42 protein-coding genes are annotated in these 42,509 nt (G+C 60.2%); 26 read left to right on the top strand and 16 right to left on the bottom strand.

The genetic code is table 11. The features are described from left to right. The 3 genes from gatB to gatC form a co-directional block, all read right to left on the bottom strand. Positions 1 to 1,189, bottom strand: a 1,189-nt coding sequence (gene gatB / locus VE934_RS15175; RefSeq protein ID WP_324888984.1) for an Asp-tRNA(Asn)/Glu-tRNA(Gln) amidotransferase subunit GatB, incomplete at its 3' end; no start/stop codon positions are given. Positions 1,190 to 1,239: 50 nt separating this feature from the next. Continuing rightward, a complete protein-coding gene (gatA, locus tag VE934_RS15170) occupies positions 1,240 to 2,736 on the bottom strand; it encodes an Asp-tRNA(Asn)/Glu-tRNA(Gln) amidotransferase subunit GatA (protein ID WP_324888978.1) in 1,497 nt (498 codons plus the stop codon). A gap of 109 nt (positions 2,737 to 2,845) precedes the next feature. Continuing rightward, positions 2,846 to 3,145 (bottom strand): Asp-tRNA(Asn)/Glu-tRNA(Gln) amidotransferase subunit GatC, encoded by a 300-nt coding sequence (gene gatC / locus VE934_RS15165; protein WP_324888976.1) that lies wholly within the window; start codon positions 3,143 to 3,145, stop codon positions 2,846 to 2,848. Between the two features lie 269 nt (positions 3,146 to 3,414). On the opposite strand from gatC, the gene VE934_RS15160 reads away from it, so the two are divergent. The 4 genes from VE934_RS15160 (at position 3,415) to mrdA (ending at position 8,213) form a co-directional block, all read left to right on the top strand. After that, a complete protein-coding gene (locus VE934_RS15160; protein WP_324888974.1) occupies positions 3,415 to 4,458 on the top strand; it encodes a rod shape-determining protein in 1,044 nt (347 codons plus the stop codon). Between the two features lie 53 nt (positions 4,459 to 4,511). After that, entirely contained in the window at positions 4,512 to 5,432 is a 921-nt protein-coding gene (mreC, locus tag VE934_RS15155; RefSeq protein ID WP_324888972.1) for a rod shape-determining protein MreC, read from the top strand. Then, positions 5,429 to 5,947 (top strand): rod shape-determining protein MreD, encoded by a 519-nt coding sequence (gene mreD / locus VE934_RS15150; protein ID WP_324888970.1) that lies wholly within the window; start codon positions 5,429 to 5,431, stop codon positions 5,945 to 5,947. Before mreC ends, mreD begins: the two co-directional genes overlap by 4 nt. A 223-nt stretch (positions 5,948 to 6,170) precedes the next feature. Beyond that, positions 6,171 to 8,213, top strand: a complete 2,043-nt coding sequence (mrdA, locus tag VE934_RS15145; RefSeq protein ID WP_324888968.1) for a penicillin-binding protein 2 — start codon at positions 6,171 to 6,173, stop codon at positions 8,211 to 8,213. A gap of 27 nt (positions 8,214 to 8,240) precedes the next feature. Here mrdA and VE934_RS15140 read toward each other — a convergent pair whose 3' ends face one another. After that, entirely contained in the window at positions 8,241 to 8,999 is a 759-nt protein-coding gene (locus VE934_RS15140; protein ID WP_324888966.1) for a sulfite exporter TauE/SafE family protein, read from the bottom strand. A 289-nt stretch (positions 9,000 to 9,288) separates the two neighbouring features. Further along, entirely contained in the window at positions 9,289 to 11,568 is a 2,280-nt protein-coding gene (locus tag VE934_RS15135) for a response regulator (protein ID WP_324888964.1), read from the bottom strand. A 171-nt stretch (positions 11,569 to 11,739) separates the two neighbouring features. Here VE934_RS15135 and VE934_RS15130 point away from each other — a divergent pair, with 171 nt between their 5' ends. After that, positions 11,740 to 12,279 carry a retropepsin-like aspartic protease family protein gene (locus VE934_RS15130; RefSeq protein ID WP_324888962.1) on the top strand — a complete coding sequence of 180 codons (540 nt, stop codon included), beginning with the start codon at positions 11,740 to 11,742 and terminating at the stop codon, positions 12,277 to 12,279. Between the two features lie 156 nt (positions 12,280 to 12,435). Beyond that, the gene (locus tag VE934_RS15125; RefSeq protein WP_324888960.1) at positions 12,436 to 13,221 is read left to right on the top strand and encodes a hypothetical protein; all 786 of its coding nucleotides are present in this window, start codon (positions 12,436 to 12,438) and stop codon (positions 13,219 to 13,221) included. A gap of 33 nt (positions 13,222 to 13,254) precedes the next feature. Here VE934_RS15125 and VE934_RS15120 read toward each other — a convergent pair whose 3' ends face one another. Then, the gene (locus tag VE934_RS15120) at positions 13,255 to 15,003 is read right to left on the bottom strand and encodes a GMC family oxidoreductase (protein WP_324888958.1); all 1,749 of its coding nucleotides are present in this window, start codon (positions 15,001 to 15,003) and stop codon (positions 13,255 to 13,257) included. A 405-nt stretch (positions 15,004 to 15,408) separates the two neighbouring features. Between VE934_RS15120 and VE934_RS15115 the strand changes: the two genes are divergently transcribed. The 6 genes from VE934_RS15115 (at position 15,409) to creD (ending at position 21,320) form a co-directional block, all read left to right on the top strand. Then, positions 15,409 to 16,575, top strand: coding sequence for an MlaE family ABC transporter permease (locus tag VE934_RS15115; RefSeq protein ID WP_414693857.1), 1,167 nt, complete (start codon positions 15,409 to 15,411; stop codon positions 16,573 to 16,575). A 4-nt stretch (positions 16,576 to 16,579) separates the two neighbouring features. After that, positions 16,580 to 17,446 carry an ABC transporter ATP-binding protein gene (locus tag VE934_RS15110; RefSeq protein ID WP_324888956.1) on the top strand — a complete coding sequence of 289 codons (867 nt, stop codon included), beginning with the start codon at positions 16,580 to 16,582 and terminating at the stop codon, positions 17,444 to 17,446. Between the two features lie 166 nt (positions 17,447 to 17,612). Next, the gene (locus VE934_RS15105; protein WP_324888954.1) at positions 17,613 to 18,566 is read left to right on the top strand and encodes an MlaD family protein; all 954 of its coding nucleotides are present in this window, start codon (positions 17,613 to 17,615) and stop codon (positions 18,564 to 18,566) included. After that, positions 18,563 to 19,261, top strand: coding sequence for an ABC-type transport auxiliary lipoprotein family protein (locus tag VE934_RS15100; RefSeq protein WP_324888952.1), 699 nt, complete (start codon positions 18,563 to 18,565; stop codon positions 19,259 to 19,261). The genes VE934_RS15105 and VE934_RS15100 overlap by 4 nt, the downstream gene beginning before the upstream one ends. After that, entirely contained in the window at positions 19,240 to 19,842 is a 603-nt protein-coding gene (locus VE934_RS15095) for a cyclic nucleotide-binding domain-containing protein (RefSeq protein WP_324888950.1), read from the top strand. The genes VE934_RS15100 and VE934_RS15095 overlap by 22 nt, the downstream gene beginning before the upstream one ends. Before the next feature lie 98 nt (positions 19,843 to 19,940). Further along, complete coding sequence (gene creD / locus VE934_RS15090; RefSeq protein ID WP_324888948.1) at positions 19,941 to 21,320, top strand: cell envelope integrity protein CreD; 1,380 nt, start codon at positions 19,941 to 19,943, stop codon at positions 21,318 to 21,320. Between the two features lie 17 nt (positions 21,321 to 21,337). Here creD and creC read toward each other — a convergent pair whose 3' ends face one another. From creC to VE934_RS15070, 4 genes are read right to left on the bottom strand one after another with little or no spacing between them, the layout of a single operon-like run. Next, a complete protein-coding gene (gene creC / locus VE934_RS15085; RefSeq protein ID WP_324888946.1) occupies positions 21,338 to 22,744 on the bottom strand; it encodes a two-component system sensor histidine kinase CreC in 1,407 nt (468 codons plus the stop codon). Between the two features lie 24 nt (positions 22,745 to 22,768). After that, entirely contained in the window at positions 22,769 to 23,449 is a 681-nt protein-coding gene (creB, locus tag VE934_RS15080) for a two-component system response regulator CreB (RefSeq protein ID WP_324888944.1), read from the bottom strand. 12 nt (positions 23,450 to 23,461) lie between these two features. Further along, positions 23,462 to 24,094, bottom strand: coding sequence for a MarC family protein (locus tag VE934_RS15075; RefSeq protein ID WP_324888942.1), 633 nt, complete (start codon positions 24,092 to 24,094; stop codon positions 23,462 to 23,464). Positions 24,095 to 24,119: 25 nt separating this feature from the next. Beyond that, the gene (locus VE934_RS15070) at positions 24,120 to 24,572 is read right to left on the bottom strand and encodes a MerR family transcriptional regulator (RefSeq protein ID WP_324888940.1); all 453 of its coding nucleotides are present in this window, start codon (positions 24,570 to 24,572) and stop codon (positions 24,120 to 24,122) included. A gap of 103 nt (positions 24,573 to 24,675) precedes the next feature. On the opposite strand from VE934_RS15070, the gene VE934_RS15065 reads away from it, so the two are divergent. Beyond that, the gene (locus VE934_RS15065; protein ID WP_324888938.1) at positions 24,676 to 25,308 is read left to right on the top strand and encodes an SRPBCC family protein; all 633 of its coding nucleotides are present in this window, start codon (positions 24,676 to 24,678) and stop codon (positions 25,306 to 25,308) included. A 51-nt stretch (positions 25,309 to 25,359) separates the two neighbouring features. Here the strand turns inward: VE934_RS15065 and VE934_RS15060 are convergent, their stop codons facing one another. Beyond that, a complete protein-coding gene (locus VE934_RS15060; protein WP_324888936.1) occupies positions 25,360 to 26,106 on the bottom strand; it encodes an SDR family oxidoreductase in 747 nt (248 codons plus the stop codon). Between the two features lie 95 nt (positions 26,107 to 26,201). On the opposite strand from VE934_RS15060, the gene VE934_RS15055 reads away from it, so the two are divergent. The 4 genes from VE934_RS15055 to VE934_RS15040 are packed head-to-tail and all read left to right on the top strand — an operon-like array spanning position 26,202 to position 29,109. Then, complete coding sequence (locus tag VE934_RS15055) at positions 26,202 to 26,813, top strand: 2-hydroxychromene-2-carboxylate isomerase (protein ID WP_324888934.1); 612 nt, start codon at positions 26,202 to 26,204, stop codon at positions 26,811 to 26,813. A 35-nt stretch (positions 26,814 to 26,848) separates the two neighbouring features. Next, a complete protein-coding gene (locus tag VE934_RS15050; protein ID WP_324888932.1) occupies positions 26,849 to 27,538 on the top strand; it encodes a dienelactone hydrolase family protein in 690 nt (229 codons plus the stop codon). 3 nt (positions 27,539 to 27,541) lie between these two features. Continuing rightward, positions 27,542 to 28,462: an amidohydrolase gene (locus tag VE934_RS15045; RefSeq protein WP_324888931.1), complete on the top strand. Its 921-nt coding sequence runs from the start codon at positions 27,542 to 27,544 to the stop codon at positions 28,460 to 28,462. Beyond that, positions 28,459 to 29,109, top strand: coding sequence for a glutathione S-transferase family protein (locus VE934_RS15040; RefSeq protein WP_324888929.1), 651 nt, complete (start codon positions 28,459 to 28,461; stop codon positions 29,107 to 29,109). Before VE934_RS15045 ends, VE934_RS15040 begins: the two co-directional genes overlap by 4 nt. On the opposite strand, the gene VE934_RS15035 is transcribed toward VE934_RS15040, so the two are convergent. The 3 genes from VE934_RS15035 to hemB are packed head-to-tail and all read right to left on the bottom strand — an operon-like array spanning position 29,106 to position 32,099. Then, positions 29,106 to 29,861 (bottom strand): DUF72 domain-containing protein, encoded by a 756-nt coding sequence (locus tag VE934_RS15035; protein WP_324888927.1) that lies wholly within the window; start codon positions 29,859 to 29,861, stop codon positions 29,106 to 29,108. The genes VE934_RS15040 and VE934_RS15035 overlap by 4 nt on opposite strands. A 16-nt stretch (positions 29,862 to 29,877) precedes the next feature. Then, positions 29,878 to 31,032 (bottom strand): magnesium transporter CorA family protein, encoded by a 1,155-nt coding sequence (locus tag VE934_RS15030; protein WP_324888924.1) that lies wholly within the window; start codon positions 31,030 to 31,032, stop codon positions 29,878 to 29,880. 59 nt (positions 31,033 to 31,091) lie between these two features. Continuing rightward, a complete protein-coding gene (gene hemB / locus VE934_RS15025) occupies positions 31,092 to 32,099 on the bottom strand; it encodes a porphobilinogen synthase (RefSeq protein WP_324888922.1) in 1,008 nt (335 codons plus the stop codon). Between the two features lie 456 nt (positions 32,100 to 32,555). Here hemB and VE934_RS15020 point away from each other — a divergent pair, with 456 nt between their 5' ends. The 5 genes from VE934_RS15020 to VE934_RS15000 all read left to right on the top strand — a co-directional run bounded on the left by VE934_RS15020 (position 32,556) and on the right by VE934_RS15000 (position 36,684). Beyond that, positions 32,556 to 32,993, top strand: a complete 438-nt coding sequence (locus VE934_RS15020) for a CopD family protein (RefSeq protein WP_324888920.1) — start codon at positions 32,556 to 32,558, stop codon at positions 32,991 to 32,993. A gap of 278 nt (positions 32,994 to 33,271) precedes the next feature. Beyond that, on the top strand, positions 33,272 to 34,339 hold the full coding sequence (locus tag VE934_RS15015) for a VanZ family protein (RefSeq protein ID WP_324888980.1): 1,068 nt from the start codon (positions 33,272 to 33,274) through the stop codon (positions 34,337 to 34,339). A 9-nt stretch (positions 34,340 to 34,348) separates the two neighbouring features. Beyond that, positions 34,349 to 34,717, top strand: a complete 369-nt coding sequence (locus tag VE934_RS15010) for a (2Fe-2S) ferredoxin domain-containing protein (RefSeq protein WP_324888918.1) — start codon at positions 34,349 to 34,351, stop codon at positions 34,715 to 34,717. Positions 34,718 to 34,834: 117 nt separating this feature from the next. Continuing rightward, positions 34,835 to 35,455, top strand: a complete 621-nt coding sequence (locus VE934_RS15005) for an alpha/beta hydrolase (protein ID WP_324888916.1) — start codon at positions 34,835 to 34,837, stop codon at positions 35,453 to 35,455. A 32-nt stretch (positions 35,456 to 35,487) separates the two neighbouring features. Continuing rightward, positions 35,488 to 36,684: a D-alanyl-D-alanine carboxypeptidase family protein gene (locus tag VE934_RS15000; protein ID WP_324888914.1), complete on the top strand. Its 1,197-nt coding sequence runs from the start codon at positions 35,488 to 35,490 to the stop codon at positions 36,682 to 36,684. Between the two features lie 19 nt (positions 36,685 to 36,703). Here VE934_RS15000 and VE934_RS14995 read toward each other — a convergent pair whose 3' ends face one another. Both VE934_RS14995 and VE934_RS14990 read right to left on the bottom strand, forming a co-directional pair. Further along, positions 36,704 to 37,216 (bottom strand): GNAT family N-acetyltransferase, encoded by a 513-nt coding sequence (locus VE934_RS14995; RefSeq protein ID WP_324888912.1) that lies wholly within the window; start codon positions 37,214 to 37,216, stop codon positions 36,704 to 36,706. Positions 37,217 to 37,221: 5 nt separating this feature from the next. Next, positions 37,222 to 37,779, bottom strand: a complete 558-nt coding sequence (locus VE934_RS14990; RefSeq protein ID WP_324888910.1) for an XRE family transcriptional regulator — start codon at positions 37,777 to 37,779, stop codon at positions 37,222 to 37,224. A 185-nt stretch (positions 37,780 to 37,964) separates the two neighbouring features. On the opposite strand from VE934_RS14990, the gene rpsL reads away from it, so the two are divergent. The 4 genes from rpsL to tuf all read left to right on the top strand — a co-directional run. Next, the gene (rpsL, locus tag VE934_RS14985; protein WP_293595927.1) at positions 37,965 to 38,342 is read left to right on the top strand and encodes a 30S ribosomal protein S12; all 378 of its coding nucleotides are present in this window, start codon (positions 37,965 to 37,967) and stop codon (positions 38,340 to 38,342) included. 226 nt (positions 38,343 to 38,568) lie between these two features. Continuing rightward, positions 38,569 to 39,042, top strand: a complete 474-nt coding sequence (gene rpsG, locus VE934_RS14980) for a 30S ribosomal protein S7 (protein WP_188710046.1) — start codon at positions 38,569 to 38,571, stop codon at positions 39,040 to 39,042. Between the two features lie 199 nt (positions 39,043 to 39,241). Beyond that, entirely contained in the window at positions 39,242 to 41,344 is a 2,103-nt protein-coding gene (gene fusA, locus VE934_RS14975; RefSeq protein WP_324888905.1) for an elongation factor G, read from the top strand. A 197-nt stretch (positions 41,345 to 41,541) separates the two neighbouring features. Continuing rightward, on the top strand, positions 41,542 to 42,509 hold a 968-nt coding region (gene tuf, locus VE934_RS14970; RefSeq protein WP_324888903.1), incomplete at its 3' end, for an elongation factor Tu.

The raw sequence follows: 42,509 nt of genomic DNA, 5'->3' as shown, positions 1-42,509 counted from the left end.
CATTGTTGGAGAGGGTGCCGTCGGCAACTCGGCCGATCAGCGCAGCCAGCATCGACGCGCTGACCGGAGCAGCTTCGATTCCCATCTCCTGCGTGTTCAGCCGGCGTGCCACTTCGCCCATGATCCAGTTGCTCGCCAGCTTGGGCTGGCCGCTGGCTTTGGCGGTTGCCTCGAAATAGGCGGCCAGCTGCGGGCTCTGCGTCAGCGTCGCGGCATCGTATTCGGGCAGGCCGTAGTCGCCCACCAGCCGCGCCGCCATGGCGCGCGGCAGCTCCGGCATCTGTGCGCGCACCTGCTCGACCCATTCCGGCGCCACCACCAGCGGCGGCAGGTCGGGATCCGGAAAGTAGCGGTAGTCGGCGGCGTCTTCCTTGGTGCGCATGGCGCGCGTCTCGCCGGTGTCGGGGTCAAACAAAACAGTCGCCTGCTGGATCCTTTTGCCGTCTTCAATTTGCTCAATCTGCCAGCGCACTTCAAAGTCAATCGCTTGCTGCATGAACTTGAAGCTGTTCAGATTTTTGATCTCGCGGCGTGTGCCCAGTTCTGCGCCGGGTTTACGCACGGACACGTTGGCATCGCAGCGGAAACTGCCTTCCTGCATGTTGCCGTCGCAAATCCCGATCCAGGTGACGATTTTGTGCAGCTCCTTGGCGTAGGCCACGGCTTCGGCAGAAGATCGCATGTCGGGCTCGGTGACGATTTCGAGCAGTGGTGTGCCGGCGCGGTTCAAGTCAATGCCGCTCATGCCGATGAAGTCTTCGTGCAAGGACTTGCCAGCGTCTTCTTCCAAGTGGGCGCGCACGAGGCGTACCGACTTCTTCTCGTCGTTCACAAAGAACTCAACAACGCCACCCTGCACCACAGGAATTTCAAACTGGCTGATTTGGTAGCCCTTGGGCAGGTCCGGGTAGAAATAGTTTTTGCGCGCAAAAACACTGCTTTCGGCAATGTGCGCGTTCACCGCCAGGCCGAACTCGATGGCGCGCTGGACAGCGCCTTTGTTCATCACAGGCAACGCGCCGGGCAGCGCAAAGTCGACCGCTGAGGCTTGCGTATTCGGCTCCGCGCCAAACGCGGTAGAGGCGCGGCTGAAAATTTTGGACTGCGTGGTCAGTTGCGCATGTGTCTCAAAACCAATGATGACTTCGTAGCCCTGAACCAAAGGTCCGGTGGGCCGACCGACCTGCATTTCGGCAAAGGGGTTCACGGTGGGTTGGGTCTGGCTCATTTTCAAATCACTCACATGCCTTGGGGTTTGCGCTGGTGCCAGTCGGTCGCCATCTGGAACTGATGGGCGGTACTGAGCAACTGTCCCTCGCGGAAGTAGTTGCCAATGAGTTGCAGGCCCACCGGCATGCCGCCTTCGCCAAAGCCGGCCGGCACGCTCATGCCGGGCAAGCCCGCCAGGCTGGACGACAAGGTGTAGATGTCGGCGAGGTAGCTGGCCACCGGGTCATCGGATTTTTCGCCGATTTTCCAGGCCACGGTGGGTGACACGGGGCCGGCGATGATGTCGCACTGCGAAAAAGCTTTCTGGAAATCCTCGGCAATCAGCCGGCGGATTTTTTGTGCTTTCAGGTAGTAGGCGTCGTAGTAGCCGTGGGAGAGCACGTAGGTGCCGATCATGATGCGGCGCGTCACCTCATCCCCAAAACCTTCCGAGCGCGACTTTTTGTACATGTCGTTGAGGTCGGTGTATTTCGCGGCGCGGTGACCATAACGCACACCGTCAAACCGGCTCAGGTTGCTGCTGGCTTCTGCGGGGGCGATGACGTAGTACACCGGAATGGACAGCTCGGTCAGCGGCAGACTCACATCCACCAGCGTGGCGCCCAGCTTTTCAAGTTCGGCCAGCGCGCTGCGCACGGCGGTCAGCACGTCAGCAGAGCAACCAGCGCCGAAAAACTGCGTTGGAAGACCAATTCTTAAGCCTTTTAGGGGTTCTGCCCTTGTTCCACCGGCGCCGTCAGCTATCAAAAACGTAGCGTAATCGACGGCGGGCATATCCAGCGAGGTAGAGTCCCGGTCAAGATCGGGCCCGGCCATGCCTGACAGCAGCAGGGCGCAATCTTCCGCGCTGCGCGCCATGGGGCCGGCTTGATCCAGGCTGGAGGCAAAGGCCACCATGCCGTAGCGTGAGCAGCGGCCATAGGTGGGTTTGATGCCGGTGATGCCGGTCAGGGACGCTGGCTGACGGATGGACCCGCCAGTGTCTGTACCCGTGGCGGCCGGGACCAGCCGGGCGGCAACCGCTGCAGCCGAACCGCCCGAGGAGCCGCCGGGCACGCGCTCTGTGTCCCAGGGGTTTTTGGCGGGTCTGTAGGCGCTGTTGTCGTTGCCAGAACCCATAGCAAACTCGTCGCAATTGAGCTTGCCAAGCGTCACCATGCCCTGCGCGGCCAGCTGGCTGACCACAGTGGCGTCAAACGGGCTGCGGTAGTTGGCCAGCATCTTTGAGCCGGCCGTCGTGGGAAAGTCGCGCGTGACAAAAACATCCTTGTGCGCCAGCGGCACGCCCAGCAGCGGCGTGCGGTCGCCAGCGGCCAGCCGTGCATCGGCAGCTTTGGCCTGTGTCAGTGACTTTTCCTCATCGGTGGCGAGGAAGGCGCCCAAGCTGTCGTTCTGTCGGATGCGGCTCAAAAAGTGCTGGGTTGCTTCAACGCTGGAGACGTCCCGGCTGGCGAGCCTGGCAGCAAGCTGGGCCACGCTGAGGTCGTGCAAATCAGGTCTGCTCATTCGGCTGCCTCCCTAAAGGTGCGCATGCTTGATGCGTTGATGGTGTCGGCAGCGGATCGAACTCGCGCTATGTCGATCCCCGCCATGCGGGGCCCCTCGCCAAGTGCGCTCATTCGATCACCTTGGGAACCAGAAAGAGGCCGCGCTCCACCGCAGGGGCGCTGACCTGGCTGACGTCACGCTGGTTGGGCTCGGTCGCCGCATCGTCACGCAGACGCAGGGCAACCTGACCGGTCACCGCCGCCGGGTGAGCAAGAGGCTCCACGCCGTCGGTGTTCACCGCGTCCATCTGGGCCACCAGGGCAAAAAAACCATTGAGCTGGCTAAGGGTGCGTTCGGTTTCGTCGGGCCGCAGTTCCAGCCTCGCAAGGTTGGCAACGCGCGCTATGTCTTGGGATGTCAATGCCATGGATAAACTGAACCCGAAACCGGGTGTAAAGGTGAAATAATAGGCAGGGGTTCCAACCGGTGTTTCACGGGGGATGCGTTATTATCCCGCCTTGGTGTGAAATCAGGGCTGGATGCACGCTTTAAGCGCGTTTAAGCTCTGGAATCAAGATGTTACCCAATTCATCCTCCTCACTTGCTCTGATCCATTCGACCCTGACGCACTGACCCATTACCCAAGGTGATAGAGCAACGGAGTTTGCTTCATGCCCCAACCGGATTCCAAGAACCATGTTTGAAACTTTCCGTCGGTACTTTTCCACCGACCTGGCCATTGACCTCGGCACCGCCAACACCCTGATTTTTGTACGCGACCGCGGCATTGTTCTTGACGAGCCTTCGGTTGTAGCCATTCGCCACGAAGGCGGCCCGCAGGGCAAAAAGACCATTCAGGCCGTGGGCCACGAAGCCAAGGCCATGTTGGGCAAAGTCCCCGGCAACATCGAGGCCATCCGCCCGATGAAAGACGGCGTGATTGCCGACTTCACCGTCACCGAGCAGATGCTCAAGCAATTTATCAAGATGGTTCACCCGCGCAGCTTCTTCAAGCCCAGCCCGCGCATCATCATTTGTGTGCCCTGCGGCTCCACCCAGGTTGAGCGCCGCGCCATCCGCGAAAGCGCCCTGGGCGCAGGCGCCAGCGATGTGTACCTGATTGAAGAACCCATGGCCGCAGCCATCGGTGCCGGCTTGCCGGTGTCTGAGGCGAGTGGCTCCATGGTGGTCGACATCGGCGGCGGCACCACCGAGGTGGGCGTGATCTCTCTGGGCGGCATGGTCTACAAAGGCAGTGTACGTGTCGGCGGCGACCGTTTTGACGAAGCCATCATCAGCTACATCCGCCGCAACTACGGCATGCTGATTGGCGAGCCAACGGCGGAAGCCATCAAAAAGCAGATCGGCTCGGCCTTTCCGGGCAGCGAAGTGAAAGAGATGGAAGTCAAAGGCCGCAACCTGTCCGAAGGCGTGCCACGCAGCTTCACCATCTCGAGCAACGAGATTCTGGAGGCCCTGACCGACCCGCTCAATAACATCGTCAGCGCGGTCAAAACCGCGCTCGAGCACACGCCACCTGAACTCGGCGCCGACATTGCCGACCGCGGCATGATGCTCACGGGCGGTGGCGCACTGCTGCGCGACTTGGACCGCCTGCTGGCCGAAGAGACCGGCCTGCCCGTTCTGGTGGCCGAAGACCCGCTGACCTGTGTGGTGCGCGGCTGCGGCATTGCGCTGGAGCGCATGGACCGCCTGGGCTCGATCTTCACGTCGGAGTAAGTCGGGAAACATCTGCAGATGTTGCCCCACAGGCGCATGATTGACAGCACACCATGCCCTTAGGAACCCTCGACAGAACGCCGCCCCCCTTTTTCAAGCAGGGGCCGTCGGCTTTGTCCAAGCTGATGTTCTTCAGCGCGCTGGCCCTGTTTTTGATGGTGGCCGACATGCGGTTTCGCATCACGCAGCCCGTGCGTGCAGCGGTGGCGACGGTACTTTATCCGGTTCAGTGGCTGGCGCTCCAGCCGGTGCGCGCAGTTCAAAGTAGCGGTGGCTATTTCACCGCGCTCAGTCAAGCCAAGACCAGCGAAGATGAGGCCCGCGCCAAGCTGGCCTTGCAGTCACTTCGGGCTGCGCAAGTTGAGCAGTTGAGTCTGGAAAATGTCCGCCTGCGCAAGCTTCTTGAGTTGCGCGAGCAAAAAGGGCTCACTGGCATGGCCGCAGAGGTGCTTTACGACGCGCCCGATCCCTACACCCGCAAAGCCATCATCGACAAAGGCATGGTGCACGGCGTGGTGCTCAGCTCGCCGGTTGTGGACGAATCCGGGGTGCTGGGTCAGGTCACCCGTGTGCATCCGCTGGTTAGTGAGGTCACGCTGGTGGTGGACCGCGAGCTGGCCATTCCCGTGCTCAATGTGCGCACCGGTGCCCGCAGCGTGGCCTATGGCGAACCATCAGCTTTTGGCGGTGGGCTGGAGCTGCGCTTCATGGGCAGCAATTCGGACGTACAGCCGGGCGACCTCCTGACGACCAGCGGCGTGGATGGCGTTTACCCCGCCGGTTTGCCCGTGGCCAAGGTGGACAAGATCGAGCGCCGGGCCGAATCGGCGTTTGCCCGTATTTTCTGCACGCCCCAGGCTCTGGTTGCCTCTGCGTTTCATGTGATGGTAGTGGCGCCGGTGTCCACCCAGATTCCGCCGCGGCCCGCTGACGAGCCTGCGCCTGTGCCGGTGAAAAAGGGAGGCCACAAATGATCATGCCCATAGGTCAGCAGCTGCTGCTGCCGGCCAATCCGTTTTTTATCTGGACCAGCCTGATCGCGGCCCTGTTGCTGGACATGTTGCCGCTCGGGCGGGTGCCATGGATGCCCGATTTTCTGGCGCTGGTGCTGGTCTTCTGGAATATCCATCAGCCGCAACGCGTGGGCATCGGTCTGGCCTTCATGTTTGGCCTGTTCATTGACGTACACCAGGCGGCCCTGCTCGGGCAACATGCGCTGGCGTATACGGTTCTGAGCTTTGGTGCGACCATGATTCACCGCCGTCTGCTGTGGTTTACCGTACCTTCGCAGGCGCTGCAAATTTTGCCGTTGTTTTTGATTGCCCACGGCGTGGAAGTTGTCATCCGCATGATCAGCGGAGGTATTTTCCCTGGCTGGACCTTGTTGCTGGCCCCGGTGGCTGAATCCCTGCTGTGGCCGGTCGTGAGTGTGATGCTGCTGGCACCTCAGCGTCGGGCGCCGGATCCGGATGCGAACCGGCCACTATGAGGCCCCCACGGTCGCTCGCTTCGCGTAGTTCCCTGCCCCCCGAGGGGGCCGCTGCGCCTGCGGCCCGGCGAAGCCGGTTCCGCGGCCCCTGCTTGAATGGAAACCCCCTTGCGGAAGTTCACTTCTTATTCGTTCGTCCTGAGCTTGTCGAAGGATGTCCCCGCAGCCTCTGTTTGAAAAACGCGAAGCGGGCACTTTTGAGGCGTGATCGAGTCACACTGCCATGACTGAACTACGCAACGTCGAAGCAGACCTGTCGCGCTTTCGTGCGCGGGTGTTGGTGGCGAGTCTGGCGGTTCTGTTTGCTTTTATTCTGGTTGCAGCCCGACTGGTTTATTTGCAGGTCGTACGGCATGAGGACCTCAATGAACAGGCTGAAACCAATCGCACGGCCGTTGTCCCCATCGTCCCAAACCGCGGCCTGATTCTGGACCGCAACGGCATTGTTCTGGCGACCAATTACTCCGCTTATACGCTGGAAATCACGCCATCCAAGGTTCAGGATCTGGAAGAAACCATTGAGGCACTCGGGCGCCTGGTGGACATACAGCCGCGTGACAAGCGCCGCTTCAAAAAACTGCGTGACGAATCCAAGAGTTTTGAGTCGCTGCCAATCCGCACCCGTTTGAGCGACGAGGAAGTGGCGCGATTTGCGGCCCAGCGTTTTCGCTTCCCCGGGGTGGACATCAAGGCGCGGTTGTTTCGCAACTACCCCTATGGCGAGCTGGCCAGCCATGTGGTGGGCTACATCGGCCGCATCAACCAGTCCGAAAAAGAGCGCATAGAAGGCAGTGACGAAGAGGGCAACTACCGCGGCACTGATTACATCGGCAAACTGGGCGTGGAGCAGAGTTTCGAGCAACAATTGCACGGCACCACGGGCGTGGAACAGGTTGAAACCTCCGCAGGCGGGCGTGCCGTTCGCAAGCTGGCGAGCAGCCCGTCAACACCTGGCGATACGGTCATGCTGTCGCTTGATATCAAGTTGCAAAAGCTGGTGGAGGACATGTTTGGCGACAGGCGCGGCGCGCTGGTGGCGCTGGATCCAAAAACCGGCGAAGTCCTGGCCTTTGTGAGCAAGCCCACGTTTGATCCCAATCTGTTTGTAGACGGCATCGACACCGAAAGCTGGCAGGCCCTGAACGAGTCGATTGACAAGCCCCTGCTCAACCGCGCCCTGCGCGGAACTTATCCTCCGGGCTCAACCTACAAGCCGTTCATGGCAATGGCCGCGCTGGAGTCAGGCAAACGGACCGCGGGGAGTATTACCAACGACACCGGTTCCTGGATGTTCGGGGGGCATCAGTTCCGCAGCCATGGATCCGGACTGGGCCCGGTAGACATGCATCAGAGCATTGTCAAATCCAGCAACGTCTATTACTACTCGCTGGCCAATGACCTGGGTGTTGAGGCCATGCATGACTTCATGAAGCCCTTGGGGTTTGGGCAGATCACCGGCATCGATATCCACGGAGAGGTCAGCGGCGTGCTGCCCAACCAGGCGTGGAAGCGCCACCTCTATCGCAAGAAAAGCACCGAGCAGCAAAAGTGGTATCCCGGCGAAACCATCTCGCTTGGCATCGGCCAGGGCTACAACTCCTTCACCATGCTGCAATTGGCTCAAGCCACGGCGGCGCTTGTCAATGACGGCATCAAACACAAACCCCGGCTGGTGATCGCCACGCAAGATCCCATGACCCGGGCGAAGCAGCCTATCCCGGCGGAACCGGGCGAAGACCTTCAGTACAAAGCCGAACATGTGGCCGTGATTCGCAAGGCGCTGGTCAGCGTTACGCAGGACGGCACATCGGCGCGCGTGTTTGCGGGCGCGGGTTACCTCAGCGGCGGCAAGACCGGCACGGCGCAGGCAGTCGGCGTGGGGCAGAAGGACAGGTACGACGCTCGCAAGCTGGAAGAGCACCAGCGCGACCATGCGCTGTATATGGCGTTCGCACCCGCAACGGACCCAAAGGTCGCTTTGGCTGTGGTGGTGGAAAACGCCGGATTTGGCGCTGCCCATGCCGCTCCCATCGCAAGACGCGTGTTTGACTATCTGCTGCTGGGGCAGTACCCGAATGAGGAAGATCTGGCCGCGGTGCAAAAGGGCCAGGCAGGGGCGCCTATCGGCAAGCCGCGCGCCGTAGCCGATGTTGCCTGGCCTTCAAGCGGGACGACCCCAGGTGTTGCTTCCCCGGCGGTGCCGGCCAGCGACAGCAAGCCCGCAGCTGCGGCAACGGCGGCCTTGCCCGGGCGGGGGCGCCGATAACATCTGCAGGCGCTTGCCGTTTGCTGCTTACTTCAGAAACGCATCAAACCCGGTTTTCAGAATCAGGGCGCTGACGACGACGATAAACACGATGCGCACAAACCCCGCGCCGTGTTTCAGGGCCATACGTGTGCCCAGTACACTGCCCACCACGTTGGCCAGCGCCATGGTCAGTGCAAAGTGCCACCAGACATGGCCTTTCCAGGCAAACAAAATCAGCGCCGCCAGATTGGTTGCGGTGTTGAGCAATTTCGCGGACGCGGAGGCATTGAGGAAGTCGTAGCCCAGCCAGCGCACAAACAAAAAGACAAAAAAGCTTCCGGTGCCGGGGCCAAAAAACCCGTCATAAAACCCCAGCAGCAGCCCGATACAGCAAGCTGCGGCCGTTTCTGCATGACCGCTGAAGCGTGGCGCATGGTGGCGCCCAAGTTCTTTCTTGAGTAGCGTGTAGACCAGCACCAAAACCAGCACCAGCGGCAATACCTTGCGCAAAAAACCGGGCGAAATGATGGTGACCAGCCAGGCCCCCGCAAAGGAGCCCGCAAACCCGGCCAGCGCGGCGGGCAGCAGCGCAGCCCAGCGCATGTCGACCCGGCGGGCGTATTGAACAGTCGCGACCGCTGTGCCCCATACCGATGCACCTTTGTTGACGCCGAAGAGGGTGGCCGGGTGCGTGGTGGGAAAAACAGCGAAGAGGGCGGGCACCAGAATCAGGCCGCCGCCGCCCACAATGGAGTCCACAAAGCCTGCCAGTAGCGAGGCAAACGACACGATCAGCAATTCCATCGGCCGATTGTCTCATTGGGTCACAGGCAAAAAAAAGCGCCGGGGTTACCGGCGCTTCACAAAATAGCATCCCAAGGGATGCCAGTACTGTTCTAGTTAACTGTGTTTGTCTCCTCGACCTCTGCGAACCCGGGGGCTCGTTTGCAGGTGAGCCAATGTAAGACTGTGCACCCACTCAGTGCATCGGGATTTTCCCTTGCCTCACGGGGATAGCCCTTGGGGAGCGCGGGGGCGCAACACCCAGCGGGAGTAACTGTATGCAACCCCGATGGCTTTTGAGAGGGGCGATTCAGTCGGAAGAGGTGGGCGTGCGCCCGCCAGGGCCCAGCGTGAAGCAAAAACGTGCGCCTTTTCCGGGGGCTGAGTCGGCCCAGATTCTGCCCCCGTGACGCGTGACGATTCGGCGGGCCATGGCCAGCCCAATGCCAGCACCCGCGAACTCGCTGGTCGAATGCAGACGCTGGAAGGCGCCAAAAAGCTTGTCGCTGTAGGTCATGTCAAATCCGGCGCCTGTGTCCTGAATGAAAAAGTGCGCTTCGCCCTCGGACGCGGATGCACTTCCCACCGTGATCTTCGCAGCTGGATTTTTGGCGCTGAATTTCCACGCGTTGCCCAGCAGAATGGTCATCAGGTGGCGCATCAGTTTGGGGTCCGCCGGGACCACCAGAGAACTCTGCACCTCGACCTGAACGGCTCTGTCGGGGTCGTGTTGTTGCAGCGACTTGAGGATGTCGCGCGCCATGTCGGAAAGATCCACCGTCTCGCGCTTGATATTGGTGCGCGAAAGCTGGGCAAGTACCAGCAGGCTGTCGGTCCGCTCGTTCATCTGGCTGACGCCGGCGCGTATGCGATCCAGGTAATTTTTGCTGCGCTCGCTTTCGCCCGTGGCGATCGCTTTTTCCAGCAGGCTGGTCAGTCCGTTGATGGCGATATAGGGCTGCCTCAGATCGTGGGCCAGCGAATGGGAAAAGGCCTGCAGTTCCTGATTGGCCGCGGAAAGCTCGGCCGTGCGCCGCTCCACCCGCGTTTCAAGCTCCGCGTTCAACTGCATGATTTGCTGCTCAGCGGTTTTTCGCTCGCTGATGTCACGCAGGATGACGCTGACCTGCAAATTGCCGCTGCGATCTACGTGGCGGGATGAGGAGACTTCCACCGGGAAGCAGGTCCCGTCGCCTCGAACACAATCCAGTTCGCCCCGAAATTTTCCACTGGCATTGTTTTGCAGCAGCATGGCGGCGAGCCGGGGGTCATGGCTCTGCACCATGTGGGCAATACCCGCAGCCCGTATCTCCTGTTCACTCATCCTGAACATCGTGCAGGCGGCCTGATTGGCCGAGATAACCGTGCCGTCCGCCAGACACTGGATAAAGGCGTCGAGACTGGTCTCAAACACCAGGCGGAAACGCTCCTCACTGATGCGCAGGGTATCTTCCGCCTCCAGCAGGCTGCGGTACCGACGTGCCCGACTCTGGGCGGCTGAAATCAAAGTCGCTGGCTCCACCGGTTTGATGATGAAGTCGTCGCCGCCCTGCTTGAGTGCCTGGGCTTGTTTGTCCAGACTGGTCTCGGTAGACAGAAACACGATGGGGATCCGGACAAAGGATTGTTGCTGTCGAATCAGCGCCGCAAGCTCAATACCGTTGCACCGCGGCATGTAAATGTCACAGGTGATGAGGTCAGGCTGGAAATCAACCAGCTGCTTCATCACGCGGCTGGGATCGGTGACCACGGCGGTCTCTATGCTGGCCGACTGGAGCACGCTGGCATAAAACGTGGCCAGGGCTTCGTCGTCTTCGACAATCAACACCCGATAGGGCCGGGCCGGCTCCCCGGAGGTCACCTTGTCCAGCAGGGAAGTGAGCGCCTGCATTTCCAGAGGCTTTGGAAAGTAGCCAATGGCACCAGCGCGAACCGCTTCCAGGCGAGTTTGAAAATCCGTACCACCCGAGATCAGGATTACCGGGATCCCCGACGAATCCATGGTCGTGCTGGTAGCTCTGGCCTGTGCAAGCAAGGGGTCAGCCGAAAAGGCCATATTGACCAGCAGGGCGGCTGGTGCGGCTTCGGCAGGCACAGGGGCCGGCGTCAGGAGGCGATCGAAAGTTCGGCTTCGATATCCGGCGCGATCCAGATGGGCCGCAAGTTCGACGGCAACGCGCTGGTCCGGTTCGATGATATGAACAAGCCGGCTGCTTCTGTGAGAAGTCCGGGTATCGCCAGGGGGCTGACCTGAATCGGTGGCGCGAAAAGCCGGCACGGCGGGGTTGGCCTGTGTCCCGTGAATTAGTGCAGTTTTGAGGGCCCGGACTCCATCCGCAAGCGCCTGGTGGTTGGCATCGTCCAGGGCATCGAGGCGGCCGGCGTTGTGAAGCAGGATTTTTTCAATCCCGGAAGCCGCTTCGCTGATGGCTGGCAAGCCAAAGGTGCCCCCCGATCCCGCCAGCTTGTGCGCCTGGGCCAGCGCGTCGCCGCCGGCCCTGCCTCCTGCTGACAGCTGTCGCAGGGCGTCCTCAAGCGCCGCGATTTTGTCTGGCAGCGTGGATGCATACAGATCGCGTTGCGTCTGCATGTATTGGGCCAGGCTGGTGTGCTGCACAGTAGGGTGGGTGGGGAAGATTTGGGCAATTATGAGGCCCACACCCGGTGTGGCGTTTGCCGGGGGGCAACGTATCATTTCGGCACGGGGCTGCCATGTGGGCGTCACTTTCGGCCACGTCTTCGACTGCAGCAGGAATCACCAATGCCTCGATCTGAAAAAAGAGAGAACACCACGGAAAAGTCCGGGATCCCGGGCCTGCGTTGGGGGCCGTTTGGCATTCTCCTCTTCTGGCTGGTAGTCATGGGGCTGCTTTACGCCGCGATGCGTCATACGCTCAAGCCTCCCTCGCAAGTGGTTTCCGTCAGTGGCGATTTGGTGATTCCAAGAGCGCGCGACGGGCATTTCTATGCGCAGGGTCAGGTCCACGGCAAGCCCATCACTTTTTTGATTGATACCGGCGCGTCACTGGTGGTGGTGAGCGAGGAGTTTGCAAAAGACGCGGGCATGGCCGCAGGCCGCCCCACGACTTTCAATACAGCCAACGGCGAACTGAAGGGCCGCATTGTTCCGGACATAACGGTGTCTGTGGGGCCCGCCAGCGTTTCGGGTGCGCGGGTGGGGGTGGGGCTGGTCGGGCCCGATCCGGAAAGAGGACTGCTGGGGCAAAGTTTTCTTTCCCGATTCGAAATTTTGCTGTCCGGCGACAGCATGGTGCTGCGCACCAAAGTGGTTCGCCCCTGAGGCGTTTCCTCTGGCTCAAGAGCCGTTGTGATGGGCCTCCAATGGCCCAGGGTAATAAGTTGCGCATGCAGTGGCAATTTATGACTGACACCGTCACAATGGCTGCTTACGATTGGTTACTTGCCGGCGTATCCCGCTGGTACCAAGGATTCCAAAGTGCGAGTCGTTATCGGTTTTTTCCTGTGTCTGGTGGTGAATGCCGCCGTGCCGACCTGGGCGGCGGATGTCTCTGCGCATCAGCGCGGCATCCTGATCCAGGGGCAGATTCACAAAGGCGATTACGACAAGATCATCCAGTTTGTCCGGCAACCGGGCAACTACAACCGGTTTATCCAGTCGGTTTTCCTCGACTCACCCGGCGGTGATCTGGTGGAGACCGTCAAAATTGCCAACCTGCTCGAGAGAAGTTACGCCGCAACCCACGTGCCAGCGGGTGCCCGTTGCTACAGTGCGTGCTTCATTTTGTGGATGAGTGGCGTCAGCCGCCACGTTGCGCTCGGTGCAACCCTGGGTGTGCACCGTATCAACGTGAAGGTTGGAGGCGAGGTGATGGACGCCGGCTCCGAGCGGTTTGTCAACATCGCGCGCCGCGTGGAGAGTTACATGGCGGCGCTGGGCACGCCTCGCGCTATTCTCGACAAGATGAATTCCACCGCGCCGGGCGAGATGTTCGTATTTACGCAGCGTTGGCTGGCAGAGCATCACTTGCTGTCCCCCATGACTTACCGCCTGGCCTTCGCCGATGCCGTGCAAAACAGCTGCGGGCCCGATCCGCTGATTGCGGTCATGAAAGACCAGACGCCCCTTGCGCAGTGGGAGGAGCAAAGTTGGGTCTCGCAGGTCAAGCGCAGGGTGGGCTGTGCGGACGAACTTCGCGTACGCAACCAGCAACTCAGCGGCGTGAGCATCACAGCCTTGCTGGACGGTCAGGATCAGTTCTAAACGGGAGACCTCGCCCGTCCCTTGTGCGCAGTTTCAGATTCCGGCCTGAATCCACTGCGCAGCTTTTTCGGCAATCATCAAGGTCGGCGAGTTGGTATTTCCGCTGGTGATCAGGGGCATCACGCCGGCATCGACGACGCGCAAACCGGTGATTCCACGTACCCGCAGATGTGCGTCAACCACGGCCATCGGGTCATCGTCACGGCCCATTTTGGTGGTTCCCACCGGGTGGAAGATGGTCGTGGCAATGTCGCCCGCCAGGCGGGCCAGGTCCTCGTCGGTCTGGTACTGCACCCCGGGGCGAAACTCTTCAGGCTGATATGCTGACAAAGCACCCTGGCTGACGATGCGGCGTGTGAGCCGCAGCGAATCAGCTGCTACCTTGCGGTCTTCGGGAGTGCTCAGGTAGTTGGGTGCAATGGCTGGCGCATCTTCAAAACGCGGGGATTTGACATGGACCGTTCCGCGGCTCGTCGGATTGAGGTTGCACACGCTGGCGGTGAACGCGTTGAAGCTGTGCAGCGGTTCTCCGAATGCGTCAAGTGACAGCGGTTGCACGTGGTATTCAATATTGGGGTAAGGCTGCTCAGGCGAGCTGCGGGTGAAGGCGCCCAGTTGCGAAGGCGCCATGCTCATGGGACCGGTTTGCTTCAGTGCGTACTCCAGTCCGATTTTTGCCTTGCCCCAGAGTGAATTGCTCAAGGTGTTGAGCGTGAAGTTATTTGACTTGCTTCCAGCGGCCTTGCTGACCTTGTAGACCGAGCGAATCTGAAGGTGGTCCTGCAGGTTGGCGCCCACGCCCGGCAAATCACAGATCACGGCGATGCCCAGGCGCTGCAGCAAATCGCCAGGGCCTATGCCGGAGAGCTGCAGGAGCTGGGGCGAACCGATGCTTCCAGCGCTCAGGATGACTTCACCGAATTGGCCTCTTTGTGCGCCAGAGTCCCGCGTGGAAAGCGCCGTGACACGCTCCTGCCCGGTCCAGACGTCAACGCCGGTGCAGCGCTGGCTGCCATCGGCCTGTCGCTCGATGACGAGCTTGCACACCTGTGCATTGGTCCACATTTCAAAGTTAGGCCGTCCAAAGCAGGCGGGCCGCAGAAAGGCTTTGGCTGTGTTCCAGCGAAAACCGTTTTTCTGGTTCACTTCAAAGTAGCCGACGCCTTCGTTGTCGCCCAGGTTGAAGTCCTCAGTGGCAGGAATGCCCGCTTGTTGCGCAGCCGCAGAGAAAGCGTCCAGAATATCCCAGCGCAGTCGCTGCTTGTCAACGCGCCACTCCGCGCCAGCCTTGCGGTGGCGCAGCATTTTTTGGTAGGGGTTGGCCTTGTCCTCCATGAGTGCAGGCGCTGTCCTCTGCGCGCCATGCATCGCGGAGGCGCCCTTGTAGTGGTCCTCGTGCAGCTTGAAGTAGGGCACGGCGTTGTCCCAGCGCCAACTGTCGTCCCCGGTTAGCTCTGCCCACTGGTCGTAGTCACGGGCCTGGCCTCGCATGTAAATCATGCCGTTGATGCTGGAGCATCCGCCCAGGGTTTTACCGCGGGCGTAGCGTAATGCGCGGCCATTCAGTCCGGCATCGGGCTCGGTTGTGTACAGCCAGTCGGTGCGCGGATTGCCAATGCAATACAAGTAGCCCACTGGCACATGAATCCAGTGGTAGTCGTCCTTGCGCCCTGCTTCAATCAGCAGTACCCGTTTGGAAGCATCAGCGCTGAGACGGTTGGCCAGCAGGCAGCCCGCGGTTCCGCCCCCGACGATGATGTAGTCAAAAATGTTTTCACTCATGGGACGGAACGCATCCTTTCTGCCGGGTTGATCCCCAGCCGGGCTGGGGCCCCTCGCCCACGGCGCCAAGGCGCCCGCCCCCCACAATGCTGCAGTCAAAGATGTTTTCGCTCATGGGGCGGATGCCTGTCTTTTAGGGAATTTGTCTCTTGTTATTGTCTGCGAGGACTGGGGACCAGCCTGCAGCCTGATTAAAGGCCGCCAAGCTGCCATGAGGCTGACAAGGGAAGGCGTCAAGGCCATTGGGAAAAGCCCGGTTGCTGTAGGACAGGGCGTGGGTATTCTGAAGGCAAATGCTGTGGTCATTCGCTCGGAGGCTGCATTACCATGCATCAGGCACACAGTCGGCGCAGCGCATCGCTCTGACCGTGTGCAGATCCGTAAACGCATTCAGACCGTAGCATCATCGAAAATAATCCATCTCAGGAGGGTGCCGCCGCAGGCGAATCGGCCCCGCATATTGAAAAGCACGACGCGGCCGAGGGCTCGTGTTATCGCGTGCTGGGCGTGTGGACTGCCGCGGCCTTGACCGTACGGCCGGTTTGGGAGGAACTCACGGCCAGCCTGAAAAACGTCACGCGTGGCGGGCCAGGCGCAGAGGCCTTGTGGGACCTGCGTCAAATCGAGCAACTGGACTATCTGGGCGCGCAGGTTCTCTGGAATCATTGGGGCCGGCAGTGGCCAGCACACATTGAGATGGAGGCGGCGCAGCGCGCCGTGCTGGACCGGGTGGCCCAGTTCAGTGTCGACAGGCCGGCGGTTCCCCGGCCCGGTTTCAAAGAGGCTTTCCTTTCGCTCGGCAAAGGCTTGCTGGACGTCTTTGATCATGCCGCCGACCTCCTGGTTCTTGTAGGGCGCTTGCTCCTCAATCTGATCAAGCTGGCGAGGAAGCCGTCCGATGGACCATGGCGCGATTTGTCGGGTCATCTGTATCACATTGGCGCCACCGCTCTGCCCATTACCGCGCTGGTTGGTTTCCTGATCGGCGTCGTCCTGGCCTACCTCATCTCGCAACAGCTCAAGCAGTTTGGCGCCGACGCCTTCATCGTCAATATTCTCGGCATCTCCCTGATTAGGGAGTTGGGGCCTGTACTTGCAGCCATTCTGATTGCCGGGCGCTCCGGCTCGGCCATCACCGCACAAATTGGCGTGATGCGCGTGACCGAAGAGCTGGACGCCATGCGTGTGATGGGCATTGCCCACAGCTACCGGCTGGTCATGCCACGGGCCATGGCGCTGGCGGTCGTCATGCCGCTGATCAGCGTGTGGACCACGGTGGCTGCGCTGATAGGCGGCATGCTCGCTGCAGACCTGGCCATGGGCATCACCCCGTCTTTCTTCATCAGTGCTTTGCCCGCGGCTGTGGACGCCGCCAATTTGACGCTGGCCACGGCCAAGTCCGTGGTGTTTGGTGTGCTGATCGCGCTGATCGGGTGCCACTTCGGCTTGCGCGTCAAGCCCAACACCGAGAGCCTGGGACAGGGCACGACAGCGTCGGTGGTCACTTCCATCACGGTTGTGATTCTTGTTGACGCGTTATTCGCCGTGTTGTTCAAGAGCATAGGTGTCTAGAGACATGACCCCCACGCTTGTTACTTCGTATATTGAAACGCCACCTGAAGGGGCTGACATTCCCAGGCGCGTCTCGCCGGAAAATGGCGATCCCATCGTTGATATCCGCAAGCTCTCGACTGTGTTCACGAAAGGTGACAAGCAGGCGGTCATTCACAAAGACCTGGACTTGACGATTCAGCGCGGTGAATTCATATCACTGGTCGGGGGCTCTGGCACTGGCAAGACGGTTTTGTTGCGTCAGATCCTGGGGTTGGAGCAACCCTCCGCAGGCGAAATTACGGTGTTGGGAAAACCTGCAGCGGAGCTAGGCAAACAGGGCGCCGCACGGCGTGTGGGCATGCTGTTTCAGCAGGGTGCGCTGTTTTCGGCTTTCACCGTTCTGGAGAACATCGCTTTTCCCCTGCGCGAACTCAAGACCCTGCCCAACTCGTTGATTCACGAAGCCGCCATGGTCAAGCTGCAGATGGTGGGTTTGGGGCCGGAGCATGCCGACAAGATGCCGAGCGAGCTTTCGGGTGGCATGGTCAAGCGCGTCTCACTGGCGCGCGCGCTCATCATGGACCCGCCCTTGTTGCTGCTGGACGAACCCACCGCCGGGCTGGACCCTGAAAGCTCCGACAGTTTTTGTGCCCTGTTGCGCTCGCTGCACCACGACATGGAGCTCACGGTGGTGATGGTGACGCACGATCTGGACACCCTGTTTGAGCTGAGCACGCGCATCGCCGTGCTGGCCGATCAGCATGTCATTGTCAGTGGCGCGCCCAAAGACGTGCTGGTTTATTCGCACCCCTTCATCAAGAATTTTTTCCTCGGCGAGCGCGGTCAGCGGGCAATGGAGCTGCTGCGCGAATACCCCTTCACGGTATGAGACGGCTCCATAAATCCGGTGTTCGGGCGCATTGCTGCGTTGCGCGGTGCTCGGAATCCTCATGCACCGAAGTGCATTCCGGTGTCCTGCGCGCCGGGCGCCTTGCACTGCATCCCGAGCAACGAATTTCTGGAACCGCCTCGCAGAATTATTAAGGACTTTAAAAATGGAAAACAAAGCCCATGCCATTGCCGCCGGCGCTTTTGTGCTGGTGGTCACGGCCTTGCTGGCCTTGCTGGCAATTTGGCTTACCCGTGACGACGGGGACCGCAACCTGTTTGAGTTGTCCACGCGCGAGACCATCTCCAGCCTGCAGCCACAGGCGCAGGTGCGCTTTCGCGGCGTGCCAGTCGGCAAGGTCGAGTTCATCGGCTTTGACCACAAAGTCAAAGGCAATGTGCTGATCCGCATCTCCGTTGACCAGGGGACGCCGCTCACCAAGGCCACCTATGCCACCATCAGCTCGCAAGGTGTGACGGGTCTGGGTTTTATCCAGCTTGAAGACAAGGGTGAGTCAGCAGAGTTGCTGGTGCCCAACGACAACGACCCACCACGCATCGCACTCAAGCCGGGGTTGCTGGACAAGCTGCTGGCAAAAAGCGAGGTCATCATGGAGCAGGTTGAACAGGCGAGTACCAAGCTCAATACCCTGCTCGGCCCGGATAACCAACAGGCGCTGATGGGCACAGTCAAACAGTTTGGCGAGGCGGCCGACAGTTTCAACAAGCTGGCCCTGAAGCTCGATCCATTTGTGGCAACTCTGCCCAAGCTCAGCCAGGACACCACCGCTACTCTCAAGTCCGTCAAAACGGCGGCTGATGATGTTTCGGGAACCGCGACTGAACTGAAAACCACCGCCCAGCGTCTCAATGCCAAGGGCGGTCCCATGGACAAGGTAGCCGAAGGCAGCGCCGCGCTGGCCGCGTCCCTGGAAACCTTCAATGCCGCCACGCTTCCGCGCGTGGGGGAGGTGGCAGAAGAAACCACCCGCACCATGCGCCAGCTCCGGCGCACGGTCACGACTGTTAGCGACAACCCGCAGTCCCTTATCTTCGGCAACGGTACGCCCGTTCCCGGCCCGGGTGAGCCCGGCTTTACCGCCCCAGGAGAAAAGAAATGAAGCACACCCCTATCGCTATCAATACCGTAGCTAGCTGCGCCCGTATAACAAGGGCCGGAGGCCGATTTGGCTTGATGTTGTTGGTGACGGTGTTCTTGGGCGCGTGTTCCGCACTGCCCGACAAGCCTTTGCGCGCTGACCTGTTCGACTTTGGTCCTGGCCACGTCAGTAGTCAAACAGCGCCACGCTCACCGTCTGCAGCGCCGCTCGCACTCGCCGACATCTCCACCCACGGCGGCGTACTGGACAACCAGGCCGTGCTGTATCGGCTGGCCTATGCCAACCCACAGCAGCTTCGCCCTTATGCGCAGGCGCGCTGGAGCATGCCACCCGCGCAACTGGTGCGTCAGCGCCTGCGCGATACGCTGAGCCGCAGCCGCCCGGTGCTCAACGCTGGCGAGGGCCCCGCGCTGAACCGTGGCACCAATCAGAGCGCCTTGCCCCGTGTGCTGCAGCTGGAGCTGGAAGAGTTCAGCCATCTGTTTGAAGCGCCGGGCAGCAGCGTCGGCCTGATTCGCATGCGCGCCACGCTGGTCGAGTCCACCCCCACCGGAGAAAAGCTCCTGGCCCAGCGCAACATCGCGGTATCTCGCCCCGCGCCCAGCGCTGACGCGGTTGGCGGCGTAAAGGCGCTGACAGCAGCAACGGATGCCGCCATTGAAGAAATCAGCACATGGCTGCAGCAAGTTCCCTGAACCCGGCCGACGACGCCGCCCCCAGCGTTTGGGCGGACGCGTTGCAGGAGGAAATGCAGCAGGCCGGTCTTGAAGTGCTGGGCAGCTGTGAAAACATGTCCGGCCGCGGACCCGCGCTGCTGCAACATTCCGCCTTGCTGGAGGACTTCACCCCCGAAGAACTCGACATCTTCGGTGCGTCCATGTTTGTGGTTCGCGCCGCGCCTGGCCAGGTCTTGATCAGCGAAGGCGACAAGGGTGACTGGATGTTGCTGGTGCTCAGCGGCACAGTCGACATCACCAAATCAACACCCGCTGGCGACGACGATCCCGATGCGCAGGACAGCATTTCACGGCTGGCAGTGATCAAGGAAGGCGCGGCCATGGGCGAGATGTCCATGTTCGACCGCGACCTGCGTTACGCCACGTGTACGGCAGTCGATGACGTAGAAGCCGCCGTCCTCAGCCGCGCAGCCATCGGCCAACTGATACGCCGGCACCCCGCCGTGGGCGCCAAGCTCATGGTGAAAATCATCCAGTTGCTCGCCAGGCGGTTGCGCAACACCAGCAATCAAGTGGTGCGCTTGCTTCAAAAGAAATAGTCCGACTTCACACCGGTTTCACACAAGCGCTTTCAGCTCATACCGGCTTCACGCAAGATTTGCACACTCCATTTCGTTGTCAAAACGAAAGGACGAAAATGAAAGCCAAACTATTGTCGATCGGCCTGGTACTGGTGCTGCTGGTAGGCGCACTCTTACAAATCAGCGCTGTGGTGCATGACCGCCAGACCTACCGCAACATTGCCATTGAAAGCGTGGCGCAAAGTCTGGCAGGTGCGCAGACGCTGACGGGCCCTCTGATCCACATGGCCTGTACGGAGGAGTGGAATGTCAAGGTAGACAAGGAGCTGCGCGTTGAGCGGCGCGAGTTTGTCATGGCTGCTGCGCCGGCCGTGCTCACCGTCAAGGGCAACAGCCAGCTGGAGCCACGCTCCCGCGGCCTGCATGCCACGCAGGTGTTCAACCTCAAGGCGCAGCTGGTTGCGCAGTGGGCTGACACGGAAGCGCTTAAACCAGTGCCCTTGCACGCCAGCTCGCGCATGAGTTGCGGTCAGCCGCTTCTGATGATGGCGGTGTCCGACGCGCGTGGCATACGCCATGCCAGCGTGAAGATTGGCGATCAGGTCTTGCCGCTCAAGCCCGGCACATTCTTCGGCAGCCACCCGCGCGGTGTGCATGCGCCCTTGCCCCCAGGCCTGGCACGCGCCACGCCGGTGGAAGCCGTGCTTGAGCTGGAGCTGGTTGGCACCGAGAGCATTTCCGTCGTTCCGCTTGGTGGCGACACACGCATGCAGCTCAGCTCCAACTGGCCTCACCCGAGTTTTGGTGGTCAGTTCCTGCCGGTTGATCGCAAGATCAGCGACAACGGTTTTGAAGCAAGCTGGCGTGTGAGTGCCCTGGCCAGCACGGCGCAGCAGGATGTGACGCGCCTGGATGGCGATAAAGGTAAACGCGTGTGCCCGCCTTCAATTGACGGATTGAGTAGGGGCTCGTGTGTGGAAGCCTTCAGTGTGACCTTTGTCGACCCGGCCAACACTTACGCCCTGAGCGACCGTGCCACCAAATATGGTCTGCTTTTTATTGGCCTGACCTTTCTGGCGGTTGGCCTGTTTGAATTCATGAAAGCGCTGCGCGTTCACCCCATTCAGTACTTCCTGGTGGGCGCGGCCATGAGCATGTTTTTTCTGTTGCTGGTGAGCTTGTCGGAGCACATGCGTTTTGATGCTGCTTATGCCATCGCCGCTGCGGCCTGCGTGTTGTTGCTGACCTATTACGCCAGCTACATGCTCAAAAGCTGGGCGCGTGGCTTGCCTTTTGGCTTGGGTATAGGGCTGCTGTACGGCATGCTTTTTGTCCTGCTGCAAATGGAGCAAACAGCCCTGGTCCTGGGTGCTGTCGCGCTGTTCGTCGTGTTGGCCGCCATCATGATGCTGACGCGCCAGATTGACTGGTATGCGCGCTTTCGCCAAGCCGGGCAGACCGCGCAGACCGAGCAAGTTGCAAAAGTGGCCGGGTGATGCTCGCCGGTGAATCTTCAGTTGGGCTGAAAGTGCAGCTCAACCCGCAGCCCGGGGTGGGTGTTGCGTACCTCCATGCGGCCGCCATGCAGGACCATGATCTGCCGCACGATGGCCAGCCCAAGGCCGGAGCCTTTGGTCAGGCCGTCCGGGCGCACAGTCGAGAAGAAGCGTTCGCCGAGGCGCGGCAGGGCGTAGTCGGCAACCCCGTCCCCGCCGTCCTGCACAGCGACCTTTCCTTCTGTGGCTTCAATCGTGATGACAGAGCCCGCCGGCGCGAAGGAGCGCGCATTTTCCAGCAGGTTGCTGAGCGCCAGGCTCAGAAGCCCGGGCTCTGCATGGACGCTGGCATCTTCAGGCCCAACGACAAGTTTGATCGTATGTTGCGCCAGTCCGACCTGGGCGACGACCGAAAATGGCTGGAGAAACTCAACCCACGCCAGGCTCTCGCGACTGAGTTGTTCGTGGCGCTGCTCCAGCTTGGTCAGCTCGAGCATGCGGTCCACCAGCGCTTGCAGGCGTTGGGTTTGGCCCAGCACCTGTCCGGCGAATTCGCGGCGCGCGTTCTCGGGAAGTTCGTCCTGCAGCAACTCTCCCGCTCCGCGGATGGCGGCCAGCGGGCTTTTGAGCTCGTGCGTGAGCGCACGTACGTAACCCTCTATGTACTCATGGCCCTCGAGCTTGCGGCGCATGGCGTCGACTGCCAGCGCCAGCTCACCCAGCTCACCGGGTATCTCCGGCACCGCCGGCTTGGCGCCCTGGCCGACAGCGTTGGCATAGTGGCGCAGCTTGCGGATGCTCCACACCACCCAGAGCGTCACGGCAACACCGATGGCCAGCGACAGCGCCAGTAACACCAACCCGCTGAGAAAAATTTTGCGCTCGGCCCGGTCGATGAAGGCTTGAATCGTGGCCACCGGCTTGGCCACCGTCAGCACACCAATGGTTTTGCCATCATGCGTGACCGGCGCCGCAACATACAGGACAGAAGTCCGGTCATCGTGCTGGATCTCGCGCGTGGCCCGTGCACCGTACTCGCCACGCAGGGTGCGGGCCACGTCGCGCCATTGCGAGTAGTCCTGGCCGACAGCGGCATTTTCCGAGTCAAACATCACGGTCCCGCGGCCGTCTGTAACGTAGACCCGAAAGTCCAGGGACTGCTTGGTCAGGCCCCAGATTTGCACATTGATGGGGCGGCGCGCGTAGCCGCGCACCTGCTGGGCAAAGCGACCGTCTGTCATGCGGCCTGCGGCCAGGTCGTCGCTGGCCAGCTGGGCCAGGATGTTGGCGGTGTCTACCATCATGTCTTCCATGACTTCGCGCACGCTTGGCTTGACCTCTGCCATGAAGACGCGCAGCACAAAAAAAGCCGCCAGGCCAGTGACGAGGAAGAAGCCGAACAGCAGGCGTATGCCTAGACGCATGTCAGTCCATCCAGCAACGCGGGGTCATATGGAATACCCCATACCGCGATGCGTCACGATGTATTCGTGTCCGGGCGCGGCTTCCAGCAGTTTGGCCCGCAGGGTCTTGATGTGCGTGTCCACCGTGCGGTCGGTGCTGTCTGTGTCTGCCCCCCACACAGCGCTCAGCAGGTCTTCCCGCGAGCGGATGCGACCCGGGTGGCGTAGCAAATCGGCCAGCAGACCAAACTCCCGGCGGGTAAGCGGCAGCGCCCGGCCCTGAAGGCTGATGCGCTGGCCCGCCAGGTCGACGTCAAAAGGGCTGGCGCCTACGGCCGGTGCCGCAGTTGCAGGCAACATGCGCGCACGCCTGAGCATGCCGCGCACCCGCGCCAGCAGTTCACGCGGGCTGAATGGTTTGCTCACATAGTCATCGGCGCCGAGCTCCAGCCCGAGCACGCGGTCAATTTCCTCACCGTGTGCGCTGAGCATCAACACCGGCAGGCTGCTTTGCGCGCGCACCTCACGGCACAAGTCGAGTCCGCTGCCATCAGGCAAGCCTACGTCAAGAACCAGCACATCGGGCTGGCGCAGCGCGAGCTGGCGCCGCGCGTCGGTGAGAAGCAGGCAATGGGTGACCACCAGGCCATCGCGCTCCAGCGTGTAGACGATGGATCTGGCAATGGCCGGGTCGTCCTCGACCAGCAGAATGTGCGCGCCCGTCATGCCCCTGCGTCCTCAACGGCCAAGAATGGGAAAGAGCTTTTGCAAACCGTCGGCCATCACCTCGACAGCCAGTGCGGCGAGGATCAGACCCATCAAGCGGGTCATGACATTGATGCCTGTTTTGCCCAACACCCGGGCAATCGGATCGGCCAGTGCGAAACAGACGGCGGTTGCCAACCCAATCACCACGCCGTATGCGACCAGGGTACCCAGCTGAAACAGGTTCTGCGCCTTTTCAGCGTAGATCACAACGGTGGACATGGTGGCCGGTCCCGTGAGCAGCGGAATGGTGAGCGGCACCACCGCAATGCTCGCGCCCATTGCGGCCTTGGCGGCACCGTCTTCCAGCTCATGTGTCTGGGGCTTGGCTTCGGCCGGCTGCGCGTTCAGCATGTTCATGGAGCTGATCAGGAGCAGCATGCCGCCACCCACCTGAAAGCTGGCCAGCGAGATGCTGAAGAAATCCAGAATCTGCAGGCCCAGCAGCGCGCTGATGGCAATCACCAGAAACGCGCTGAAGGAGGCGGTGATGATGGTGCGACGCTTTTGCGCCCTTGAAAAGTCCCGCGTGTAATGAATGAAAAAAGGCACGATGGCCAGCGGGTTGACGATGGCCAGCAGCGTGACAAGTGGTTTGAAGTCCATGTGTGATTCTTTTGCGGTTCGTTCGTCAAATGGCGGATTGCCTGCCAGTCGCCCGGAGCTCCAGCTGTGCGCTTGCCGAGGCAGGCTCCAATGGCGTGAGGGTCAGGCAGTTGCCACTCGTCCATTCAGCCTCCAACTGCTCGCTCAGTGCCAGCAGTTCTTTGCGTTGGGAGCGTAACAACTTCTGCATGGTGTTGATTTCCTCCAGACGCGTTTGTATGCGTTGAGCAATCAAATCGTGCGGCATTCCCGATGGTGTGTTCAGAACCAGACGCAGTGATTCGAGCGTGAAACCCAGGCGCTGTGCCAATTGGATGACCAGTAAACGCTGCACAGCCGAATCCCCGTAAACCCTGTAGCCGTTGGCTGCGCGCTCGGCTGGCGCCAGGAGGCCACTGGCCTCATAAAAGCGAATCGCAGAGGCTGTCATGCCTGTCCGGGAAGCGAGCTCTCTTATCTGCACAGAAGTCCTTGACATTCAACTTGGCTTGAATCTTACAGTCTTTGGCAGTGTCAAAAACAGCACTACTCAAACAGCCAGTCCAGCAAAAGAACCTCCATTAACCCATCCCGGAAAAATCATGAAAAAACACATTGCCAACGCAATTTATTCTTCCCTTGCGGCCACCACGCTGTTTATCGGCCCAGCCCAGGCGGGTTGTGCCGACCGCATGACACTGGGGACTGTTCCGGCCTTGAGCCCTCAAATGGACGCAAAAATGGTTTCCCATTCGGTCGTCTTTGACGTCCGCATTCCCGCGTCAGAGTTCAACGCGCGCCTTGCTGCAGCCCCGTTGGCAAGGCTCCTGCCGGGAACGCCAAAAATTGCCGCCGTTGTCGATACACGCAACCTGACACAGATACCGTTTGGCACGCCCGGCGGCCCGCGGGTTGTATGTCTTGGCGATGGAAGCACCGCCGTTGAAGAAGCTATTTCCAACCTGCCCGGGAAGCATTTTCAGTACAAGGTCTGGAACTACACCACTGAAGCCGCAAAGCCCATTGAATATGGAATTGGGAAATTTGAGCTCCAGCCCGTGGAGGCCAATCTCACGCGCGTTACCTGGACCTATTCATTCAAGCTGCGCGAGGACAAATTTCCCGGCTCATTTGGCGGCCCCGGGCGCTGGCTATTTGACGCGACATTCATGAAGCGTGATTACGCCGACATGATGGCAGTCAGTGCGAACGCCATGAGCAGCTATTTCAGGTAGCCACGCGCAAGAGCGGCTTCCATCGTCGGGCCCAACGCCTGCCCGAACGGACTATCTGCCGCCCGCAACATCCAGTAGGGCGCCCGTGGTGTAGCTGGCGTCGTCCGACAGCAGCCACACTATGGCCTGCGCCACTTCTTCGGCACTGCCTGGGCGCTGCATGGGCACTTGCGGTGCAAGATCACGTGCCCGGTTGGGCAGGCCACCCGATGCGTGGATGTCGGTTTCGATAATCCCGGGCCGCACCGCATTGACGCGAATGCCTTCAGGCGCCACCTCTTTTGAAAGGCCGATGGTGAAGGTATCAATCGCGCCTTTAGACGCCGCATAGTCCACGTATTGCCCCGGGGCGCCCAACCGAGCCGCCGCGCTGGAGACATTGACGATCGCCCCACCGGCGCCGCCATAACGGGTGCTCATGCGTTTGACCGCTTCACGGGTGCAGACCATGGTGCCGATGACATTGATGTCAAACATGCGCTTCAGGCGCGCAACCGTCATGGCGTCTACCCGCGAAGTCTGGTCCACAATGCCGGCGTTGTTGACCAGGGCTGTCAACCGGCCGAATTTGGCGTCAACTTTCTCAAACATGGCCAGCACCTCGCCCTCGTCTGCCACATCGGCTTGCACCGTCATCCCCTGGCCCCCGGCTTGACGAATCTTGCGTACGACTTCGTCAGCGGCAAGCGAGTTGGCCGTGTAATTGACGGCCACCGCGTAACCTGCGCGGGCGGCCAGTACGGCCGTGGCCGCGCCGATTCCGCGTGAAGCGCCGGTGATTAAAACAACTTTGGACAAACCCTGACTCCAGCAACAAAACCCGAATCCGGCTACAAAGCGGGGGGTAAATCAATGTACATCAAGCGGCCGCCGCGCCAAAACAGGAGACTTTCTTGCCGACCACCATCGACTACTACCTCACGCCGCAAAGCCCCTGGACTTACCTTGGACATGAACGCTTTGCTCATATCGCCCGCGCTGCGGGTGCCACGGTCCGTGTGGTGCCTGTTGACCTGGGCGGGCAGGTCTTTCCTGTCTCTGGCGGCTTGCCGCTGGCCAAACGTGCGCCGCAACGGCAGGCTTATCGACTGCAGGAGCTGCAGCGTTTCAGCGCTTGGCTGAACCTGCCGCTGAACCTCCAGCCCAAGTATTTTCCGGTGGCGGGGGACGATGCGTCGCGACTCATCATTGCGGTAAACCAGCAGGACGGCAGCGAAGCGGCCATGCGCGTAGGCGGCGCGATTTTCAAGGCGGTGTGGGCCCAGGAGCGCGACATTGCTTCCAGCGAGGTGCTGGCGCAGATCCTGAGCGAGTGCGGGCTTGGCGCGGACCGACTGGAACAAATGCGCAGCCCGGCGGTGCAGCAGGCATACGAGGCCAACACCCGGCAAGCCATTGACGCGGGCGTGTTCGGTGCGCCCAGCTATGTCATAGCCGATGAAATTTTCTGGGGTCAGGACCGCCTTGACTTTGTGGAACGCAAGCTTGCTGGCATGGCACGTTGAACTTGGACCGGAACTGAACAAGGAATATCTTCATCATGGGTAAATTCATCGACCTCAAATCCGCTGACGGTTTTGTTTTTCCGGCTTACGTCGCCGAGCCCGCCGGAGCGCCAAAGGCCGCCGTGGTGGTGCTGCAGGAAATTTTTGGCGTCAATTCGCACATCCGTTCTGTGGCAGACGGGTATGCGGCAGCCGGCTACCTGGCCGTCGCGCCGTCCACCTTTCACCGCGTCAAGCCTGGCGTTGATATGGGCTACACCGAGGCCGACATGAATGCCGGCTTTGCCTTGAAGACAGCTGCCGAGGCCCTGGCACCACCCGGTGTTTTGCAGGACATCCAGGCGGCCATCAACCATGGCGCGCAAAGCACCGGTGGCAAGGTGGGCATCGTGGGGTTTTGCTGGGGTGGCCTGCTTGCATGGCGTGCGGCTTGCACCCTGTCTGGCCTGGCCGCGGCTGGGCCGTATTACGGCGGCGGCATGACGGTGGGAGACGAGCCCTCCCGTCAACCAGCCTGTCCTGTGATGGTGCACTTCGGAGATCAGGACCACTGGATTCCGCTGGACACGATTGAAGCTTTCAAGAACGCCCAACCCGGCGTGCAGGTGCATGTTTACGACGCCAAGCACGGCTTCAATTGTGATCAGCGCGGCTCTTACAAGGAAGCGGCGGCCACCGTGGCAAAGCAGCGCACCCTGGACTTTTTTGCCAAACACCTCGCTTGAAGCATGTCACCGGGTAATTTCAAGTCTTTTTGGCACTTTGCCCTTTCACTGCGGGCGAAGGTCGCTATTGTTTTAATAGCGTTTGCATCGACTGCCATCGGCGCCGAGTACACCGGCCCATTGTTTGACGCGCATATGCATTACAACGAAGAGGCTTGGGATGGCCGGGCTGGACCGCATACGCCCGCCGATGTTCTGGCGCGCATGCAGCGCAGCGGCGTCAGGGCTGTTATCGGCAACTCACGGCCCAACGACGGCACCAAGGCTTTGGCCGCCATGCCTGAGACCCGCCAGGCTGGCGTCACGGTGGTCCCTTTTATCCGCCTTTATCGCAACCGCGCCGACTACGACAACTGGTTTCGCGATGAAACCATTTACGACATGGTGCTTGCCGAATTTGCGCGTGGTGTCACGGGCGCACAGGCAGGTCCGTACAAGGGCATCGGCGAGTTTCATTTGTACGACAGTGCCAACGCGAATGGGCCAGTTGCCAAAAAGCTCATGCAGTTTGCGGAGAAAAACAAGCTGGCCGTGTTGGCCCATGTGGATGACGTGGCCATAGACCTGCTGATGGCACATGCACCCAAAGCGCGGCTGATCTGGGCCCACACGGGCATAGGTGGTGCGTCGGCCGCGCGGGTAGACGCACTTTTCACGCGCTACCCAACGTTGATGGGGGAATTGTCTTACCGGCCGGGGTTGACTTGCGAAGGTGGGAAACTGTGTGCTGAGTGGCGCGCGCTGCTGCTCAAGTATCCCAACCGTTTCATGATCGGTTCCGACACCTGGGTCAATCAGCGCTGGCAGTATTACGAAGAGCTGATGAAGGGCTACCGCGCCTGGCTGGGTGATTTGCCCTCCGGTGTGGCGCGCCAAATTGGCTGGGAAAACGGTGCAAGCTTGTTTGGCGTCAAAATCCCGTGATGCAATTGCACTACTACCCGAGCACCGCGGCCATGGTGCCGCACATCGTGCTTGAAGAAATTGGCCAGCCCTACCAGCGTGTGCTGGTGGACCGCACGAAAAATGCCCACAAGGCGCCCGACTACCTGAAGCTCAATCCCAATGGACTGATCCCGGTGCTGGTCGATGGTGATCTGGTGTTGTACGAAACTGCAGCGATCTGTCTGCATCTATGCGATACCCATCCTGAAGCCAATCTCGCCCCCGCGTATGGGAGCCGGAAGCGTGCGCACCTTTACAAATGGCTGATGTGGCTGACGAACACGCTGCAGTCAAGCCTGATCGTTTATTTCTATCCCGAGCGTTGGGCCGTACCGGGAAACACGGCGGGTACCGAAGAGGTCAAGGCGCAGGCAGAGCTAAAAATTGCCGGTCTGGTTGATCAGCTCGACGCAGAACTCGCGCGCCACGGCGGCCCGTGGTTTGGCGGAGCGGAGTACAGCATGCTCGATGCGTATGTCTTTACCTTGTGCCGCTGGACCCGCAATTTCAAATCGCCTGCAGCCCGCACGCGCCCGCATCTCGGGCCCTACCTGCAGCGTATGCTGGAGCGGCCGGCCGTCAAACGCGTGCTGGCCGCGGAAGAGCTGGCACCACCCTTCGTTTAGGGTTTGCGCAAAAGCTGGCCCAGCTCAAGTGCATTGTGGGTTGCTGCGCCGCTGGCTGTGTTGTCAAAGATGCACCAGACGCGTTTCCCTTCTGCGGCCGCCATCTGCATTCTGTCGGCTAAGGCTCGCAAAACGCCGTCCCCATAGCTGGAGTAATACATGCGCGGAGAGCCATGCAGCCGGAGGTACACCATGTCTGCCCAGCCCCCTGGCCAGCGTCCGGGATCATGCAGCACCGGATCGGCCAGCACACGCGCTATGCACCAGTGCTGCAGCAGTTGGTCAGCGGCGGGCGTGAACCAGCTGGCATGGCGCGGCTCGAGCGCCACCGCGCCCTCATGCCGCACGCGCAGGGCTTTGAAAAATGTCTGCGCAATCTTCTCGCCCAAAACCAGGCTGGGCGGTAGCTGCACCAGCAGGCAGCCCAGCTTGTTGCCCAGTCCACCGGCCTGGGGCAGAAAGCTGTCGAGCAGGTTCCCGCAGTCGCGCAGACGCTGCTCATGGGTAATGGTTTTTGGCAGTTTGACCGAGAACAAAAAATCCGCCGGCACGTCGGCGGCCCACCGCGCGTAGGTGGTGGGCTGGTGCGGCCTGTAAAAAGACGAGTTGATTTCCGCTGCGTTTATGCGCTGGGCGTATCGCTGCAAGTGTGTTCCCTCTTCAGGAAACTGGGACCAGCTGTCCCGGGGCAGGCTCCAGCCGGCGCAGCCGATTTTCATTTGCGAAGCGTGCACCGTCGGTTGCTCTGCCATGTCTAGCCCTGTGAAATCAGCGAGCGGATCTGGCCAGATACTGTTTGCGCCAGAACACCGTGACCACCACCACGACCACAAGAATCATCAGCCCAAAGACAGCCCAGAAACCGGCGGCGGCGCGAATCAGCGGAAGGTGTTCGAAGTTCATGCCGAAAAAACCGGTGATGAGGTTTAGTGGCAGAAAAATGGCGGTGAGCGCAGTCAGGGTACGCATGATGCTGTTGGTGCGATTGCTCTGTGCGCTGAAGTGAATCTGCACCACGGTCTCTGCGGACTGCTCCAGCCGGCGCGCATGGTGTACAACCCGCTGAATGTGTTCAATGACGTCGCGCGCCCGTGCCACCAACTGGTCGCGCATGGCTTGCGCTGTTTTCCCTTCGGCGGCAAAAGCAGACAGGGGCTGCTCACGCAGGGCGTCAAGCCACTCCTGCATGGCATCGTGCTGCTCGTCACACAGGTCTTCCAGAATGTGAAGCTGGCTGCGCGCGCCCATCAATGAACCCCAATTGATCACGTTTGAATTGGGCTTGAGCAGTTCACCTTGCCAGTGTTCAAGCTGGGTGGTGAGCTCCTTGCGCACGTCAAGGTAGCTGTCAACCATGACATTGACCATGCGCAGTACCAGGTCTGCCGGGCTGGAAGGAATGCGGCTGCGCGCGGCTGCCGCGTCCACGCTGAACTTGGCGTCGGTCAGAAAGCGTTCGACAAAACTTTTGGCCGCATAACACCCGCGCGGGTGCACGCTGATCAGCAGCCTGTCAAACACGACAAAGCCCACCGCCCTGGAGCTGATCCGGGTAAAGGCCGACACCTCGCCGCCCGGTTTGAGGCGAGTGCGAACGCTTTGCCCGTGATACGCCTTGAGCGCGGACTCGTGCTCGGCTTCGGCACGCGTCTCCACCTGGGTTGCCAGGCGACGGAAAATGACCAGATCGTAAATCGATGTGTAGTCGTAATGCGAAGGATGCGCTGGATTGGCCAGGTCCAGACAGTGCAGGTCCAGCAGGGGAGAGCCGCCCAGTTGCTGCGCGGCTTGCTGCAACAGCGGCTCGTGCGCCGTGAACTCCTCACGGTCAATGAAAACCCAGACAAAACCCTCGGCAGGCGCTTTGGTCGGCAGCGTGTCCGCAAAGCGCAAGCTGTCAGTGGTGAATTCAATAATTTGCACGGGGGGTCTTTGTTGAGTAAGAAAGTGCGTGTTGGCCCATATTCCACGGGCGCCAAGCGCTATTTATTTCGTAGCAAAATCGCAGCAGAGAGCGCAAAGTAGGTCAGCACGCCATCGGCACCGGCGCGTTTGAAGGCCAGCAGGCTTTCCATCATGACGGCGTCATGGTCCAGCCATCCGTTTTGCGCAGCGGCCCTGAGCATGGCGTACTCGCCGCTCACCTGGTAGGCGAAGGTGGGGACACCAAACTCGTCTTTGACCCGGCGCACAACATCCAGATACGGCATGCCGGGTTTGACCATCACCATGTCCGCGCCCTCGGCAATATCCATGGCCACTTCGCGCAAGGCCTCATCGCTGTTGCCCGGGTCCATCTGGTAGACCTTTTTGTCCGCTTTGCCCAGGTTGCCGGCGGAGCCCACGGCGTCCCGGAACGGCCCATAAAAGGCGCTGGCGTACTTGGCGCTGTAGGCCATGATGCGGGTGTGGATGAGCTTGCGTGCCTCAAGCGCGGTGCGAATCGCGCCAATCCTGCCGTCCATCATGTCGCTGGGGGCAACAATGTCGACACCCGCTTCAGCCTGCACCAGCGCTTGCGCAACCAGCAGCTCAATGGTCTCGTCGTTCAGGATGTAGCCGGTCTTTTCATCGGGCAGCCCATCCTGCCCGTGGGTGGTGAACGGGTCCAGTGCCACATCGGTCATCACGCCCAGCTCCGGAAAGCGTTTTTTAAGCTCGCGTACCACGCGCGGCACCAAGCCATCCGGGTTTGCGGCTTCCTTGCCGTCATAGGTTTTGAGCGACGCATCCACCACGGGAAACAACGCCATGACTGGAACGCCCAGCTGCACACATTGCTCGGCCACGGGCAGCAGCAAATCCAGACTCAGGCGCTCCACCCCGGGCATGGATGCAACAGCTTCACGGCGCTGTTTGCCGTCGGTAACAAAGACCGGATAGATCAGGTCATGCGCGGTCAGCGCGTTTTCACGCACCAGGTTGCGCGTGAAGCTGTCGCGGCGCAGCCGTCGTGGGCGGCCAAGCGGGTAAGGGGCATAAGCAGTCATCGGCAAATTGTGCCAAAGCTTTGCGGAGCTTGAGGATTAATTTGTCCCGGCGCCGGCACGCGCCGCTTGCAGACGAAAGCTGGCGTTACATGGCAAACCCTTGGTTCGGACTGTTTAATGTGCTTGTTTTGCCGGGGAGCGATGGCTAGAATTAATATGTGTCGTTATCTTTTGGTAACGGCATCCCGCTTTTCCTCCCTGAGCGGGTGCCTTCAAGTGTCACAGCAGAAAAGGCTTCCAGGCCCGGTTGACCTCGCGTCATCCGGGCATTTTTTTTCCGACGCGCCCATAAATCCCTTTGCTGGGCGAATTGCGTCGTTGTTCTGTGCTCGCAATCCTCATGTACTGAAGTACATTCCGGTTGCTGTGCGCAGCACGCCTAGCACTTCATCCCAGCAAAGGAATTTCTGGGCACGTCGCGCCGTTGCTTAATTGCACACGCACTAAACTACGTTGATGCTCTGGGTCAAATCACTTCACATCGTTTTTGTTGCCAGCTGGTTTGCGGGTTTGTTCTATCTGCCGCGCATATTTGTTAATTTGGCGATGGTGCCGCCGGAAAGCGTGGCTGAGCATGAGCGACTGATTCTGATGGCGCGCAAGCTGTTGCGCTTTACCACTTTGCTGGCCGTGCCTGCGCTTGTTTTTGGCCTGTGGCTCTGGTTGGGTTATGGCATTGGCCGCGGACCTGCTTCCTCGGGTAATGGCTGGATGCACGCCAAGCTTGCAGTGGTTGTGCTGGCGATTGGCTACCACCACGCCTGCGGCCGCATCCTTGCAAAGTTTGTTGCCAAGCGCAACACCCGTAGCCACAAATGGTTTCGCTGGTTCAACGAGGTGCCGGTGTTGCTGCTATTTGCCGCGGTTGTGCTGGTCGTCGTCAAGCCCTTTTAATTTTTAGAAGGCTCCCGAGCGTGAACCCCCCGAATTCACCAGCAAAGGCAAACGAGCCGCGACCTGCTGCCGGAGGCGAGGCGGATTTACAAGGCGAGCAACGCCTTCACGCCGATGAGAATAAGCGAGAGCATCCGGGCGAGCAGGCCTTGCCGGATGACGACTCCGGTCTCTCTGCCGAACAGGTTGCCGAGCTGGAGGCGCAGCAACTCGAGATTGCGCGAGCTGATGCCCACTTCGCGGTGCGCACGGCAGCCTGGCCACTTGCCATCGCCACGATGTGCCTGATTGTTTATGCCAGCCTCTATCCTTTCACAGAGTGGCGCAACCAGGGCATCTCTCCTCTGACGTTTTTGACCGCGCCCCTGCCGCGTTACTGGACCGGTTTTGATGTTGGCGTCAATCTGGTGGGTTACGCGCCGGTTGGCTTTTTACTGGCTTTGTCGGCGCTGCGCAGTGCCCGAATTCGGTGGGCTGTGAGTGTGGCAGTGCTCAGCGCGGGCGTGTTGTCACTGTCCATGGAAACACTGCAGAGTTATCTGCCATCGCGCGTTCCTTCCAATGTGGATTTTGTTCTCAATACAGCGGGGGCATGGCTTGGGGCCTGCAGCGCGTGGTTGCTTGAAAAAGCCGGCGCCATTGACCGCTGGGCCCGGGTGCGGGCACGCTGGTTTGTGCGCGAGGCCAGAGGCGCGCTGGTGTTGCTGGCGCTGTGGCCGATTGCCCTGCTGTTCCCGGCGTCGGTGCCGCTGGGACTGGGCCAGGTGCTGGAGCGGCTGGAGTATGCGCTCGCTGAATTGCTGGTCGACACGCCGTTTCTGGAGTGGTTGCCGGTGCGCGACATCGAGCTGCAGCCGCTGGTGCCCGGCGCTGAAGTGATTTGTGTGGCCTTGGGCGCGCTGATCCCCTGTTTACTGGCTTATTGCATCGTTCGGACCTTGCCGCAGCGCGCAGTGTTTTTAGTCGGCACGCTCGCAGCCGGGGTTGTGCTCACGGCTTTGTCTGCCGCGCTGAGTTATGGGCCCGACCACGCGTGGGCCTGGCTGGATCTGCCGGTTCAGGTGGGCTTGTGGATGGGCGCGGGGCTGGGCCTGTTGTTGTTGCCGGTGCCGCGCCGCGCCAGTGCGGCGCTGCTGCTGTTGGCCTTAAGCATTCACCTGTCGCTGTTGAACCAGGCGCCCGTGGGGCCGTACTTTGCCGAGACGCTGCAGATTTGGGAGCAGGGGCGGTTTGTCCGTTTTAACGGGGTGGTGCAGTGGCTGGGCTGGCTGTGGCCCTTTGCGGCGCTGGTGTATGTATTGGTGCGCTTGTCGCGTCGCACATCCGTTGCCGTGCTTGAAAAGTAAAATGCGGGCATGACCTTACCCAGCCTGCCCGCTCTTGAACTGACCGAACAATCTTCCTATTACGAGCGCCACATTTTCTTTTGCGTGAATCAGCGCGAGGGCGGTGAAGCCAGCTGCTCTGACCACAAGGCGGCCGATGCTTATGCGCGCTGCAAGTCACAGGTAAAAGCTGCCGGGCTTTCAGCGCCGGGTCAGGTCAGGGTCAACCAGGCTGGCTGCCTGAACCGCTGCGCCGCAGGGCCGGTGGCCGTGGTCTACCCTGAGGCCGTCTGGTACACCTATGTGGACCTGCACGATGTGGATGAAATTGTTGAGTCGCATCTGAAAAACGGCGTTGTTGTTGAGCGGCTGCGCACACCTGCCCATTTGGGACGCTGAGGCCCGTAAAACAGGCCCTTTGTTGTGGCATGTGGATGTTTTCAGCATTTTGCCCATGAATCACGGGGATAGTTTGCTATGAATTGCATAGCGGCCGCATAACAATCAGGCACTTCCTTGAACGCACAAACCCAGAAAATAAGTCTTACCGGCCCTGCTGGCGCCATTGAGTTGGCGCTGGATACCCCCGTGGGCGCCTCGCGCGGAGTGGCTGTGATTGCGCATCCGCATCCGCTGTTTGGCGGCACGCTCGATAACAAGGTGGTGCAGACGCTGGCCCGCGCTTTTACCCAAAGCGGCTGGACGGCCGTACGTTTCAACTTCCGCGGGGTCGGCGCGACAGCTGGCGTGTATGACGAAGGCCGCGGCGAGGCGGATGACATGCTGGCCGTCGTGCAGCACGTCGCGCCTGAGGCGCCCCTGGCGCTGGCCGGCTTCTCATTTGGCGCTTTTGTGACCTCCCATGTTTTTGAGCGCCTGCACACAAGCCGCGCCATCGAGAGGCTGGTGCTGGTGGGTACCGCCGCCAGCAGGTTCTCTGTGGCGCCAGTGGCAGAGGTGTTTCATGACGCAACGCTGGTGATCCACGGCGAGCAGGACGACACCGTGCCCCTGCAGTCGGTGCTGGATTGGGCGCGTCCGCAGGCACTGCCTGTTACGGTTGTTCCCGGTGGCGGGCATTTCTTTCATGGACAATTGCCGCTGCTTAAAAATCTGGTGCTTCGCCACCTTCGCTGACTTTCCGCTACTTCACCTCAGGTTCCTTTTCCATGCATCGTTTCTTCACTGCCCTTCGCGGCGTTGCTTCATTCGCCCTGGCCACTTTCCTGGCAGTCACGCCCGCCGTTCACGCGCAGGCGCCGCAGCCACCCGAAATCGCCGCGCGTTCGTATTTGCTGCTGGACGTCACCGCCAACCAAATCCTGGCCGCCAAAGAGGTGGACACGCCTATCGAACCGGCTTCGCTCACCAAGCTGATGACCGAGTATTTGGTGTTTGAAGCACTCAAGTCGAAAAAGATCGACTTGAAGCAGACCTTCCCGGTCAGTGAGCGCGCCTGGAAAATGCCGGGCTCGCGCATGTTTATCGACCCCAAAATGCAGGTGCCTGTTGAGGACTTGATCAAGGGCATGGTCGTCCAGTCGGGCAACGACGCCACCATGGCGCTGGCCGAGGGCGTGGGCGGCACCGCCGAGAACTTTGTCAAGCTCATGAATGAGCAGGCCAAGGCGCTGGGCATGAAATCAACCAGTTATAAAAATCCCGAAGGCCTCACCGAGCCGGGACACACCACCACCGCGCGGGACCTCAGCATTTTGTCCGTCCGGCTGATGCAGGATTTTCCGGAATACGTCGGTTTTTCTGCGATCAAGAAGTACCGTTACCCCGGAACACCGGCTACCAATGACACCAATCGCAACACGCTGCTGTTTCGCGATCCGACGGTGGACGGTCTGAAAACTGGCCACACTGCTGCAGCGGGCTACTGCATGATTGCCACCGCCAAACGCGAGTTTCCCAACCTGGGTGCGGCCGGTGCGCCGGGTAGCCGCAGGCTGCTGGCCATTGTGTTGGGCACGGCCAGCGACAGCGCGCGCGCCAATGAGTCGCAAAAGCTTTTGAACTGGGGCTACACGGCCTATGAAGCGGTGAAGCTGTTTGACGCAGGCCAGGCGGTTGCTACCCCTGCTGTCTGGAAGGGCAAGTCGCCCACCGTCAAGCTCGGTCGGCCCGACGCCATTGTGGTTGCTGTTGCAGCAGGCAGTGCCGCCAAGGTCAAGACCCAACTCGCCCGTCCGGACCCACTTGTGGCGCCGCTTTCAAAGGGCCAATCGGTGGGTTCGCTGAAAGTCGACCTTGGTGGCGGGCAGGCAGTGATGGACGTCCCGCTGGTGGCTCTGGAAGCGGTGGAAGAAGCCGGCATTTTCGGCCGGGCCTGGGACGCCGTCCGGCTCTGGATCAAATAAAAAGAGTCACCCCCGCTGGTCAGAGCCGGCGGGTCATGAAGGCCACGTCCAGCCAGCGCCCGAATTTGTAGCCAGCCTCGCGCAGGATACCTGCGCTTTCAAAGCCCAGGCGCAGGTGCAATTCAATACTTCCCGCGTTCGAGGCATCAATGGCGGCAACCAGCAGATGCAGCTTCTGGGCGGTCGCTAGCTCCAGTAGCCTGGTCAGCAGCGCGCTGGCGACCCCCTGGCGCCTGCAGTTTTCATCAACATAGACGGAATGCTCGGCAGTGAACTGGTAGCCCGCCCAGGCGCGAAAGCTGCCGTAACTGGCGTAGCCGATCACTCGGCCAGCCTGTTCCGCAACCAGCACCGGAAATCCCGCCGCGTGTTTTGCCGCCAGCCAGTCAATTTGCGCCTGTTCGGTCCGAGCCTCATAGTCGTAACTGGCTGTGGTGTTGAGCACCGCCAGGTTGTAGATGGTCCGCATGGGCTCCAGGTCGGCTGGTATGGCGTCGCGAAGGGTGAAGTTGGGTTTGTTCGTGTTGATCATGTTGTTCAGGGTGTCCTTGAGCGCTCCATCACCACCAGATAGCGGCAGGGCTGGTTGCGCATGTTTTCAAAGCTGGTCTCGCCTTCAGGCGTCATGAATAAGGTGTCACCGCTTTGCAGGTCGTGGCTCGCGCCCTGCCGCACCCGGAGACCGCCGGTCAGGGCAATAACGTGTTGCGAATACCTGACAGGTGCGTCCAGCCGGTAGTTCACCCTGGCAAGCGGCGGCAGTTCAACTTCGACAATCTCGACCGCAGAGCCCGTCATGGGCGGGGTGACGACTTCGCGGATGAAACCGGTGGCGGGGTCTTTCCAGCGAGGCCGCTCGGTCTTGCGGGCCACCATTCCCGTGGGCTGCGACGCGCCCAGCAGGGTCGACAGCGGGACGTCTAACGCCGCACAAAGACGGCTCAGAAGGGCGGCGGTCGCGCTTGCCTCCTGCCGCTCGATTCTCGAAATCATGGCCCGGCTGACCCCGCTGGCTTGGGCCAGCTGTTCCAAAGTCCAGCCGCGCTGGCCGCGCAAAGCCTTGAGCTGGATTGCAATGTGGGCGTCAATTTCCATTATTGTGGAAGTATATCTATTGAAGTGGATGCAGTTTGGTGCGTTTTGCCGACTGCCGCAAGCGGCTCTTGAGTGAAAGCGGCACCCGGGCTATAATGGAAAGCTTTCCCGCAATCGGGGCGGAAAATATTTCGTGTGCCGCGTCAAGCGGTAATCAGATTCCAGACGTTTAGGGACGTTTTTAAATGCCAACCATCAATCAGCTAGTTCGCCAGGGGCGCGAGGTCGAAAAGATCAAGTCCAAGAGCCCTGCGATGCAGAACTCTCCCCAGCGGCGTGGCGTGTGTACCCGTGTGTACACCACCACTCCAAAGAAGCCAAACTCCGCTCTGCGTAAAGTCGCCAAAGTGCGCCTGACCAACGGATTTGAAATCATTTCCTACATCGGCGGCGAAGGCCACAACCTGCAGGAACACAGCGTCGTGCTGGTTCGTGGCGGTCGTGTCAAGGATTTGCCCGGTGTTCGTTACCACATCGTTCGTGGCTCGCTTGACTTGCAAGGCGTGAAAGACCGCAAGCAGTCGCGCTCCAAGTACGGTGCGAAAAAGCCAAAGGCCAAATAAGCCAAACCGGCTCGGCTCCTCGTTTTTGAGGGTCCGCGCCAGAAGCAGTTGTCACATTCATCTGTGATGATTCCTTCAAAACAGGTGTTTGTTCCGTCCTGGCAGGCGGTTCAAACGAAGTGACCCAAGTGCAAATGTTTTGTACCGGTCGAGTAAGTGAGGGTTTTGATAACCCTCGCGGCACAGCCCGAAACGGCTCTGCCAACTGAAGCAAAGAGGTGAAAAAATGCCACGTCGTCGCGAAGTCCCCAAACGAGAAATCCTCCCCGATCCGAAATACGGCAATGTCGACCTTGCCAAATTCATGAACGTCATCATGCAAGGCGGCAAAAAGGCTGTCGCAGAGCGCATCATTTATGGCGCGCTCGACTTCATCGAGAAAAAAAACCCAGGCAAAGACCCGCTCGAGGCTTTCCACATGGCCATCGGCAACATCAAGCCCATGGTTGAGGTGAAGTCCCGCCGCGTTGGTGGTGCCAACTACCAGGTGCCTGTTGAGGTGCGTCCTGTCCGCCGCATGGCTCTGGCTATGCGCTGGTTGAAAGAAGCCGCCAAAAAACGTGGTGAGAAATCCATGTCTCTGCGTCTGGCCAATGAGCTGATGGAGGCCACCGAAGGCCGCGGCGGCGCCATGAAAAAGCGTGACGAAGTTCACCGCATGGCCGAAGCCAACAAGGCGTTCAGCCACTTCCGCTTCTAATTTTTCGATTGCAGTGTTTGCTGCGCTGATTTGAAGGGTTGCCGAGGGGTTTAAAGGTGTCTTCCACCTTGATCCCCGGCGGTTCAACCCCAATTTCCGCCGACTGGGCGTACAACGCCCAGCCAGTGGACGCGTAGAGAAAACATAAAAGATGTTTTAGCAACGAGTCTGTGTTCGCTTCCCGAACTGAAAGTAATTTATGTCCCGCGCTACCCCCATTCAAAACTACCGCAACATTGGTATCTCCGCGCACATTGACGCCGGCAAGACCACCACCACCGAGCGGATCCTCTTTTACACCGGTGTGAACCACAAGATTGGTGAAGTGCACGATGGCGCGGCCACCATGGACTGGATGGAGCAGGAGCAGGAGCGTGGCATCACGATTACTTCCGCAGCAACCACCTGCTTCTGGAAGGGCATGGACACGTCCCTGCCTGAGCACCGCATCAACATCATCGATACCCCCGGCCACGTTGACTTCACCATTGAAGTCGAGCGTTCCATGCGTGTGCTGGATGGCGCCTGCATGGTTTACTGCGCAGTCGGCGGCGTGCAGCCCCAGTCCGAGACTGTCTGGCGTCAGGCCAACAAATACAAAGTGCCGCGTCTGGCCTTTGTGAACAAGATGGACCGCACCGGCGCCAACTTCTTCAAGGTCGTGGACCAGATGAAGCTGCGCCTGAAGGCCAGCCCTGTGCCCATGGTTATCCCCATTGGCGCCGAAGAAAACTTCACCGGCGTGGTCGATCTGCTCAAGATGAAAGCCATCATCTGGGACGAAGCTTCGCAAGGCATGAAGTTCACCTACAGCGAAATCCCGGCCGAACTGGTTGAGCTGGCCAAAGAGTGGCGCGAGAAGATGGTCGAGGCTGCTGCCGAGTCCTCCGAGGAATTCATGAACAAATACCTTGAAGAAGGCGATTTGTCGGAAGAAGAAATCAAGCTGGGCATCCGCACGCGCACCATTGCCAGCGAGATCCAGCCGATGTACTGCGGCTCTGCGTTCAAGAACAAGGGTGTGCAGCGCATGCTGGACGCCGTGATTGAATTCATGCCATCGCCCATCGACATTCCACCCGTCAAGGGCATGGACGAAGATGAAGCGCCTGTTACCCGCAAGGCTGACGACGAAGAGAAATTCTCTGCGCTCGCATTCAAGCTGATGACCGACCCGTTTGTGGGTCAGCTCACTTTCGTGCGCGTGTACTCCGGCGTCCTGAAAAAGGGCGACAGCGTTTTCAACCCGATCAAGGGCAAGAAAGAGCGTATCGGCCGTATCGTGCAGATGCACGCCAACAACCGTGAAGAAGTCAGCGAAATTCGCGCCGGCGACATCGCTGCTTGCGTGGGCCTGAAAGACGTGACCACGGGCGAAACCCTGTGTGATCCGGATGCCATCGTCATGCTTGAGCGCATGGTGTTCCCTGAGCCTGTTATTACCCAGGCTGTGGAACCCAAGACCAAAGCCGACCAGGAAAAAATGGGTATCGCTCTGCAGCGTCTGGCGCAGGAAGATCCGTCTTTCCGCGTGAAGACCGACGAAGAGTCGGGCCAGACCCTGATCGCCGGTATGGGTGAGCTGCATCTGGAAATTATTGTGGACCGCATGAAGCGCGAGTTCGGCGTTGAAGCCAACGTAGGCAAGCCACAGGTGGCTTACCGCGAAACCATCCGCAAGACCATCGAAGACGCTGAAGGCAAGTTTGTGCGTCAGTCCGGCGGTAAGGGTCAGTACGGCCACGTTGTACTCAAAATCGAACCCAATGAAATGGGCAAGGGCATTGAGTTCATCGACGCCATCAAAGGCGGTGTGGTGCCACGCGAGTACATTCCCGCGGTTGAAAAAGGTATCAATGAGGCCGTGACTTCGGGCGTTCTGGCCGGCTATCCAGTGGTCGACGTCAAGGTGACCTTGCACTTCGGTTCGTACCACGACGTGGACTCGAATGAACTGGCTTTCAAGATGGCCGCCATCTTCGGTTTCAAGGAAGGCTGCCGTAAGGCTGGCCCCGTGATTCTGGAACCAATGATGGCTGTTGAGGTGGAAACGCCTGAAGACTATGCCGGCAACGTGATGGGCGATTTGTCCTCACGCCGCGGCATGGTGCAGGGCATGGAGGACATGGTTGGTGGCGGTAAAGCCATCAAGGCAGAAGTGCCACTGTCCGAAATGTTCGGTTACTCGACCACGCTGCGTTCAATGTCGCAGGGCCGTGCAACCTACACCATGGAGTTCAAGCACTACTCGGAAGCTCCACGCAACGTGTCCGAAGCCATCATGGCTGCACGCGCTAAGTAAGTTCACCCCCGAGGCGGCTTTGCCGCCTCCCCCTCGAGGGGGCACCGCCTACGGCCCGGCAAAGCCGGTTCCGTGGCGGTTGCTGGTAAAGATTTTTGTCTTCGGCGCCACATCATGTGGTTGGCCCGCTGCCCGTGGCGAGGCCTCTGCTGGAGACGTTAAACAGTCACGGGCATGTTCTTTACTGGAGTTTCCAAATGGCAAAAGGCAAATTTGAGCGGACAAAACCGCACGTCAACGTAGGCACCATCGGGCACGTTGACCATGGCAAAACCACACTGACAGCGGCGATCACGACCGTGCTCGCAGCCAAATTCGGCGGCGAAGCCAAAGGCTACGACCAGATCGATGCAGCCCCGGAAGAAAAAGCCCGCGGCATCACCATCAACACCGCCCACGTGGAATACGAAACGGCCAACCGCCACTACGCCCACGTTGACTGCCCCGGCCACGCCGACTATGTCAAAAACATGATCACCGGCGCTGCCCAGATGGACGGCGCCATTCTGGTTTGCTCCGCTGCTGACGGCCCTATGCCCCAGACCCGTGAGCACATCCTGCTGGCCCGCCAGGTGGGTGTTCCTTACATCATCGTGTTCCTGAACAAATGCGACATGGTTGACGACGCCGAACTGCTCGAACTCGTTGAAATGGAAGTTCGCGAACTCCTGGACAAGTACGACTTCCCGGGCGACGCTACCCCCATCATCCACGGCAGCGCCAAGCTCGCCATGGAAGGCGACAAAGGCCCCCTCGGAGAAGAAGCCATCATCAAGCTGGCCGAAGCCCTGGACACCTACATCCCCCTGCCAGAGCGTGCAGTGGACGGCGCCTTCCTGATGCCAGTTGAAGACGTCTTCTCCATCTCCGGCCGCGGCACTGTCGTGACCGGTCGTGTTGAGCGCGGCATCATCAAAGTCGGCGAAGAGATCGAAATCGTCGGTATTGCTGATACCCAAAAGACCATCTGCACCGGCGTCGAAATGTTCCGCAAACTGCTCGACCAGGGTCAGGCTGGCGACAACGTCGGTATCCTCTTGCGCGGCACCAAGCGTGAAGACGTCCAGCGTGGTCAAGTTCTGTGCAAGCCAGGTTCGATCAAGCCGCACACCCACTTCACCGGCGAGATCTACGTTCTGTCAAAAGACGAAGGCGGCCGTCACAC

Source organism: Polaromonas sp., from assembly GCF_035638815.1.
Taxonomy (GTDB): Bacteria; Pseudomonadota; Gammaproteobacteria; order Burkholderiales; family Burkholderiaceae_C; genus Polaromonas.
This window is presented reverse-complemented; position numbering and strand designations above follow the sequence as displayed.

Bases quoted from the DNA above. Each gene is read 5' to 3' on its own strand.
- VE934_RS15065 (WP_324888938.1), top strand. From the start codon at position 24,676: ATGAAAAAACACATTGCCAACGCAATTTATTCTTCCCTTGCGGCCACC.
- creB (WP_324888944.1), bottom strand. From the start codon at position 23,449: ATGACGGGCGCGCACATTCTGCTGGTCGAGGACGACCCGGCCATTGCC.
- fusA (WP_324888905.1), top strand. From the start codon at position 39,242: ATGTCCCGCGCTACCCCCATTCAAAACTACCGCAACATTGGTATCTCC.
- VE934_RS15015 (WP_324888980.1), top strand. From the start codon at position 33,272: ATGTGCCTGATTGTTTATGCCAGCCTCTATCCTTTCACAGAGTGGCGC.
- VE934_RS15010 (WP_324888918.1), top strand. From the start codon at position 34,349: ATGACCTTACCCAGCCTGCCCGCTCTTGAACTGACCGAACAATCTTCC.
- creC (WP_324888946.1), bottom strand. From the start codon at position 22,744: ATGCGTCTAGGCATACGCCTGCTGTTCGGCTTCTTCCTCGTCACTGGC.
- creD (WP_324888948.1), top strand. From the start codon at position 19,941: ATGAAAGCCAAACTATTGTCGATCGGCCTGGTACTGGTGCTGCTGGTA.
- VE934_RS15075 (WP_324888942.1), bottom strand. From the start codon at position 24,094: ATGGACTTCAAACCACTTGTCACGCTGCTGGCCATCGTCAACCCGCTG.
- gatA (WP_324888978.1), bottom strand. From the start codon at position 2,736: ATGAGCAGACCTGATTTGCACGACCTCAGCGTGGCCCAGCTTGCTGCC.
- VE934_RS15110 (WP_324888956.1), top strand. From the start codon at position 16,580: ATGACCCCCACGCTTGTTACTTCGTATATTGAAACGCCACCTGAAGGG.
- VE934_RS15130 (WP_324888962.1), top strand. From the start codon at position 11,740: ATGCCTCGATCTGAAAAAAGAGAGAACACCACGGAAAAGTCCGGGATC.
- VE934_RS15070 (WP_324888940.1), bottom strand. From the start codon at position 24,572: ATGTCAAGGACTTCTGTGCAGATAAGAGAGCTCGCTTCCCGGACAGGC.
- VE934_RS14990 (WP_324888910.1), bottom strand. From the start codon at position 37,779: ATGGAAATTGACGCCCACATTGCAATCCAGCTCAAGGCTTTGCGCGGC.
- rpsL (WP_293595927.1), top strand. From the start codon at position 37,965: ATGCCAACCATCAATCAGCTAGTTCGCCAGGGGCGCGAGGTCGAAAAG.
- mreC (WP_324888972.1), top strand. From the start codon at position 4,512: ATGCCCTTAGGAACCCTCGACAGAACGCCGCCCCCCTTTTTCAAGCAG.
- mreD (WP_324888970.1), top strand. From the start codon at position 5,429: ATGATCATGCCCATAGGTCAGCAGCTGCTGCTGCCGGCCAATCCGTTT.
- VE934_RS15120 (WP_324888958.1), bottom strand. From the start codon at position 15,003: ATGAGTGAAAACATTTTTGACTACATCATCGTCGGGGGCGGAACCGCG.
- VE934_RS15105 (WP_324888954.1), top strand. From the start codon at position 17,613: ATGGAAAACAAAGCCCATGCCATTGCCGCCGGCGCTTTTGTGCTGGTG.
- VE934_RS15000 (WP_324888914.1), top strand. From the start codon at position 35,488: ATGCATCGTTTCTTCACTGCCCTTCGCGGCGTTGCTTCATTCGCCCTG.
- VE934_RS15050 (WP_324888932.1), top strand. From the start codon at position 26,849: ATGGGTAAATTCATCGACCTCAAATCCGCTGACGGTTTTGTTTTTCCG.
- rpsG (WP_188710046.1), top strand. From the start codon at position 38,569: ATGCCACGTCGTCGCGAAGTCCCCAAACGAGAAATCCTCCCCGATCCG.
- VE934_RS15140 (WP_324888966.1), bottom strand. From the start codon at position 8,999: ATGGAATTGCTGATCGTGTCGTTTGCCTCGCTACTGGCAGGCTTTGTG.
- gatC (WP_324888976.1), bottom strand. From the start codon at position 3,145: ATGGCATTGACATCCCAAGACATAGCGCGCGTTGCCAACCTTGCGAGG.
- VE934_RS15045 (WP_324888931.1), top strand. From the start codon at position 27,542: ATGTCACCGGGTAATTTCAAGTCTTTTTGGCACTTTGCCCTTTCACTG.
- VE934_RS14995 (WP_324888912.1), bottom strand. From the start codon at position 37,216: ATGATCAACACGAACAAACCCAACTTCACCCTTCGCGACGCCATACCA.
- VE934_RS15095 (WP_324888950.1), top strand. From the start codon at position 19,240: ATGGCTGCAGCAAGTTCCCTGAACCCGGCCGACGACGCCGCCCCCAGC.
- VE934_RS15035 (WP_324888927.1), bottom strand. From the start codon at position 29,861: ATGGCAGAGCAACCGACGGTGCACGCTTCGCAAATGAAAATCGGCTGC.
- VE934_RS15135 (WP_324888964.1), bottom strand. From the start codon at position 11,568: ATGCAGACGCAACGCGATCTGTATGCATCCACGCTGCCAGACAAAATC.
- hemB (WP_324888922.1), bottom strand. From the start codon at position 32,099: ATGACTGCTTATGCCCCTTACCCGCTTGGCCGCCCACGACGGCTGCGC.
- VE934_RS15020 (WP_324888920.1), top strand. From the start codon at position 32,556: ATGCTCTGGGTCAAATCACTTCACATCGTTTTTGTTGCCAGCTGGTTT.
- mrdA (WP_324888968.1), top strand. From the start codon at position 6,171: ATGACTGAACTACGCAACGTCGAAGCAGACCTGTCGCGCTTTCGTGCG.
- VE934_RS15160 (WP_324888974.1), top strand. From the start codon at position 3,415: ATGTTTGAAACTTTCCGTCGGTACTTTTCCACCGACCTGGCCATTGAC.
- VE934_RS15100 (WP_324888952.1), top strand. From the start codon at position 18,563: ATGAAGCACACCCCTATCGCTATCAATACCGTAGCTAGCTGCGCCCGT.